Source organism: Caulobacter sp. 602-2, assembly GCF_011043625.1.
Lineage (GTDB): Bacteria > Pseudomonadota > Alphaproteobacteria > Caulobacterales > Caulobacteraceae > Caulobacter.
The window spans coordinates 1-54,262 of record NZ_JAAKGT010000015.1 but is presented as its reverse complement, the minus strand read 5'-3'; the positions used below and the strand labels follow the sequence as shown (position 1 = coordinate 54,262).

General features: G+C 69.9%; 55 protein-coding genes and 1 pseudogene (1 of these 56 cut by a window edge). 30 read left to right on the top strand and 26 right to left on the bottom strand.

The window, feature by feature from the left end; translation table 11 throughout:
* Positions 1-27 carry the beginning of a thioredoxin gene (gene trxA, locus G5B46_RS21880; RefSeq protein WP_165262431.1) on the bottom strand. 882 nt of this gene lie to the left of the window's left edge, so only the first 27 of its 909 coding nucleotides appear in the window; the start codon lies at positions 25-27; its stop codon lies beyond the left edge, outside the window.
* Between the two features lie 151 nt (positions 28-178).
* On the opposite strand from trxA, the gene G5B46_RS21875 reads away from it, so the two are divergent.
* Entirely contained in the window at positions 179-622 is a 444-nt protein-coding gene (locus tag G5B46_RS21875; protein WP_165262429.1) for a hypothetical protein, read from the top strand.
* On the opposite strand, the gene G5B46_RS21870 is transcribed toward G5B46_RS21875, so the two are convergent.
* Positions 619-1,125: a prolyl-tRNA synthetase associated domain-containing protein gene (locus G5B46_RS21870; protein ID WP_165262505.1), complete on the bottom strand. Its 507-nt coding sequence runs from the start codon at positions 1,123-1,125 to the stop codon at positions 619-621. The genes G5B46_RS21875 and G5B46_RS21870 overlap by 4 nt on opposite strands.
* A 74-nt stretch (positions 1,126-1,199) precedes the next feature.
* A complete protein-coding gene (locus tag G5B46_RS21865) occupies positions 1,200-1,889 on the bottom strand; it encodes an OmpA family protein (protein WP_165262427.1) in 690 nt (229 codons plus the stop codon).
* A gap of 168 nt (positions 1,890-2,057) precedes the next feature.
* Between G5B46_RS21865 and G5B46_RS21860 the strand changes: the two genes are divergently transcribed.
* Positions 2,058-2,993, top strand: coding sequence for an isopenicillin N synthase family oxygenase (locus tag G5B46_RS21860; RefSeq protein WP_165262425.1), 936 nt, complete (start codon positions 2,058-2,060; stop codon positions 2,991-2,993).
* Positions 2,994-3,090: 97 nt separating this feature from the next.
* Here G5B46_RS21860 and G5B46_RS21855 read toward each other — a convergent pair whose 3' ends face one another.
* Positions 3,091-4,959, bottom strand: coding sequence for a TadE/TadG family type IV pilus assembly protein (locus G5B46_RS21855; RefSeq protein ID WP_165262423.1), 1,869 nt, complete (start codon positions 4,957-4,959; stop codon positions 3,091-3,093).
* A 216-nt stretch (positions 4,960-5,175) separates the two neighbouring features.
* On the opposite strand from G5B46_RS21855, the gene G5B46_RS21850 reads away from it, so the two are divergent.
* Positions 5,176-6,531, top strand: coding sequence for a metallophosphoesterase (locus G5B46_RS21850; RefSeq protein ID WP_165262421.1), 1,356 nt, complete (start codon positions 5,176-5,178; stop codon positions 6,529-6,531).
* 41 nt (positions 6,532-6,572) lie between these two features.
* Positions 6,573-6,935 (top strand): pentapeptide repeat-containing protein, encoded by a 363-nt coding sequence (locus G5B46_RS21845; RefSeq protein ID WP_165262419.1) that lies wholly within the window; start codon positions 6,573-6,575, stop codon positions 6,933-6,935.
* Positions 6,936-6,938: 3 nt separating this feature from the next.
* On the opposite strand, the gene glmS is transcribed toward G5B46_RS21845, so the two are convergent.
* On the bottom strand, positions 6,939-8,759 hold the full coding sequence (glmS, locus tag G5B46_RS21840) for a glutamine--fructose-6-phosphate transaminase (isomerizing) (protein ID WP_165262417.1): 1,821 nt from the start codon (positions 8,757-8,759) through the stop codon (positions 6,939-6,941).
* A 207-nt stretch (positions 8,760-8,966) separates the two neighbouring features.
* On the opposite strand from glmS, the gene glmM reads away from it, so the two are divergent.
* Positions 8,967-10,313 (top strand): phosphoglucosamine mutase, encoded by a 1,347-nt coding sequence (glmM, locus tag G5B46_RS21835; RefSeq protein WP_165262415.1) that lies wholly within the window; start codon positions 8,967-8,969, stop codon positions 10,311-10,313.
* Between the two features lie 170 nt (positions 10,314-10,483).
* On the top strand, positions 10,484-10,636 hold the full coding sequence (locus G5B46_RS21830; protein WP_165262413.1) for a hypothetical protein: 153 nt from the start codon (positions 10,484-10,486) through the stop codon (positions 10,634-10,636).
* 24 nt (positions 10,637-10,660) lie between these two features.
* On the opposite strand, the gene G5B46_RS21825 is transcribed toward G5B46_RS21830, so the two are convergent.
* A complete protein-coding gene (locus G5B46_RS21825; RefSeq protein WP_165262411.1) occupies positions 10,661-11,689 on the bottom strand; it encodes a LacI family DNA-binding transcriptional regulator in 1,029 nt (342 codons plus the stop codon).
* Positions 11,690-11,808: 119 nt separating this feature from the next.
* Between G5B46_RS21825 and G5B46_RS21820 the strand changes: the two genes are divergently transcribed.
* Positions 11,809-12,954 (top strand): acyltransferase, encoded by a 1,146-nt coding sequence (locus G5B46_RS21820; protein WP_165262409.1) that lies wholly within the window; start codon positions 11,809-11,811, stop codon positions 12,952-12,954.
* A gap of 13 nt (positions 12,955-12,967) precedes the next feature.
* Here G5B46_RS21820 and G5B46_RS21815 read toward each other — a convergent pair whose 3' ends face one another.
* Complete coding sequence (locus G5B46_RS21815; protein ID WP_165262407.1) at positions 12,968-14,107, bottom strand: serine hydrolase domain-containing protein; 1,140 nt, start codon at positions 14,105-14,107, stop codon at positions 12,968-12,970.
* A gap of 73 nt (positions 14,108-14,180) precedes the next feature.
* Here G5B46_RS21815 and G5B46_RS21810 point away from each other — a divergent pair, with 73 nt between their 5' ends.
* The gene (locus G5B46_RS21810; RefSeq protein ID WP_165262405.1) at positions 14,181-15,134 is read left to right on the top strand and encodes a 2-hydroxyacid dehydrogenase; all 954 of its coding nucleotides are present in this window, start codon (positions 14,181-14,183) and stop codon (positions 15,132-15,134) included.
* Here G5B46_RS21810 and G5B46_RS21805 read toward each other — a convergent pair.
* A complete protein-coding gene (locus G5B46_RS21805) occupies positions 15,131-15,979 on the bottom strand; it encodes a PfkB family carbohydrate kinase (RefSeq protein WP_165262403.1) in 849 nt (282 codons plus the stop codon). The two genes, G5B46_RS21810 and G5B46_RS21805, sit on opposite strands and share 4 nt — an antisense overlap.
* Positions 15,980-16,124: 145 nt before the next feature.
* Positions 16,125-17,516, bottom strand: coding sequence for an adenosylhomocysteinase (ahcY, locus tag G5B46_RS21800; RefSeq protein ID WP_165262401.1), 1,392 nt, complete (start codon positions 17,514-17,516; stop codon positions 16,125-16,127).
* A 199-nt stretch (positions 17,517-17,715) separates the two neighbouring features.
* On the opposite strand from ahcY, the gene G5B46_RS24595 reads away from it, so the two are divergent.
* The 3 genes from G5B46_RS24595 (at position 17,716) to G5B46_RS21790 (ending at position 20,893) form a co-directional block, all read left to right on the top strand.
* Positions 17,716-17,820 (top strand): hypothetical protein, encoded by a 105-nt coding sequence (locus tag G5B46_RS24595; RefSeq protein ID WP_058348411.1) that lies wholly within the window; start codon positions 17,716-17,718, stop codon positions 17,818-17,820.
* A gap of 132 nt (positions 17,821-17,952) precedes the next feature.
* Positions 17,953-19,968: an AsmA family protein gene (locus G5B46_RS21795; protein ID WP_240903610.1), complete on the top strand. Its 2,016-nt coding sequence runs from the start codon at positions 17,953-17,955 to the stop codon at positions 19,966-19,968.
* Positions 19,969-20,041: 73 nt separating this feature from the next.
* On the top strand, positions 20,042-20,893 hold the full coding sequence (locus G5B46_RS21790; RefSeq protein ID WP_165262397.1) for an alpha/beta hydrolase: 852 nt from the start codon (positions 20,042-20,044) through the stop codon (positions 20,891-20,893).
* A 3-nt stretch (positions 20,894-20,896) separates the two neighbouring features.
* Here G5B46_RS21790 and G5B46_RS21785 read toward each other — a convergent pair whose 3' ends face one another.
* Complete coding sequence (locus tag G5B46_RS21785) at positions 20,897-22,390, bottom strand: CHAD domain-containing protein (protein WP_165262395.1); 1,494 nt, start codon at positions 22,388-22,390, stop codon at positions 20,897-20,899.
* A 107-nt stretch (positions 22,391-22,497) separates the two neighbouring features.
* Here G5B46_RS21785 and bioB point away from each other — a divergent pair, with 107 nt between their 5' ends.
* The 3 genes from bioB (at position 22,498) to G5B46_RS21770 (ending at position 27,297) form a co-directional block, all read left to right on the top strand.
* Positions 22,498-23,523, top strand: a complete 1,026-nt coding sequence (gene bioB / locus G5B46_RS21780) for a biotin synthase BioB (RefSeq protein WP_165262393.1) — start codon at positions 22,498-22,500, stop codon at positions 23,521-23,523.
* Between the two features lie 122 nt (positions 23,524-23,645).
* Positions 23,646-26,399 carry a pitrilysin family protein gene (locus G5B46_RS21775; protein ID WP_165262391.1) on the top strand — a complete coding sequence of 918 codons (2,754 nt, stop codon included), beginning with the start codon at positions 23,646-23,648 and terminating at the stop codon, positions 26,397-26,399.
* A gap of 112 nt (positions 26,400-26,511) precedes the next feature.
* Complete coding sequence (locus G5B46_RS21770) at positions 26,512-27,297, top strand: prolyl oligopeptidase family serine peptidase (RefSeq protein WP_165262389.1); 786 nt, start codon at positions 26,512-26,514, stop codon at positions 27,295-27,297.
* Between the two features lie 852 nt (positions 27,298-28,149).
* Here G5B46_RS21770 and G5B46_RS21765 read toward each other — a convergent pair.
* From G5B46_RS21765 to G5B46_RS21745, 5 genes are all read right to left on the bottom strand, one after another.
* Positions 28,150-28,428, bottom strand: a complete 279-nt coding sequence (locus tag G5B46_RS21765) for an HPr family phosphocarrier protein (RefSeq protein ID WP_116489063.1) — start codon at positions 28,426-28,428, stop codon at positions 28,150-28,152.
* Complete coding sequence (locus tag G5B46_RS21760) at positions 28,425-28,829, bottom strand: PTS sugar transporter subunit IIA (RefSeq protein ID WP_165262387.1); 405 nt, start codon at positions 28,827-28,829, stop codon at positions 28,425-28,427. Before G5B46_RS21760 ends, G5B46_RS21765 begins: the two co-directional genes overlap by 4 nt.
* Positions 28,830-28,904: 75 nt before the next feature.
* Positions 28,905-29,339 (bottom strand): HPr kinase/phosphorylase, encoded by a 435-nt coding sequence (locus tag G5B46_RS21755; RefSeq protein WP_165262385.1) that lies wholly within the window; start codon positions 29,337-29,339, stop codon positions 28,905-28,907.
* Positions 29,336-31,033, bottom strand: coding sequence for an ATP-binding protein (locus G5B46_RS21750; protein ID WP_165262383.1), 1,698 nt, complete (start codon positions 31,031-31,033; stop codon positions 29,336-29,338). The genes G5B46_RS21755 and G5B46_RS21750 overlap by 4 nt, the downstream gene beginning before the upstream one ends.
* Entirely contained in the window at positions 31,002-31,715 is a 714-nt protein-coding gene (locus tag G5B46_RS21745; RefSeq protein WP_165262381.1) for a response regulator transcription factor, read from the bottom strand. The genes G5B46_RS21750 and G5B46_RS21745 overlap by 32 nt, the downstream gene beginning before the upstream one ends.
* Before the next feature lie 230 nt (positions 31,716-31,945).
* On the opposite strand from G5B46_RS21745, the gene G5B46_RS21740 reads away from it, so the two are divergent.
* From G5B46_RS21740 to G5B46_RS21730, 3 genes are all read left to right on the top strand, one after another.
* On the top strand, positions 31,946-33,652 hold the full coding sequence (locus tag G5B46_RS21740; RefSeq protein ID WP_165262379.1) for a hypothetical protein: 1,707 nt from the start codon (positions 31,946-31,948) through the stop codon (positions 33,650-33,652).
* Positions 33,653-33,723: 71 nt separating this feature from the next.
* A complete protein-coding gene (locus tag G5B46_RS21735; RefSeq protein WP_165262377.1) occupies positions 33,724-34,035 on the top strand; it encodes an EthD family reductase in 312 nt (103 codons plus the stop codon).
* Between the two features lie 74 nt (positions 34,036-34,109).
* Positions 34,110-34,421, top strand: a complete 312-nt coding sequence (locus G5B46_RS21730) for an EthD family reductase (RefSeq protein ID WP_165262375.1) — start codon at positions 34,110-34,112, stop codon at positions 34,419-34,421.
* 1 nt (position 34,422) lies between these two features.
* Here the strand turns inward: G5B46_RS21730 and pseC are convergent, their stop codons facing one another.
* Together pseC and pseB are read right to left on the bottom strand one after the other, a co-directional pair.
* Positions 34,423-35,583: a UDP-4-amino-4,6-dideoxy-N-acetyl-beta-L-altrosamine transaminase gene (gene pseC / locus G5B46_RS21725; protein ID WP_165262373.1), complete on the bottom strand. Its 1,161-nt coding sequence runs from the start codon at positions 35,581-35,583 to the stop codon at positions 34,423-34,425.
* Positions 35,580-36,620 (bottom strand): UDP-N-acetylglucosamine 4,6-dehydratase (inverting), encoded by a 1,041-nt coding sequence (gene pseB / locus G5B46_RS21720; RefSeq protein WP_101716424.1) that lies wholly within the window; start codon positions 36,618-36,620, stop codon positions 35,580-35,582. The genes pseC and pseB overlap by 4 nt, the downstream gene beginning before the upstream one ends.
* Positions 36,621-36,738: 118 nt before the next feature.
* Here pseB and G5B46_RS21715 point away from each other — a divergent pair, with 118 nt between their 5' ends.
* Entirely contained in the window at positions 36,739-37,143 is a 405-nt protein-coding gene (locus G5B46_RS21715) for a hypothetical protein (RefSeq protein ID WP_240903609.1), read from the top strand.
* Here the strand turns inward: G5B46_RS21715 and G5B46_RS21710 are convergent.
* On the bottom strand, positions 37,140-37,487 hold the full coding sequence (locus G5B46_RS21710; RefSeq protein WP_165262369.1) for a hypothetical protein: 348 nt from the start codon (positions 37,485-37,487) through the stop codon (positions 37,140-37,142). The genes G5B46_RS21715 and G5B46_RS21710 overlap by 4 nt on opposite strands.
* Positions 37,484-37,966: a nucleoside deaminase gene (locus tag G5B46_RS21705; RefSeq protein WP_346764968.1), complete on the bottom strand. Its 483-nt coding sequence runs from the start codon at positions 37,964-37,966 to the stop codon at positions 37,484-37,486. The genes G5B46_RS21710 and G5B46_RS21705 overlap by 4 nt, the downstream gene beginning before the upstream one ends.
* 104 nt (positions 37,967-38,070) lie before the next feature.
* Between G5B46_RS21705 and G5B46_RS21700 the strand changes: the two genes are divergently transcribed.
* The 8 genes from G5B46_RS21700 to G5B46_RS21665 all read left to right on the top strand — a co-directional run bounded on the left by G5B46_RS21700 (position 38,071) and on the right by G5B46_RS21665 (position 45,026).
* Positions 38,071-39,291, top strand: a complete 1,221-nt coding sequence (locus G5B46_RS21700) for a pseudouridine synthase (RefSeq protein WP_165262365.1) — start codon at positions 38,071-38,073, stop codon at positions 39,289-39,291.
* Between the two features lie 15 nt (positions 39,292-39,306).
* Positions 39,307-39,807: a DinB family protein gene (locus tag G5B46_RS21695; protein WP_346764965.1), complete on the top strand. Its 501-nt coding sequence runs from the start codon at positions 39,307-39,309 to the stop codon at positions 39,805-39,807.
* 83 nt (positions 39,808-39,890) lie between these two features.
* Positions 39,891-40,823, top strand: coding sequence for an alpha/beta hydrolase-fold protein (locus G5B46_RS21690; protein WP_165262363.1), 933 nt, complete (start codon positions 39,891-39,893; stop codon positions 40,821-40,823).
* 48 nt (positions 40,824-40,871) lie between these two features.
* A complete protein-coding gene (locus tag G5B46_RS21685) occupies positions 40,872-41,342 on the top strand; it encodes an SRPBCC domain-containing protein (RefSeq protein WP_165262361.1) in 471 nt (156 codons plus the stop codon).
* Positions 41,339-41,800 carry an iron-sulfur cluster assembly scaffold protein gene (locus G5B46_RS21680; RefSeq protein WP_165262359.1) on the top strand — a complete coding sequence of 154 codons (462 nt, stop codon included), beginning with the start codon at positions 41,339-41,341 and terminating at the stop codon, positions 41,798-41,800. The genes G5B46_RS21685 and G5B46_RS21680 overlap by 4 nt, the downstream gene beginning before the upstream one ends.
* Before the next feature lie 55 nt (positions 41,801-41,855).
* Complete coding sequence (yidD, locus tag G5B46_RS21675; protein ID WP_165262357.1) at positions 41,856-42,110, top strand: membrane protein insertion efficiency factor YidD; 255 nt, start codon at positions 41,856-41,858, stop codon at positions 42,108-42,110.
* Positions 42,107-44,083: a threonine--tRNA ligase gene (gene thrS / locus G5B46_RS21670; protein ID WP_165262355.1), complete on the top strand. Its 1,977-nt coding sequence runs from the start codon at positions 42,107-42,109 to the stop codon at positions 44,081-44,083. The genes yidD and thrS overlap by 4 nt, the downstream gene beginning before the upstream one ends.
* A gap of 1 nt (position 44,084) precedes the next feature.
* On the top strand, positions 44,085-45,026 hold the full coding sequence (locus G5B46_RS21665; RefSeq protein WP_165262353.1) for a glycosyltransferase family 2 protein: 942 nt from the start codon (positions 44,085-44,087) through the stop codon (positions 45,024-45,026).
* Here the strand turns inward: G5B46_RS21665 and G5B46_RS21660 are convergent.
* From G5B46_RS21660 to G5B46_RS21640, 5 genes are all read right to left on the bottom strand, one after another.
* Positions 45,023-46,699 carry a DUF4166 domain-containing protein gene (locus G5B46_RS21660; RefSeq protein WP_165262351.1) on the bottom strand — a complete coding sequence of 559 codons (1,677 nt, stop codon included), beginning with the start codon at positions 46,697-46,699 and terminating at the stop codon, positions 45,023-45,025. The two genes, G5B46_RS21665 and G5B46_RS21660, sit on opposite strands and share 4 nt — an antisense overlap.
* Complete coding sequence (locus G5B46_RS21655) at positions 46,696-47,118, bottom strand: thiol-disulfide oxidoreductase DCC family protein (protein WP_346764964.1); 423 nt, start codon at positions 47,116-47,118, stop codon at positions 46,696-46,698. Before G5B46_RS21655 ends, G5B46_RS21660 begins: the two co-directional genes overlap by 4 nt.
* Positions 47,115-47,657: an SRPBCC family protein gene (locus tag G5B46_RS21650; protein WP_165262347.1), complete on the bottom strand. Its 543-nt coding sequence runs from the start codon at positions 47,655-47,657 to the stop codon at positions 47,115-47,117. Before G5B46_RS21650 ends, G5B46_RS21655 begins: the two co-directional genes overlap by 4 nt.
* A 50-nt stretch (positions 47,658-47,707) precedes the next feature.
* Positions 47,708-48,697 carry a UDP-glucose 4-epimerase GalE gene (galE, locus tag G5B46_RS21645; protein WP_165262345.1) on the bottom strand — a complete coding sequence of 330 codons (990 nt, stop codon included), beginning with the start codon at positions 48,695-48,697 and terminating at the stop codon, positions 47,708-47,710.
* A gap of 126 nt (positions 48,698-48,823) precedes the next feature.
* On the bottom strand, positions 48,824-49,702 hold the full coding sequence (locus tag G5B46_RS21640) for an isoaspartyl peptidase/L-asparaginase (protein ID WP_165262343.1): 879 nt from the start codon (positions 49,700-49,702) through the stop codon (positions 48,824-48,826).
* A 68-nt stretch (positions 49,703-49,770) separates the two neighbouring features.
* Between G5B46_RS21640 and G5B46_RS21635 the strand changes: the two genes are divergently transcribed.
* On the top strand, positions 49,771-50,769 hold the full coding sequence (locus G5B46_RS21635) for an NADPH:quinone oxidoreductase family protein (protein WP_165262341.1): 999 nt from the start codon (positions 49,771-49,773) through the stop codon (positions 50,767-50,769).
* Positions 50,770-50,782: 13 nt separating this feature from the next.
* Here G5B46_RS21635 and G5B46_RS24590 read toward each other — a convergent pair.
* Positions 50,783-50,959: pseudogene (locus tag G5B46_RS24590) on the bottom strand (hypothetical protein); the annotation flags it as partial.
* A 161-nt stretch (positions 50,960-51,120) separates the two neighbouring features.
* Between G5B46_RS24590 and G5B46_RS21630 the strand changes: the two are divergent.
* From G5B46_RS21630 to G5B46_RS21620, 3 genes are all read left to right on the top strand, one after another.
* Positions 51,121-52,029 carry a WecB/TagA/CpsF family glycosyltransferase gene (locus G5B46_RS21630; RefSeq protein WP_165262339.1) on the top strand — a complete coding sequence of 303 codons (909 nt, stop codon included), beginning with the start codon at positions 51,121-51,123 and terminating at the stop codon, positions 52,027-52,029.
* Between the two features lie 18 nt (positions 52,030-52,047).
* Positions 52,048-52,254, top strand: coding sequence for a hypothetical protein (locus G5B46_RS21625; RefSeq protein WP_165262337.1), 207 nt, complete (start codon positions 52,048-52,050; stop codon positions 52,252-52,254).
* Between the two features lie 103 nt (positions 52,255-52,357).
* Complete coding sequence (locus G5B46_RS21620) at positions 52,358-53,248, top strand: glucose 1-dehydrogenase (RefSeq protein WP_165262335.1); 891 nt, start codon at positions 52,358-52,360, stop codon at positions 53,246-53,248.
* Between the two features lie 3 nt (positions 53,249-53,251).
* Here G5B46_RS21620 and G5B46_RS21615 read toward each other — a convergent pair whose 3' ends face one another.
* On the bottom strand, positions 53,252-54,226 hold the full coding sequence (locus G5B46_RS21615) for an NAD-dependent epimerase/dehydratase family protein (protein ID WP_165262333.1): 975 nt from the start codon (positions 54,224-54,226) through the stop codon (positions 53,252-53,254).
* Positions 54,227-54,262: the final 36 nt, after the last annotated feature.

Genomic DNA, 54,262 nt, shown 5'->3' with positions numbered 1-54,262 from the left:
GGCCGGCTTTTCACCGATCAGGGACATGACTGCTTCTTCTCTCGTGCGCGGACGCTCAGCGCCGCAAGATGGTCCTTGGCGAGGCGGTTCGCAATCGGGAGGAGAAGGCTTCTTGCCGGGAAGCGGTTCGGTGGCGATGGTAAGCCTCGCCCGCCGGGGGCGTTCCACGGGGACCGACATGATCCGCCGCCATCCGCTTCAGCTGTCGCTGGCCCTGTCGTGCATGGCGGCGGTCGGCCTGGGCGGTCCGGCCATGGCGGCCCGGCTGTCCTGCGAGCCGCTCTACGCCTTCATCCGCGCGATCCCGCCGTCCGACAGCTACGAGGCGGTGTTCTACCGCTCGACCGAGGGGGATCTGGGCGCATTCAACATGAACCCGGTCCTGGCCAGCTCCCCCGAGACGCCGACGCAGGCGCGCAGGCTGCTGTGGGACGGCTATCGCGGGCAGCTCCACCATGTGGTGCTGGAGACGATGGCCCGGCAGCTGCGCGACTGCCTTTCGACGCCGGCGGGCCGCCGGCTGTCGGCGAAGCGCCCCGTGAAGGTCAACACCGACTGCACGGGCTATTCCTCCGAGGATGAAGGCCCGTGCGTGCGCGTCAACGTCGGGGCCAGGCGCTAGCCGACGATCGCCATCGCCTCGAAGTCGACGATCATCGGCTCGACCCCCAGCGCCGCCAGGAACCGACGGAAGCCCGCCTGGCTGACGGCGGTGGTGGCGTCGTTCTTCAGCGGGTGGAAGTTCACCGGGTCGGCCTGCGCCAGCGCCTTGTCGAGCACGAAGCGGATCCGGCGGTCCTTGTCGTTGATCAGGCCGAAGGCGGTGACCGAGCCGGGCGTGACGCCCAGGGTCTCGACCATCATCGCCTCGGGGCCGAACGACAGCCGGCCCGAGCCGATCACGTGATGCAGCTTCTTGAGGTCGATGGCCGTCTCGCCCAGCGCCGAGATCAGCCACAGCTGGCCCTTGGCGTCCTTGAGGAACAGGTTCTTGGTGTGGCCGCCGGGCAGGGCCTTCTTGATCTCCAGCCCTTCCTCGACGCGGAACACCGGCGGGTGGTCGAGGGTGGCGTGGTCGACGTCGTTGGCGTCGAAGAAGGCGATGAGGTCGGCGCGGGTCTTCATGGCCCCTGTAAAGCGAAAGGCGGGACGGCTGGTCAAGCCGCCCCGCCCTCCAGAAGGCGATCCTGCCTGGCCGACTACTGGGTCAGCGGGCGCAGGATGATCTCGACCCGGCGGTTCTGGGCGCGGCCCTCGGCGGTGTCGTTGGAGGCGATCGGCTGGCGTTCGCCCTGGCCTGCCACGAAGACGCGGTCGGGCAGCACGCGGCCGGGGCCGGTCAGATAGCTGGCCACCGAGCCGGCGCGACGCTCGGACAGGGCCTGGTTGTAGTCGTCCGGGCCGCTGCTGTCGGCGTGGCCGACCACGTCGATGGTGGTCTGCGGATAGGCGTTCAGGGTGCGGGCCACGTCGTCGAGCACGCGGGTGAACTGCGGCTGCACGTCAGACTTGTCGACCGCGAAGGTCACGTCGCTGGGCATGACCAGCACGATCTGGTCGCCGTTGCGGCGGATCATCACGCCCGAGCCTTCCAGGCTGCGGCGGAAGTCGGCCTGCTGGCGGTCCATGTAGTTGCCGACCGCGCCGCCGGCCAGGGCGCCGATGCCGGCGCCGATCAGCGCGTTCTTGCGGCCCTGCTCGCCCTTGTTGGTGTTGGTCAGGTAGCCCAGCAGGGCGCCGCCCGCCGCGCCGGCCAGGGCGCCGGTGCCGGTGTTGTTGCGCACGGGCATGCCCGTGTAGGGGTCGGTGGTGGTGCAGGCCGTCATCGCGCCAGCGCCGATCAGGAGCGCGCCGAGAGCGGCGGCGCGGAACGCGGTCTTCTTGGTCATCATCACCGGGATCCTGTCGTTGTTCGTGCCGAGAGTAGGCTAAGCTGGGCAAACGCGCCCGTTTATAGTCAAGTTCCGACAAACCAGATGAGCGGGGAATGAACGGCCTTCGTTCCGCCGCCTGTTGGGTGTAGTAAGGCCCGTCTTACTAATCCGCGAAGGCCAACCGTGTCCGCATCCGCCATCGAGCCCATCTCCTTCACCCTCTACAGCAAGGACTTCGCGCGCTTCGCCCAGGAGCTGGGCGCGTCGTTCGAGCGCTATGGCTTCGCTGTGCTGTCGGAGTACGACCTGCCGCAGGACCGCATCGACGCGGCCATCTCCGACACCAAGGCCTTCTTCGCCCTGCCGGTCGAGACCAAGAAGCAGTACGCCGGGGTCAAGGGCGGCGCGCGCGGCTACATCCCGTTCGGGGTCGAGACCGCCAAGGGCGCCACCCACTACGACCTGAAGGAATTCTGGCACATGGGCCGCGACCTGCCGCCCGGCCACCGCTTCCGCGCCACCATGGCCGACAACGTCTGGCCGGCCGAGATCCCGGCCTTCAAGCATGACGTCAGCTGGCTGTACAACGCGCTCGACAGCATGGGCGGCAAGGTGCTGGAGGCGATCGCCACCTACCTGAAGCTCGACCGCGAGTTCTTCAAGCCGACCGTCGAGAACGGCAACTCGGTGCTGCGCCTGCTGCACTATCCGCCGATCCCGCAGGACGCCACCGGCGTGCGCGCCGGCGCCCACGGCGACATCAACACCATCACGCTGCTGCTCGGCGCCGAGGAGGGCGGTCTCGAACTGCTCGACCGCAACGGCGAGTGGCTGCCGATCAACCCGCCGCCGGGCTGCATCGTCATCAACATCGGCGACATGCTCGAGCGCCTGACCAACCACGTCCTGCCCTCGACCATCCACCGCGTGCAGAACCCGCCGCCCGAGCGCCGCCACCTGCCGCGCTACTCGACGCCGTTCTTCCTGCACTTCGCGTCGGACTACGAGATCAAGACCCTGGCCAACTGCGTCACGCCGGAAAATCCGGACCGCTATCCGGAGTCGATCACCGCCGACGAGTTCCTCCAGCAGCGCCTGCGTGAGATCAAGCTGGCCTGATCGGGCCGGCGCTGGATCCAGAACGACGAAGGCCCCGTCCTCGCGGACGGGGCCTTTTTCATGCGCCGCGCCCGGCGGTTGGCTGCTTGGCGGCCCGCTACTTGGCGATCCGCAGGGCCGAGATCTCCTGGGCGATCGACTTGAACGCGGTCTTCAGCTCGCCGCCGGTGGCCGGGAAATAGGCCTGGGTGGTCTTGGTGGCGCAGGCCGTCAGCATCGACTTGGCCGTGGAGTCGACGTCGAAGCCGACCGTGAAGATGATCACGTTCTTGGCCTTGATCTTGGTGCACAGCTCCTTGGCCTGGGCGGTGGCGTCGCCGTTGGTGGCGTTGCAGTTGATGTGGTCGGAGGCCGAGCCGGAGCCGGAGCCGGCGTTGGAGGCGATCACGCCCTTGCAGTAGGGGGTGTTGAAGGCGCCGTCGGTCATCATCACGACGATCTTCATGGTCTCGGCCGTGCCGTAGGCGGCCGGCTTCTGGCCGGCGTTCGGCCACAGATAGCTGAAGTTGGGCGACACCATGTACCAGCCCCAGGCCAGGCCGATCTGGCCCGCCGTCGAGCCGCCGTCCTCCAGCGCCGAGATCTGGTTCTTCAGCAGCGTGCGGTCGGCGCTCAGGGGCGTGATCTTGGGCTCGGGGCAGGGGTTGGACGAGGCCGGATAGTTGCGGCCGACCAGGGCGGTGGTCGGGGCGTCGTCGGTGTAGGCGTAGGTTCCGGTGCGCTCGGTGGCGCAGGTGCTCAGCGCCAGGGTTTTGGCGCTGCCGCTGGCGTTGGTGAAGTTGAGGTTGGCGCAGCTGATGTCGCTGCGCGAGGTGCTCTGGCACGAGCCGGCGCCGTTGGCGCCGGCCGTGGTGGCGGCGTAGGTCGTGCTGGCCGTGGGCGACAGGTTGCTGGTCATGGCCAGGCCCGAGACCGCCGTGATGGTCGGGGTGGCGCTGTTCAGCGCAGTCAGGCCGGTGATGCCGGTCAGCTTCAGCTGGTCGCCAGACTGGAAGACGTGCGAGGCCTTGGTCGTGAAGACGAAGGTGCAGCCCGAGTTCAGGCACTTGTAGACCGAGCCGCCGGTGCCGGCGGTGACCGACGTGCCCGACTGGTTGGCCCCGGTGAACTTGGTGGTCGAGGCCACCGAGGTGACCTTCAGCACCTTGCCGTTCATGCTGCTCTGGTTGGAGCCGAACACCATGGCGTAGTCGTTGACGGCCAGGCCGTGGGCGGCCGAGGTGGTGACCGTCGGCGAGGTCGTGTTGCCGGTGAAGCTCGACACGGTCTTGCTGACGCCGGTGTTCCACGCCGCGGTGGCCAGCGGCGAGTTCGGGATCGCGCCGCGAACGGCGTCGGCGTAGGTGTCGACATTGACGCCCATCGAGTAGGGCACGATGGCGACCTTGGAATAGTAGGGCGTCTGGACGTCCTGCACGACGATGTCCACCAGATCGGTCGCGGCGGTCCTCAGGTCGGTGATGCGGGTGCCGGCCATCGAGCCGGTGATGTCGAGCACCAGGGCGATTTCCAGGTTGTTGGCGGCGCGCACCACCACCGACTGGGCGCCGACGGTCAGCTTGTTCCTGCCGATCAGGCCCAGGATGATCGGGTCGATGGTGACGCTGGCGGTGCCGGTGACCTGCTTGCCGTTGGTCGAGCCGACGAAGTTGGAGCTGGTCGCGGTCTTGCCGAGCTCGGCGACCAGCGCCGCCTGGCCCAGCGCGGTCAGGGTCGCGGTGTCGGTGGCGGTCGAGCGGGCGGCGATCAGGGTGGCCGCGTCCAGGGAGTCCTGCAGGCGCCGGCGCTCGACGCTCATGCGGCTGAGATCGAAGACGCCGAACACCAGCAGACACAGGGGGATCAGGCTGAGCGCCACCCAGACGGCGAGGGCGCCGCGGCGGTCGGATCGAAAGCCGCGCAGGCGCGCTGTGGCGCGGGCGAACGCCTCGCCCATGCGGGCGATGGTGCGGCTGCGGACGATCATTGGCGACGACCCCTGGTTCTTTCGCCGGTCAGCATGGCAGGCGACGGTGAACAGGCGGCAAACGGCGCGAAAATTCGCGTTTCTGGGCGCTGGCGTCGGATGGCGGCCACGGAGGGCTCAGGCGGCGCTGGCCGAACGCCGACCCGCCAAAGGTCGGTTGGCGCCTCGCCTGGAGCGGTCTAGGCAAGGCGCCGATAGGCTGAAGGCGAGGCGGGCATGGACGGTTTCAATCGGCGTACGGTGCTGGGCGGCGCGACCGCGGGCCTGGCGCTCTCGTTGGCCCCGACGGCCTTCGCCGCGACTGGGCGGGCCAAGGTGCTGATGCTGTCGGACCTGCATTCGGCCTATGGCATCACCCCGGCCCTGCTTGCGGCCATGCGCCGCATCGTCCGCCGGGACGCCTCGCCCAGCCTGATCCTGCTCAACGGCGACCTGTTCGAGGCGGGCAACGTGGTGGCCAAGCGCACCGACGGCGCGCTCGACTGGGCCTTTCTGGAAGCTGTCGCCAAGCTGGCGCCGACGGTGATCAACATCGGCAACCACGACGCCGACCTGGTGGAGGACATCGCCGCCGCCGCCGATCGCGCCCGGGCGCTGGGCATCACCGTGATCAGCAACATCGTCGACAAGCGCACCGGCCGGCCGGTGGCCTCCTCGCGGGCCACGCTCGACCTGGGCTTCCCGGTCCACCTGATCGGCTGGGCGACGAACTCGATCGACACCTATCCCAAGGCGATCCGTCCGGATCTCGCTATCCCGGCCCCGACGTCTTGGGCCCAGGCCAACCTGCCGGCCGCGCCGCCGCAGGACGGGATGCTGGTGGTGATGAGCCACGCGGGCCTTCCCGCCGACCGTCCGCTGCTGGCGGGCCTGCCCGAGCGCACCCTGTTCCTGGGCGGCCACAACCACGTGACGGTCGAGCACCGCCAAGGAACCAGCCGCTACGTCCACACCGGCGCCTGGGGCCAGCCGCTGACGGTGGCCACGATCGACCGCGCCCGCAGGGCCGACCCGATCCGCATCTCCCGCGTGGTCGTGGATCCGCACGGTCCGGCCGATCCGGCCCTGGCGCGCCAGGTCAGCGACACCCTCGCCGCGACCCTGACGCCCGAGGAGCGGGCGGTGGTCGCCAAGGTCCCCAAGGCCTTGTCGCTGGGCGACACCGGCCGCCATGTCGCCGGACTGATGGCCAGGGCGGCCGGCGCCGACATCGGCTTCATGGGCCACACCACGCTGGGCATGGGCCTGCCGGCCGGCGACCTTTCCCGCTACGCCTACGACGCGGTGGTGCGCTTCGACGGCAGGATCGTGAAGGCGCAGGTGGACGCCGCCACTCTTGCCGACATCCTCACCCGCACCGACCAGGACCGGGGCTTCCCGTTCGACAAGCTCACCGGCGATTTCGCCTACGCCAGCGGTCCCACACGACCCGACAAGACCCAGCTGACCCTCGTCACCACCGACTGGTGCGCGGGCCGCCAGCACGAATACTTCGGCCGCGAGGACCTGGTGTTCAGCGAGACCGGCCTGAAGGTGAAGCCGTCGATCCTGGCCGGCCTGGCGGCGGGCTGAGCGCGTCTGGACTGAAGTGGCGTCGCTGATACTGTCTCGCCATGGACGCGCAGATCACCGAGAGCCAACTCCTCGCCCGGTATGGGCGGGGAGAGAGAGTGTTCTCGAACCTCGACATCGTCGCCGACGGGTCCGACGCCCTCGAAAGCGCCGTCTTGGACGGTGTCGAGATGCGGGGCTGTTGCCTCGCCGTTTCGCTGCGCGGGACGTCGCTCCGCAGTTCCTGGATGCGCTGCAATCTCAAGACCTGCGACTTCACCGGCGCAGACCTGACGGGGGCCGATTTCCGCGATGCGGCCCTATGCGCAACCACCTTCAAGGGGGCGAAGATGGAAGGCGCACGGTTCGCCGGCGCCTTCTTCCACAGCTACAGTCTCGCTGAGGGCGAGACGCCCGACTGGTAGGCGCTATTCCACCGTCACCGATTTCGCCAGGTTGCGCGGCTGGTCGACGTCCGCGCCCTTGATCACCGCCACGTGGTAGGCCAGCAGCTGGATCGGGGCCGACATCACCAGGGTCGAGACCAGCGGGTCGCTGGCCGGGGCGGTGACCACCACCTTGGCGCCTTCGGGGGCGTGCTTCACGCCTTCGGTGTCGGTGATGAAGATCACCTGGCCGCCGCGCGCCATGACCTCGCTCATGTTCGAGGCCGACTTTTCAAACCAGCTGTCGTGGGGCGCCAGGATGACGATCGGGGTCTTGTCGTCGACCAGGGCGATCGGACCGTGCTTCAGCTCGCCGGCGGCGTAGCCCTCGGCGTGGATGTAGCTGATCTCCTTGAGCTTCAGCGCGCCTTCCAGGGCCAGGGCCGACATGGGGCCTCGGCCCAGGTAGAGCACGTCGCGGGCCTTGGCCACGTCGGCGGCGATCTCCTTGATCGCGCCTTCCAGGCCGATGGCCTCGGCGATCAGGCGCGGGGCTTCCAGCAGCACCTTCACCAGGCGCTGCTCCTCGGCCGCATCGATGGTTCCGCGGGCCTTGGCGGCGGCCACGGCGATGGCGGTCAGCACGCTGACCTGGGCGGTGAAGGCCTTGGTCGAGGCCACGCCGATCTCGGGGCCGCAGTGGATCGGCCAGACCACGTCGACCTCGCGGGCCATGGTCGACTCGGTGGCGTTGACGACCACGGCGCTCTTCATGCCCTTGGCCTTGCAGTAGCGCAGGGCGGCCAGGGTATCGGCGGTCTCGCCCGACTGCGACATGGCCACGACCAGGGCGCCCGGCCGCAGGGCCGGCTGGCGATAGCGGAACTCCGAGGCGATCTCGACGTCGACCGGCAGGTCGGCCAGCTGCTCGATCAGGTACTTGCCGATGACGCCGGCGATGTAGGAGGTGCCGCAGGCGACGATCTGGATGCGCTCGAGCTTGGCCCAGTCGACGTCGCCGGGGATGGCGGTGCGGCTTGTCAGGGCGTCCACATAGGCCGCGATGGTGCGCTGGCACCCCTCGGGCTGGTCGTGGATCTCCTTTTCCATGAAGTGGCGGTACTCGCCCTTCTCCATCATCACGGCGCTGGTCGGAACCACGCGCACGGGGCGGGTCACGGTCGCGCCCGAGGCGTCGAAGATCTTCGCGCCGTCATGGTCGAGGGCCACGTAGTCGCCCTCGTCGAGATAGATCACCCGGTTGGTGAAGGGGCCGACGGCCAGGGCGTCCGAGCCCAGGAACATCTCGCCCTGGCCCTCGCCGACCACCAGCGGGCTGCCGCGGCGGGCGCCCAGCACCAGGTTCTCGAAGCCGTCGATCAGCACGGCCAGCGCATAGGCGCCGGTCAGCCGGTCGAGCGTGGCCTTGAAGGCGTCGATGGGGGCCAGGCCCGTGGCGAGCTCGGCATCGATCAGGTGGGCGATGACCTCGGTGTCGGTGTCGCTCTCGAAGGTGCGGCCGGCGGCGGACAGCTCGGCCTTCAGTTCGGCGAAGTTCTCGATGATGCCGTTGTGCACCAGGGTCACCCGGCCGGCGCTGTGCGGGTGGGCGTTGGCGACATTGGGCGCGCCGTGCGTGGCCCAGCGGGTGTGGCCGATGCCGGTGGTTGCGGTCAGCGGATCGGCGGCCAGAACCTCTTCCAGCGCCTTGATCTTGCCCTTGGCCCGGCGGCGCTGGACGCCGCCGCCGACCACGCCCGCCACGCCGGCGGAGTCGTAGCCGCGATACTCGAGCCGCTTGAGGCTCTCGACCAGACGCTCGGCGACGGGGGCCTTACCGACGATGCCGATGATGCCGCACATGGGACATGATCCTTTGTAGAACGCGCCTGGAGGACTATTGCTACCAGCACGGGATATTTCGAGCGCGGCCTTTAGCACTCGTGCAGGGGGCGGCGACGTAAATCTGCATTTCGGATCGTTTCGCGGTCCGTACGAGACTTCGAAGACGCTCTATATGGGCGTTGCTCCGATTCACACAGCGACCCGACAGCGACGAAGACCATCACCATGAGCAAGCGCGCCTATTTCGGCACCGACGGCATCCGCGGCCAGGCCAACAAGCACCCGATGACCGCCGAAGTCGCCCTGCGCGTCGGCCTGGCGGCCGGCAAGCTGTTCCGCTCGCAGGACGACCGCCGCCACCTGGTGGTGATCGGCAAGGACACCCGCCTGTCGGGCTACATGATCGAGCCGGCCCTGGTGGCGGGCCTGACCAGCGTCGGCATGGACGTGCGGCTGTTCGGCCCGCTGCCGACCCCGGCCGTGGCGATGATGACCCGCTCGATGCGCGCCGACCTCGGCATCATGATCAGCGCCAGCCACAACAACTTCGCCGACAACGGCATCAAGCTGTTCGGCCCCGACGGCTACAAGCTGTCGGACGAGCAGGAGCTGAAGATCGAGGCCCTGATGGACGAGGGCCTGCAGGAAGGCCTGGCGGCCCCGCGCGACCTGGGCCGCGTCAAGCGCATCGACGACGCCCAGGCCCGCTATGTCGAGATCGTCAAGGCGACCTTCCCGCGCCATCTCAGCCTTTCGGGTCTGCGCATCGTCATCGATTGCGCCAACGGCGCGGCCTACAAGGTGGCGCCCACCGCGCTCTACGAGCTGGGCGCCGAGGTCATCAGCCTGGGCGTCACGCCCGACGGCACCAACATCAACGAGGAGTGCGGCTCGACCCATCCCGACGCGATGGCCAAGCTGGTGCGCGAGTATCGCGCCGACATCGGCATCGCGCTGGACGGCGACGCCGACCGCCTGGTGATCTGCGACGAGAAGGGCCTGGTCGTCGACGGCGACCAGATCATGGCCATCATCGCGGCCGCCTTCGCCAAGGCCGGCGCGCTGAAGGGCGGCGGCGTCGTGGCCACGGTGATGTCGAACCTGGGCCTGGAGCGCCAGCTGGGCGGGCTGGGCCTGACCCTGGAGCGCACTTCGGTCGGCGACCGCTACGTGATGCAACGCATGCGCGAGGGCGGCTTCAACGTCGGCGGCGAGCAGTCGGGTCATCTGATCCTGTCGGACTTCTCGACCACGGGCGACGGCTTGATCGCCGCGCTGCAGGTGTTGGCGGTGATGGTCGAGAGCGGCAAGCCGATGAGCGCGCTGGCCCGCCAGTTCGAGCCGGTGCCGCAGCTTCTGGAAAACGTCCGCTTCGCCGGCGGCAAGCCGCTGGAGGCCAAGGCCGTGAAAGAAGCCATCGCCGACGGCGAGGCTCAGCTGAACGGCGCCGGCCGCATCGTCGTCCGCGCCTCGGGCACCGAGCCGCTGATCCGGATCATGGCCGAGGGCGACGATCCGGCCCTGGTGCGCAAGGTGGTCGGCGACATCGCCGCGGCGGTGAAGGCCGTCTGAGGGCGGAAGGTCGAATTTTCCGTGTGGACGCACTAATTTGGGCGAAAAAGCGGCCGAAACCCGCCGAAAAGGCGACGGCTCAGGTTGTGTTTCGTCAGTTTCGTGACATCGTCGTTCCCGTGGTTAACGGCGCGAGCCCCCACAGCGCCGAGCCACGGAGGAAGCCCACGGTGTTCCACACGCATGGTTCGCGGCCCCCTGCCGCGCCCGGCCTTCTGCACAACCGCGAGTTCCGCCGGGCGGTGCTGTTCGGCGGCGCGTTCAGCGGCCTGTTCTGGCTGGCCACGGCCTATGTGGCCGGCCGGTTGCTGCTCAATCTCTGAGACGGCCCGAGGGCGCCCGCCGTATCAGGCCGAGGCGCGCTCCACGACATCGTAGGCTTCGAGCACGTCGGCCGGCGGATTCTCGCCGGGCGGGCGACGCAAGGCCTCCAGCAATAGATCCAGCGCGCGCCCGGTCATGCGGTCGATCGGCTGGCGCACCGTGGTCAGCGGCGGCCAGACCCGCGTCGCCAGAAGGGTGTCGTCGAAGCCGGCCACGGCCAGGTCGCGGGGCAGGGCCAGGCCCTGGCGGTGAGCCACCCACAACGCGCCGGCGGCCATGTCGTCATTGGCCGCGACGATGGCGTCGGGCGGCGTCGGCAGCGCCAGCAGCCGCTCGCTCGCCGCCAGGCCGGACTCGAAGGTGAAGCGGCCCTCGACCACCAGCTCGTCCGGCAGGGAAAGTCCGTGCGCCGCCAGCGCCTGGCGGCAGCCCTCCAGGCGTTCGATGCTGTCGGAATGGTCCTGCGGCCCGGCGATGACGGCGATGCGTCGCCGGCCCTTGGCGGCCAGCCGCTCGGTGATCGCGCAGGAGGCGGCCCGGTTGTCGATGCGCACGGTGATCATGTCGGGCAAGGGCGCGGCGGTGGCGATCGAGGCGGTCGCCAGGCCCAGGGCCGCGAAGCCGGCCGAACCGCTCAGCACCGTGTCGAACGGCGGCAGCAGCAGCAGGGCGTCGGCGCCGGACCGCTGCAGCGAGCGCGCCGTCTCCAGGGCCTCGTGGGGCGAGGCGGCCTTGCGGGTGATCAGCTGCAGGCCGCGCTCGGCGCTGGCCACGGCGGCGGCGGCCAGCACGGCGTGGATGAACATGCTGTCGACCCCGGCATAGAGCAGGCCCACCCTCGCCGGCGCCGCGCCGACCAGCCGCCGCGCGGCCGAGCTCGGCACGTAGCCCAGGGCGGCGATGGCGGCCATCACCCGATCCCGGGTTTCGGTCGAGAACTTGCCCGTGCCGTTGAAGACGTTCGACACGGTCATGGCCGAGACGCCGGCCCTTTCCGCCACGTCCCTGATCGTCACCCTGGCCCGCTCGCGGGGGCGCCTCGCGCGCTGCATGGTCGTCGGATCCCGGAGGGTTGAAGGGCCCGTGAAGGGCGCTCCGAAAGGGGGTTGTGATTTAACGATAAACCTCGCAACCCTTCGGCGCGACTCTCAAATCCAGTGAAGCTTGGCCCATGACCTCTTCCGCCGCCGCGACCTCGACGGACGCCACCGCGCCCGCCAAAGGCCACTATGTCATCCTCGACGGCCTGCGGGGCGTTGCGGCCCTGATGGTGGTCGTCTTCCACCTGTTCGAGGCCTATTCCGGCGGCAGCCCGCACAAGCAGATCATCAACCACGGCTACTTGGCGGTGGATTTCTTCTTCCTGCTGTCGGGCTTCGTGGTGGCCTACGCCTATGACGACCGCTGGGGCGGCATGACCCAGTGGCAGTTCTACAAGCGGCGCCTGGTGCGCCTGCAGCCGATGATCATCGTCGGCGGCCTGATCGGCGCGGCCCTGCTGGGCCTGCAGCACTGGTCGCTGTTCCCCAAGCTCGAGGCCGTCACGGTCTGGCAGGTGATCGGGGTTATGCTGCTGGGCGCCCTGATGATCCCCATGACCCCGTCGGCCGAGATCCGCGGCTGGGGCGAGATCTATCCGCTGAACGGCCCGCAATGGTCGCTGTTCTACGAGTACGTCGCCAACATCCTCTACGCCGTCGGCCTGCGGAAGCTGCCCATCCGCTGGCTGGGCGCGCTGGTGGCGGTCTCGGCCCTGGCCCTGGTCGGCCTTCTGGTGCTGGGTCCGCGCGGCGACGTCATCGGCGGCTGGGCGCTGAACGCCAGCGGCGTTCACATCGGCCTGACCCGGGTGATGTTCCCGTTCTTCGCCGGCGTGCTGCTGATGCGCCTGGGCAAGCGGATCAAGGTCCGCCACGGCTTTGCGGTGTGCAGCGTGCTGCTGATCGCGGCTCTGTCGCTGCCGCGCTTCGGCGGCCCTGAGCGGCTGTGGGTCAACGGCCTGTACGAGGCCGCCTGCGTGATCCTGCTGTTCCCACTCATCGTGGCCATCGGCGCCGGCGAGAAGGACGTCGACGGCCCCAGCCTGCGGATCGCCCGCTTCTTCGGCGACCTGTCCTACCCGCTCTACATCACCCACTATCCGCTGATCTACATCTACACCGGCTGGGTCGTGGACAAGAAGATCCCCGCCGCCCAGGGCGCGCTGGTCGGGGCGGGGGTGTTCGTGGCGGCGGTGGCGATCGCCTGGGCCTGCCTCAAGCTCTATGACGAGCCGGCGCGCCGCTGGCTGGCCGGCAAGCTGCTGCGGCGGGCCTGACCCGGGGCCTGGTCTAGAGGCTGGCGTAGGCCGCCTTGATCAGGCCGACCGCGCGCGGGTCGCCGATCAGTTCGTTGCCCTGGCGGTTCATCACGTACGAGCCCGAGACGCCGGTCTTCGGATCGGCGAAGGCGCACGATCCGCCCCAGCCCGAATGGCCGAAGGCGTCGGCCGTGGGGCCGTAGAAGAAGTTGGGCGTGTTGCGCATGAAGCCCGCGCCCCAGCTGATCTGGTAGGGCAGCACCAGGTCCTGGCCGGCGATGCGCTCGGCCCGGGCCAGCTCCATGGTCTCGGGCGAGAGGATCTTCACGCCGTCCAGCGTGCCGCCGCTGGCCAGGGCGCCCATCAGGCGGGCCAGCGAATGGGCGGTGGCGTGGCCATTGGCCGAAGGGATCCCGGCCCGCCGCCATTCACCGGTGCCGCGGCCGCCGGGCGCGGCCCACTTGGTCATGAAGGCGGCCTTCACCGCGTCGTTGATCTCGCCGAACTTCGGGAAGGCGGTCGGGCGCATCAGGTCGGCGCAGCGCGCATGCTCGCTGTCGGGCAGGCCGATCCAGATGTCCAGGCCCAGCGGCTGGGCCAGGTCCTCGCGCAGCGCGGTTCCCATGCTCCGACCGTCGACGCGACGGAAGATCTCGCCGGCCGTGAAGCCGAAGGTCACCGGGTGGTAGCCGCTGGCCGAGCCGATCGGCCACAGCGGGGCCATGGCGGCGAGTTTCGCGGTCGTCGCCTCCCAGTCGAACCAGATGGCCGGGTCGACCTCGTGGAGGAAGCCCGACAGGCCGTCCTGGTGCGACATCACCTGGCCGACGGTGACGTCCTGCTTGCCGGCCTGCGCGAACTCCGGCCAGACCGAAGCCACGGTCTGGTCATAGGTAAGCTTGCCCTGGTCGACGAGACGCGCGACCAGCAGGGCGGCGATCGCCTTGGTGGTCGAGAACAGCGGGGTCAGGGTGTCGGGGCCGAAGGCGACCTGATGCTTGCGGTCCGCATAGCCGGCCATCAGGTCGACCACGACCTCGCCGTCCACGGCCAGGGTGAAGCGCGCGCCAAGCTCGCCGCCGCCCGGCGAGGCCGGATCGAAATTGGCCTCGAAGGCTTCGTAGACCTGGGCGAACGGGGCGGGGCAGACGCCGGTGATGTCGAGGCTCATGAAGTTTCGTCTAGCCCGCCGGGCCGGGGTTTGTCATCCGAAGGACAGTGCAACGCGTAACCGGAGCCCACCGATGAAGCCCGACGTCCTGCAGCTCAAGGCCTTGTCGCCCCAGCTCGAAGCCGGCCTGGAGGCGGCCTATACGGTTCACCGCCCCTATCGCGCCGCCGATCCGGACGCCTTGATCGGCCAGGTCGCGGACCAGGTGCGCGCGGTGGTCACCGGCGGCGACCTGGGCGTGCCCGCCGCGCTGTGGGATCGCCTGCCGGCCCTGGAGATCGTCGCCGTGCACGGCGTCGGCCTCGACAAGGTCGACCTCGACCTCGCCGCCGCGCGCGGGATCGCCGTGACCACGACGCCGGGCGTGCTCACCGAAGACGTCGCCGAACTGGCCATCGGGCTATGGTTGTCGCTGTCGCGCCGGATGGTCACGGCCGACCGCTACGTGCGCGAAGGCCGCTGGCCCAGGGCTGAGCGCCTGCCCCTGGCGCGGCGGGCGAGCGGACGCAAGGTGGGGGTCCTGGGCCTGGGCCAGATCGGCCGGGCGATCGCGCAGATGGCCGCCCCCTTCGCGGCGAGCATCGCCTATCACAGCCGCCGGCCGGTGGAGGGCGTTGCCTACGCCTACCATGCCAGCCCGGAGGCCTTGGCCGAGGCGGTCGACGTGCTGTTCCTGGTCACGCCCGGCGGCGCGGGGACCCCGCCCCTGGTCGACGCGGCGGTGCTGGCGGCGCTGGGGCCAGGCGGCCTGTTGATCAATGTCGCGCGCGGCTCGGTGGTCGACGAAGCGGCCCTGGTCGCGGCGTTGACCGACGGGACGATCGCCGGCGCGGGTCTCGACGTGTTCGAGGACGAGCCGAACGTGCCCGAGGCGCTGTGGTCCATGGAGAATGTGGTGCTGCAGCCGCACCGGGGCAGCGCCACGGAAGAGGCCCGCAGCGCGATGGCCGCGCTGGTTCTGGAGAACTTGGCGAAGCATTTCGGCGGGAATGACGGGAATACGGAGAAGGGCCGCGAGGGCCCTTAAGCCAGCCGCTCGATCCGCACGGTCGGCGAGGTCTGCTTGATGCGGGCGGCCATGGCCACGATCGGCAGTTCCGGCGCGTTCCAGATGTTGGCGGCGGTCACCGTCTCGGCGACGCCGCCGACGGCGCGGGCCAGGCCGTAGGACAGGGTCTGGCCTTCCAGGATCGAGGCGGCGAACAGGGCGGTCAGAAGGTCGCCGGTGCCGCTGGGCGAGCGCTCGGCCTTGGCGTGGGCGGCCAGCCAGGCCTCCTTGCGGTCGGCGTAGACGACGCCGATCTCGCTTCCGCGCTGCACCGACGAGACGATCACCGGCTTGTTCAGCAGGCGGGCGGCGCGCACCGCGCCGGCCGGATCGCGCACCTCCGCGCCGGTCAGGCGCTGCAGCTCCCAGGCGTTGGGAGCGACGATGTCGGCGCGGGGGATCAGGTCGGCGGCGATGGCGTCGGCGACCTCGGCCGGCACGTAGAGGCCCTTGCCGGCGTCGCCCATGGTCGGATCGACGATGATCGTCGGCTTGCGGCCCGAGGCGCCGTCGCGCGGCGCGGCCCGGACGGCGTCGATGGCGCGGGCGGCCGCGCGCACCTGGGCGGCGGTGGCGAAGTAGCCGGTGATGACCAGGTCGGCCAGGCCGAACAGGCCGTTGGCCTCCAGGCCGTCGAGCATGCCCTCGACCACCTCGATCGGCACCGGCGCGCCGCCGGGCACGCCCCAGCCGGGATGGCGGCCGAACAGCACCGTCGGCACGACCATGGTGTCGATGCGGAACTGGGTCAGGGCCGCGGCCTGGGCGGTGGCGCCCACCTGGCTGCCGGCGACGTGGCTGGAAATGAGAAGCGCGAGCGGCATGGCCAAAGCAGTTAGCCGAGCCTGCAGAACTTGAACAGGGCGTCACGAAGGCAAAAAGACGACCGCCTGTCCGATGGTCGATCCGCAACAAAAAAGCCCGCTCCGAAGAGCGGGCTTTCCTTGGATCTGCCGGTTGGCGGACCGCTTAGTAGCGGTAGTGGTCCGGCTTGAACGGGCCGGCTTCCGGCACGCCGATGTAGTCGGCCTGTTCCTTGTTCAGCTTCGACAGCTTCGCGCCGAGCTTTTCGAGGTGCAGGAAGGCGACCTTCTCGTCGAGGTGCTTGGGCAGGGTGTAGACGTCGTTCTTGTAGGCGGCCTTGTTGGTCCACAGTTCGATCTGGGCCAGGGTCTGGTTGGTGAACGAGGCCGACATCACGAACGAGGGGTGGCCGGTGGCGTTGCCCAGGTTCACGAGGCGCCCTTCCGACAGCAGGATGATCTTCTTGCCGTCCGGGAATTCCACGTGGTGGACCTGCGGCTTGATCTCGTCCCACTTGAAGTTGCGCAGGCCGGCGACCTGGATCTCGCTGTCGAAGTGGCCGATGTTGCAGACGATAGCGTTGTTCTTCATCCGGCGCATGTGGTCGACGGTGATGACGTCCTTGTTGCCGGTCGCCGTGACGTAGATGTCGGCCTTGTCGGCGACGTCGTCGAGGGTCTGGACCTCGTAGCCTTCCATCGCCGCCTGCAGGGCGCAGATCGGGTCGATTTCGGTGACGATCACGCGGGCGCCGCCTTGGCGCAGGCTGGCGGCCGAGCCCTTGCCCACGTCGCCGTAGCCGCAGACCACGGCGACCTTGCCCGACAGCATCACGTCGGTGCCGCGACGGATGGCGTCGACCAGGCTTTCACGGCAGCCGTACAGGTTGTCGAACTTGCTCTTGGTGACGCTGTCGTTGACGTTGATGGCCGGGAACGGCAGGTCGCCCTTGGCGGCCATCTGGTACAGGCGGTGCACGCCCGTGGTGGTCTCTTCAGAGACGCCGCCGATGGCGTCGCGGATGGCGGTGTAGAAGCCCGGCTTTTCGGCCAGGTAGCGCTTCATGACGGTGAAGAGGGCTTCTTCTTCCTCGTTCTGCGGGTTGTTGAGGATCGTCGGATCCTTCTCGGCCTTCGGGCCGAGCACGCACAGCAGGGTGGCGTCGCCGCCGTCGTCGAGGATCAGGTTCGGGTAGCCGCCGTCGTGCCACTCGAAGATCTTGTGGGCGTATTCCCAGTACTCGACCAGGTTCTCGCCCTTGAAGGCGAAGACCGGGATGCCGGCGGCGGCGATGGCGGCCGCGGCGTGGTCCTGGGTCGAGAAGATGTTGCACGAGGCCCAGCGGACCTCGGCGCCCAGGGCCGTCAGGGTCTCGATCAGCACGCCGGTCTGGATCGTCATGTGCAGGCTGCCGGCGATGCGGGCGCCCTTCAGAACCTGGGCGGGGCCGTACTCGGCGCGCGTGGCCATCAGGCCCGGCATTTCGGTCTCGGCGATGGCGAGTTCCTTGCGGCCGAAGTCGGCGAGCGAGATGTCCTTGACGATGTAGTCGGCCACGGGCGGCTCCTGATCGGGGGAAATGTCTTGGCCGCGTTATAGCGCGGGCGGCGGAGAGTGGCAAACTGACATAAAGATTTCCTTATGTCCGTGCGCCAGTGAATTGGGCAGAAAGCAATACGCCTGACGGGAGAACTGGCGTGACCCTTGCGGACAAGGGCGGCTCTAGTGCCAAAGTGGGATGTGGGGGAATATCAACATGCGTTCGCCGAGCCGGCCTTTCTTCAAGGCCTATGAAGTCGTGGCCATCGTGGCCTTCGTGATCGTCGCCGCCGTCGTGGGCAGCCTGAAACTCGTCTACTAGACCGGCCCGTCGGACCGTCCAGGGAACGGAACGCCGTTCGCCGCGCGTTGTAGGCGGATGCCGGAAGGTTCCGTTTCGACATCGCCGCCGCCGAGCAGCCCCGGGCGCAAGCCCGGAGGCCGCTGGCGCGCCTTGCCCCGATCCGCCCGCTGGGGGATCGGCGGCGCCCTGCTGATCCTGGCGGCGATCGTCGCCTTCTTCGTCTGGTTCGACTGGAACATGCTGCGCGGGCCTGTCGGCCGCTTCGCCTCGGCCCAGCTGAAGCGCGAGGTGCGGATCGACGGCGACTTGCGCGTCCATCCCTGGTCGTTCTCGCCCAAGGCCGAGGCCTACGGCCTGTTCCTGGGTCAGCCCGACTGGGCGCCCAAGACCGGTCCGCAGGCCGGCCACATGGCCCGCGTCGATCGCGTGGCGGTGCAGATCAAGCTGCTGCCGCTGCTGAAGGGCGACGTCATCCTGCCGCTGGTGGCGGTCGACCGTCCCGACGTGCGCCTGCTGCGCGAGGCTTCGGGCCGCGCCAACTGGACCTTCGGCGACCCGAACAAGAAGCGCACCAAGCCATTGAAGTTGCCGGCCATCCAGCACTTCGTGATCAATGAAGGCGCCCTGCGGGTCGAGGATCGCCAGCGCGACGTGCTGTTCACCGGCACGGTCAGCTCCAACGAGCACGCCAGCGGCGACGGCAAGGGTCGTTTCGTGCTGGAGGGCAAGGGGACCTACAACCGCCAGCCGTTCCTGGCGCGGGTGACCGGCGGCCCGCTGCTGAACATCTCGCCCAATCGTCCCTATCCGTTCGATGCGCAGGTCAGCGCCGGGACCACGCGGGTCTCGGCCGAGGGTTCGATCACCAAGCCCTTCGACCTGGGCCGGTTCGAGAGCGACCTGACCATCGCGGGGACCGACCTGAACCGCCTCTACGGCCTGACCGGCCTGACCCTGCCCAACACCCCGCCCTACCGGATCAGCGGCCACCTGGCGCGCAAGGGCGGCCGGTTCGACTTCGAGAAGTTCTCGGGCCGCATCGGCGACAGCGACGTCAACGGCGACCTCTTCGTGCTGGTCGATCGCGAGCGGCCCTATCTGGAGGCCGATCTGCGCTCCAAGCGCCTGGATTTCGACGATCTGGGCAGCCTGGTCGGCGCCGCGCCCGCCACGGGTCGCGGCGAGACCGCCTCGGCCGGCCAGAAGGTCGAGGCCGGCCAGCGCGAGGCCACCGGCCGCATCCTGCCCGACGCCACCCTGCAGACCGACCGCGTGCGGGCCATGGACGCCAAGGTCACCTACCGCGCCCTGGCGGTGAACGCCCCCAACCTGCCCCTGCAGAAGGTTCGCCTGGACCTGACGCTGGACAAGGGCGTGCTGAACATGGACCCGATCGCCTTCACCTTCTCGCGCGGCGACCTGGCCGGCAAGGTGCGGCTCGACGCGCGGCCCAACGTGCCGGTCACCGATCTCGACCTGCGCCTGACCAACGCCAAGCTGGAGGATTTCATCCCGCTGAAGACGGCCGGCAAGCCCGCCATCGAGGGCGGCATCGTGGCCCGGGCCAAGCTGCGCGGGGTCGGCAATTCGGTGCATCGGGCGGCGGCCTCGTCGAACGGCACGGTGACCCTGGTCGCGCCCAAGGGCCAGGTGCGCCAGGCCTTCGCCGAACTCCTGGGCGTCAACGCCTCCAAGGGCCTGCTGATGCTGCTGTCGAAGGACCCCAAGGAGACCAGCCTGCGCTGCGCCGTCGCCAGCTTCGACGTGAAGGACGGCGTCATGCGAGCCGACAAGATCATCGCCGACACCGGCGTCGTCGTCGCCAAGGGCGAGGGCACGATCAACCTGAAGACCGAGCGGCTGGACCTGCGCATCGAGGGCGACAGCAAGAAGCCGCGCCTGGTGCGGCTGTTCATCCCGATCGAGATCAAGGGTCCGCTGGGCCGGCCCGACATCGACCTGCAGCCCGGCGGCGCCATCGCCCAGGGCGGCGTGGCCGCGGCGCTGGGCTCGTTGCTCAGCCCGCTGGCGGCGATCCTGCCGTTCGTCACGCCCGGCCTGGAGAAGGACGCCGACTGCGCCGGCCTGGTGGCCGAGGCGCGCGGCGAGGGGGTGGCGGTGCGCACCACCCAGACCACCCAGGCGGCGCCGAAGAAGGGCAAGTAGCCCCGGCGCGCTTTTGGGTGGCGCCGCCGGCGTCCTCGCTCCAGAGTTTACGGGCTGGACGAGGAGGGCGCGGATGAGGCTTTGCGCGAAGGTCGCGACGATCGCGGGCCTGCTGGTCGCGGGCTGGGCCCCGGCGGCGGGCGCGCAGGTCCAGCCCGCGACGCCCCGGATCGAAACCTACAAGACGCTCGGCGACGTCTCGCTGAAGGCCCACGTGTTCGCGCCGGCCGGCGATGCGGCCGCGCCGCGTCCGGCGGCGCTGATCTTCCACGGCGGCGGCTGGGTGGCGGGCGAGCCGGCCTGGACCTACGGCGCGGCCAGGGTGCTGAACGGCCAGGGCCTGGTGGCCATCCCCATCGAGTACCGCCTGTCGCGCCAGGGCGTCACGCCCGCCGATGCGCTGGCCGACGCCTGCGATGCGTTCGCCTGGGCGCGGGCCAACGCCGCCCGTCTGGGGATCGATCCGGCGCGGGTGGCCGGCTACGGCGTCAGCGCGGGCGGCCAGCTGGTGGCGACGGCCGGCCTGGGCGGTTGTCCGGGCGGGACCAAGGGCCCTGACCTGATGCTGCTGTGGTCGCCGGCGCTCGACCTGGCCAGGGACGGCTGGTTCCGCAAGCTGATGGGCGGGGCCGATCCGTCCTCGATCTCACCCGTGTCGCTGGCCGCGCGGGGCGGTCCGCCGGCCGCGATCGTGCAGGGCGCGGCCGACACCCTGACCCCGCTCCGCGGGGCGGAGGCCTTCTGCGCGGGCCTGAAGGCCGCCGGCGGCCCGTGCGAGCTGCACGTCTATCCGGGCCTGGGCCACCTGCTGACGCGAAACCTGAAGAACCAGGAGAGCGATTTCGACATCGATCCCGAGGCCGACCGCGACGGCGACGCGCGGCTCAACGCCTTCCTGGCGGCGCGGGGTTACGGGCGGCCGTAGGGCTCACCAGAACGGCTTGAGATCGTTCAGTTCGGCCAGGGCCGCCTTGGCGTCGCGCATCAGCCGGTCGGTGGCGTCCGGCGAGGTCGACAGGGCGCCCGCGGCGTAGGCGGCCTTGGGGTCGCCGTCGGCCAGGGCCGCCTGGCGCGCCAGGGCGGCGCCCAGCGCGTGGTCGTTGAGGCCGCCCAGGGCGTCCTGCAGGTCGCGGGTCGCGGCCGACCAGCGCTCCAGCCGCTTGGGGTGGTCGGGGAACAGCGGCGCCAGGGCGTCGATGGCGTAGCGCAGGCCCTTGCCCTGGATCCGCAGGCGGTGGCGGGCCTCGGCGTCCAGCGCCTCCAGGTCCGCGCCGCGTGTCAGCACCGCCTTGGACAGCTTTTTCAGCCGCGCGGCGGCGAACGCCTTGGCGGGCGCGCCGCGGTCCTCGACCCGTTCGGGATCGGCCAGCCAGTCGCCGGCTTCCAGCCAGGCGGCGATGTCGAGCGCCAGCGGGCCGAAGCGCCCGGGCGCGGCGGCCTTCAGGGCGTCGGCATAGGCGCGCTGCTGGGCCTCGACCAGCGCCTTGCCCAGGGCGGCCAGGCCTTCGACCGGCTGCGGATCGGCCTCGGCGGCCGGGCGCCAGGTCTCGGCGACATAGACGTCGAGATCGCGGGCCGGCCCCAGGGCGTCGGCGAGGGCCTTGAGCGCATCGGCCGCCGGCGTGGCCGCCAGCTTGCCGGTGACGGGGCGGAACAGTTTCAGCAGGGCGCGCAGGCGGCGGGCGGCCACGCGCAGATTGTGCAGCGCGTCAGGGCCAGGCAGGTCGGCCAGGGCCTCGGCGGCGACGCACAGGCGGCCCAGCGCGGTGTTGCCCAGGGCCTGGAACGCCTCGGCGGCGGTCATGCCCTTTGTCAGGACGGCGGCCTCGCGGCGGGCGCCGGGCGCTTCGCCCAGAGCCAGGGCGTAACCGCGCTCGGCCTTGCTGACCAGCGACAGGCGCAGCGGCGCGTGGGTCATCAGGTCGCGCGCCAGGTCGAACAGGGCGGCCGGCTCGCCGGTCTTCAGCTCCAGTTCCAGTTCGCTGACGGCGGCGCGGTCGGTTCCGGCCTGCAGCTCGCCGCGGTCCAGCGCCGCCTCGATCACCGCCCCGGCGTGCTCGACCAGCCGCAGGGTGCGCTCGACCTTGGCGGCGAAGACCGGGGCCAGCACGTCGCCGTTGACGATGCGGCCGGCCGGGGTCTGGTCCAGCAGGTCGCGATCGGGGCCGGGGCCGCTGACCGGGGCCTCCCACTCGCCGCGCGAAAAGACGCCGCCGGCCGAGGCCGATTTCAGGGTCTGCTTGCGGCCGCCGTCGCCGTCGCGCACCCGCAGGCCGAAGCCCGCCCGGCGCAGGGCGTGATCGGCCGTGTCGTAATAGGTGGCGTCGAGCCGGCGCACCGCGCCGTCGGCCCCCAGGCGGGCCAGGATCGCGTCGGAAGCCTCCGGGGCGATCAGGAACTTCAGTTCGATTTCGCGATCCATGATCCGACTATAACCACCTTGCAGGCGTTTGGCTTCCGCAACGCAACATCGTGCGGATGCGCGGGCCGTCTTGCCATTCGGATCGCCCAAGTTCAAACCTGCGCGCCATGACGCCGATCAACATCTCCGCACAGCCCCGCCACGACTGGACCCTCCAGGAGGTCGAAGCGCTGTTCGCCCTGCCGTTCATGGAGCTGGTGTTCGAGGCCGCGCGCGTGCACCGCGCCTGGTTCGACCCCTCCGAGATGCAGCTGTCGCAACTGCTGTCGGTCAAGACCGGCGGCTGTGCCGAGAACTGCGGCTACTGCAGCCAGAGCGCCCACTTCAAGACCGGCCTGAAGGCCGAGAAGCTGATGGAGCCGGCGGTGGTCATCGCCAAGGCCAAGGCCGCCCGGGCCGGCGGCGCCCAGCGCTTCTGCATGGGCGCGGCCTGGCGCGAGCTGAAGGATCGCGACCTGCCCAAGCTGGCCGAGATGATCGGCGGGGTCAAAGCGCTGGGCATGGAGACCTGCGCGACGCTGGGCATGCTGACCGCCGAGCAGGCCAAGCAGCTGAAGGACGCCGGCCTGGACTACTATAACCACAACCTCGACACCGGCCCGGACTACTACAAGGACGTGGTGACGACCCGCACCTACCAGGAGCGCCTCGACACCCTGGCCTATGTCCGCGACGCGGGCATGAGCACCTGCTGCGGCGGCATCGTCGGCATGGGCGAGACCCGCCGCGACCGCGCCGGCCTGCTGCACCAGCTGGCCACCCTGCCGTCGCATCCCGACAGCCTGCCGATCAACGGCCTGGTGCCGATCAGCGGCACGCCGCTGGGCGACCAGATCCTGGCGGAAGGCGAGAAGGCGATCGACTCCATCGAGTTCGTGCGCACCATCGCCGTGGCCCGCCTCGTCTGCCCGAAGGCCATGGTCCGCCTGTCGGCCGGCCGCGAGGGCATGAACCGCGAACTGCAGGCCTTGTGCTTCATGGCCGGCGCCAACTCGATCTTCGTCGGCGGCAAGCTCCTGACCACGCCGCTGCCTGACATGGACGACGACAGCCGCCTGTTCCACGACCTCGACCTCAAGCCGATGGTCATGGTGAAGGCGGAAGTGGCTCCGGAGGCGGTTCCGGCCGAGTAAGGCTCGCCGTTTCTGGACGAAATTTAATGAAGGCGGGCCGCGTGGCTCGCTTGTCCCGGATGCCCCGCAACCTATGGTGCGGGGCATCTTCGCTTTGCGCGAAAACCTATTCGGGGCCCTTCATGAAGCTGTTCGCCTCCGCCGCCGTCGCGGCGTTGCTCCTCGCCAATCCGGTGCTCGCGCAAGCCGCGCCCAAGCCGTCCGCCAAGGTCACCGGCCAGCTGGCCCAGCTGCCCAGCGTCGACATCCCCTACACCAAGTTCACCCTGGCCAACGGCCTGACCGTGATCGTCCACGAGGACCACAAGGCCCCGATCGTGGCGGTCAACATCTGGTACCACGTGGGGTCGAAGAACGAGCCCAAGGGCCGCACCGGCTTTGCGCACCTGTTCGAACACCTGATGTTCAACGGCTCGGAGAACTTCAACGACGACTGGTTCAAGGCGCTGGAGAAGCTGGGCGCCACCGACATGAACGGCACCACCAACGAGGACCGCACCAACTACTTCCAGAACGTGCCGACCGCGGCCCTGGACCAGGTGCTGTGGCTCGAGAGCGACCGCATGGGCCACCTCGTCGGCGCCATCGACAAGGCCAAGCTCGACGAGCAGCGCGGCGTCGTCCAGAACGAGAAGCGCCAGGGCCAGAACCAGCCGTACGGCCAAGTCTGGGACGTGATCACCGCCAGCACCTACGACGCCGACCACCCCTATGGCCACACGGTCATCGGCGAGATGGAAGACCTGGACGCCGCCTCGCTGGACGACGTGAAGAGCTGGTTCAAGCAGTACTACGGCCCGGCCAACGCCGTGCTGGTGCTGGCCGGCGACATCACGCCGGCCGAAGCCAAGGCCAAGGCCGAGAAGTACTTCGGCGACATTCCGTCGGGCCCGCCGGTCATGCGCCAGAAGGCCTGGGTGGCCAAGCGCACCGGCAGCCAGCGCGCCGAGATGCAGGACCGCGTGCCGCAGTCGCGCATCTACAAGGTCTGGAACATCCCGCAGTACGGCACCGCCGAGTCCGACTACCTGGCCCTGCTGGGCGACGTGCTGGTCTCCGACAAGACCTCGCGCCTCTACCAGCGCCTGGTCTACACCGACCAGATCGCCACCAATGTCGGCGCCGGGGTGTCCGACAGCGAGATCGGCAGCCAGTTCATCGTCACCCTGACCGTCAAGCCGGGCGGCGACCCGGCCGCGGTCGAGAAGGCCTTCGACGAGGAGTTCCAGCGCCTGCTGCGTGACGGCCCGACGCCCGAGGAAGTGGCCAAGGTCCGCACCCTGACGCTGTCGAACTTCGTGCGCGGGGTCGAGCGCATCGGCGGCTTCGGCGGCAAGTCCGACATCCTGGCCGAAAGCCAAGTCTATCTGGGCTCGCCCGAAGCCTACAAGACGAGCCTGGAGCGCATCCGCGGCGCCACCGCCGCCCAGCTGCAGGCGGCCGGCAAGGCCTGGCTGACCGACGGCGACTTCACCCTGACCGTGTCGCCGTTCCCCAACTACACGACCACGGCCGGCGCCGACCGCAAGGCGATGCCGGAAGTCGGTCCGACCAAGGCCCCGGCCTTCGTCAAGCTGGAGCGCGCCACCCTGTCGAACGGCATCAAGGTGGTCCTGGCCGAGCGTCACGAGACGCCGCAGGTCCGCATCGACCTGCTGTTCGACGCCGGCGTGGCCGCCAACGCCGGCGACAAGCCGGGCCTGGCCGGCATCACCACCAGCATGCTGACCGAAGGCACCAAGAACCGCGACGGCCTGACCATCAGCCGCGAACTGGCCCAGCTGGGCGCGGGCATCAACTCGGGCAGCACCCTGGACCTGACCTCGGTGTCGCTGAACACCCTGACCACGACGCTGGATCCGGCCCTGGCCATCTATGCCGACGTGCTCAAGAACCCGGCCTTCAAGCCCGAGGACCTGGATCGCCTGAAGAAGCAGGCCATCGCCGGCGTCCAGCAGGCCAAGCAGAACCCGCAGGCCATGTCGAGCCGCATCCTGCCGGTGCTGACCTACGGTCCGGGCTCGCCCTACGGCCAGCTGACGACCGAGGCCACGCTGGCCTCGATCCAGCGCGACGACCTGGTGCGCTTCCAGTCCACCTGGCTGCAGCCGCAGGGCGCCACCCTGGTCGTGGTGGGCGACACCACCCTGGCCGAGCTGGTGCCGAAGCTGGAAGCCCAGCTGGGCGGCTGGAAGGGCGCGCAGGGCAAGACCAAGCCGTCGGTCCAGGCGCCGGCCAGCAAGGCCGCCGTCTACCTGATCGACAAGCCCGGCGCCCAGCAGTCGGTGATCGCCGCCGGCAACCTGCTGGGTCCGCGCGATCCGAACGACCAGGCCGCGCTCGACGCGTTCAACACCCTGTTCGGCGGCGATTTCGTCTCGCGCCTGAACATGAACCTGCGCGAGGACAAGCACTGGTCGTACGGCGCCTTCTCGGGCGTGCGCGACGCCCGCGGCTCGCGCCTGTTCCTGATCCGCGCGCCGGTCCAGACCGACAAGACCGCCGAGTCGTTCACCGAGGCCCGCAAGGAGCTGACCGACATCATCGGCCCGCGTCCGGTGACCGCGGCCGAACTGGCCAAGGCCCAGAACAGCCTGACCCTGTCGATGCCGGGCAACTGGGAGACGGGCAGCGCCGTGGCCGGCTCGATCACCGAGCTGCTCAACTACGACCTGCCGGACACCTATTTCGACGAGTACCCCGCCGACGTGCGGTCGGTTACGGTCGAGAGCGCCACGGCGGCGGCCAAGAAGGCGATCAAGCCGGACGAACTGGTCTGGGTGATCGTCGGCGACCGCGCCGTGATCGAGCCCAAGCTCAAGGCCCTGAAGCTCGACATCAAGGTGATCGACGCCGACGGCAAGCCGGTCCAGTAGGGCCGGCCAGACGGCAAGCGCGAAGGGCGGTCCTCACGGGCCGCCCTTTTCGTTTGTAGAGAGGGGCGGGCGCCGCGATAAGCCGCCAGGCAACCCGACCAGGAGACGCGCCGTGCAGCAGCCGACCGAGATCATCGTCCTCAGCGACGGCCCGGCCAACGTCATCGAAGGCGCCTGGCCCGACCGCACAATCGACGTGGTCACGCGGGTCGAACTGCACGCCTTCCGCGTCGCCGCGCCCAAGGGGCGGGTGCTGGTCTGCACCGGCGGCGGCTATCTGCGGCTGATGCACGACCGCGAGGGCGTCGAGGCGGCGCTGTGGCTGAACGGCCTGGGCTACGATGCCTATGTGCTGGCCCACCGCCTGCCGGGCGCGGTCGCGCCCGAAGGCGTCTGGCCCTTCGACATCGCCTTGAGCGACGGTCTCTCGGCCTTGGCGGCGATCCCGACCGACCTGCCGCGCCTGGTGCTGGGCCTGTCGTCCGGCGGCCACCTGGCCGGGACCCTGGCCTGCCAGCCGAAGACGGACCTTTCCGGCGTGCTGATCGCCTACGCCCCGATCAACGCCAACCATCGCGACTACAAGGCGCCGGCCGGCAAGCCCGACTATCCGCCCGCGGAGAAGCAGGCCTTCTACGACGCCTGGCCGATCGGCATCGCCGCGCAGCCGCACGGCGTTCCGTCCTGTCCGGTGTTCCTGGCCTACGCCCTGCTCGACGAGGTGGTGCCGGTCGAGCACGCGCTGAACTTCATCAAGACCGCGCGCGACCTGAAGCTGGATCTCGACGCCCACGTCTTCGGCCAGGCCCCGCACGGCTTCGCCCTGCGCGAGCTCGCGGGCACGCAAGGGAGCTGGCCGGAGCTGGCGGCGCGGTGGATGGCGGCGAAGGCGGGGTAGGTCTCCCCATCCCCTCACTTCCCGTCATTCCCGCCCTTGTGGCGGATATCGACCAAAACAGATGCCCGCTCGCGACGCCGGTTTGAAAGTCCGAAACAGGCGGAGGAGCCGATTTCGGTTCACGACCCTTTGCGGATGTTCGGCGCCGCTCTAGAGTTAGAGCATGAAGCCGCTCATGGTCGTCGAGAGCGTATTTGACATCCAAAGCCGGGGTGGATTGGTCATAGCTCCCGGCCCGCTCGTTGCTGACGGTCCAGCAAGGCCCGAGGGTCCCGTTTTGCTGCGGCGACCGGACAGTTCGACTGCTTCGGCAGTCTTGCGGATGGGCGAAGTTTTCCAAACTCCACCGCCGAACGAGCGGCGCTGGGCCTGTCTCCTCAAGGGCATCGACAAGGATGAGGTGCCAATCGGCACTGAGATTTGGCCCATCGACTAGGTCCCTTTGCCATTTGATATTTTCGCCCTTCACGGATGGGATCAGCGATGGGACGCAAAGGACTCCGAATCTCGGACGATGATGCTGTTTCACTTGCCAAAGCGCACGTCGGACAGCTGGACTTGCGAGGGTGGCGATACGAGTTCGGTGCGGTTCATCGGGTTTTTGATGGCCGGATTAGCGTGGTGTTCGATATCTACAGTCCCTCTGGTTCGCTCGTTGATGGACCTGTTGTTTTTCTGGTTGATCCCGATAGCGGCAGGGTGAGCGCATTCGAGGTTCCGTAGGCAAGGTCTCCTCCCCACCCTCAGCGGACACTGAAGGCGTCCGCTCAATCGGGCTGTGTCGGCAGCGGTGGAGACCTCGCCACGAGGGCGGGAATGACGGGCGGATAGGGAAGCGGCTCGAGCCGCGCCCTAGCGCTCTTCGTCGAAGCGGTTGCCGACCAGTTCGACCAGGGCGTCGACGGCGGCTTCGGCCTCGGGGCCTTCGGCGGCGATGTCGATGGTCGAGCCGATGCCGGCGGCCAGCATCATCAGGCCCATGATCGAGCGGGCGTCGACGCTGGAGCCTTCACGGGCGACGGTGACCTCGGCGTCGAAGCCCGAGGCCAGCTTGACGAACTTGGCCGAGGCCCGGGCGTGCAGCCCGCGCTCGTTGATGATCTCGACCGTGGCCGCCGCCGTCCGACTCATTTTTCTCCCGCCAGCACGTAGGAGGCCACGGAGATGTATTTGCGTCCAGCCTCCTGGGCATGGGCGACGCAGGCGTCCAGGTCGTCGCGGCCGCGCACGCTGGCCAGCTTGATCAGCATCGGCAGGTTCAGCCCGGCGATGACCTCGGCCTTGGTCTGCTCCATGACCGAGATGGCCAGGTTGCTGGGCGTGCCGCCGAACATGTCGGTCAGCAGGATGACGCCCGCGCCGTCGTCGACGGCGGCGCAAGCCTTCAGAATGTCCGACCGGCGACGCTCCATGTCGTCTTCCGGCCCGATGCAGATGGCCTTCACCGCGGTCTGCGGCCCCACCACATGCTCCATGGCGGAAACGAATTCCTCCGCCAAACGCCCGTGCGTGACGATCACGAGCCCGATCATGCCTGGTCTCTCAAACGGGATCCCCTTCGCCCGATACGGCAGGGAGGCGCCGCGCGGGTCGCCTTGATACGCTTGTTAGGGGGCGACTCCAAGATGCTCCAGCATCCTGCCGATCTTCGCGGGTGCGGCGGGCTCTAGCGGCCACAGCTCGAAAGCCGGCAAATCCAACCCCAGAAGGCGTTCCGTGCGGGGCTGGGGCAGCCGCTCGACGCGCGCCGGATCGTCGACGCAACGCACCAGCAGGGCGATTTCGGCGAAGGGAAGGGCCGGTTCGGCCACGATCCCGAAGCCGCGGACCTCGACCAGGCCCTTCAGGGGATCGGGCGCGCGGCCATAGAGGCGGCCTTCGGAGGCGAAGGTCACCACCCGGTCGTCGGCCACCAGTCGAAAGCCCTCCTCCAGCGCCCGCAGGGCCAGGTCGCTCTTGCCCGCGCCGGACGCGCCCTCGATCAGCACGCCCCGCCACAGGCCGCGAACGCGCCGGGCGATGAGGCCCGCGTGGCGGATCATTCCCGGCCGCCGTGGCCGTGATGGCCGCCGTGGTGCCCGTGATGGTGATGCCCGTCGCGGCCTTCGCGATGCTCGGGCAGCTCGACCACGAACCGCGCGCCGATCACCTTGCCGTCGTCGTCCTGGCGGTTTTCGGCATGGATCCTGCCGCCGTGGGCCTCGACGATCTGGCGGGCGATCGACAGGCCAAGGCCCGAATTGCCGCCGAACGCCCGGCCCTTGGGCCGCGAGGTGTAGAAGCGCTCGAAGATGGTCTCCAGGTTGTCGGGCGGGATGCCGGGGCCGTCGTCCTCGATCGTGGCGACCAGGCGGCCGTTCTGGCGGACGAGGGCGACCCGCACCTCGCCGTCGCCGGCGCTGAACGAGCGGGCGTTGTCGATCAGGTTGCGGAACACCTGGCTGACCGGGATCTCGCGGGCCATCACCCGCGAGGCGCCGCTGGGCGCGCCGGTCAGGCGCACGCGGACGCTGAACGGCGGCTCCTCGCCGCGCACCTGGGCCTCGTAGATGCTGACGGCCTCACTCAGCAGGCGGGCCAGGTCGATCGGCTTGGGCAGTTCGCGCGACAGCTCCGCGTCGAGACGCGAGGCGTTCGAGATGTCGGTGACCAGCCGGTCCAGGCGGCCGACGTCCTGCTGCAGGATGCCCAGCAGGCGCTGGCGGGCCTTGGGCTCGGTGACCAGGTCCAGGGTCTCGATGGCCGAGCGGATCGAGGTCAGCGGGTTCTTGATCTCGTGCGCCACGTCGGCGGCGAAGCGCTCGATGGCCCCCATCCGTTCGGACAGGGCCTCGGTCATCTCTTCCAGCGATCGCGACAGGTCGCCGATCTCGTCGTTGCGGCGCGAGATGTCGGGCAGGCTGATGGCCCGCGCGCCCTCCAGGCGCACGTGGTCGGCGGCCCTCGCCATGCGCAGCACGGGCTGGGCCACCAGCCGGTGCAACAGCAGGCTGGAGATCAGCACCGCGCCCACGGCCACCAGCACGAAGGGCAGCAGGGCCTTGCGCTCGGCGCCGATGATCTCGTCGACGTCGCCGGCCTCGACGGTCAGCACGCCCAGCACGGCGCGCACGTGCTGGATCGGGATCGACACCGACACCACCCGCTCGCCGTTCTCGGCCAGGCGCACCTGCTTGACGGTCTCGCCCATGCGGGCGCGCTCGATTTCCTGCTCGAACTCGGCCTTGGCGCGCTCCAGGGCGCGCGGCTTGGCGTCCTTGTCCTGCAGCGAGAGGCGGAAGCCGTTGTCGCCCGACTTGCGGGCCGGCGGCAGCACCTTCCACTCCACCCGGTCCTCGACCAGGTAAGAGTCGGCCAGCAGGCGGCCCTCGCCGTCATAGAGACGGGCGCGCTGGGAATGGCCGCTGAAGAACGACTGCAGGATGTCGTTGGCCGCGGCCACGTCGAGCGTCGGCTCGGGCTCGCCTTGCGTGGCGGCCCGCTCGATGATGTTGGCGATCAGCTCGCCCTGGGTGCTGAGGCTGTCGATGCGGGCGTTGATCAGGCCGCTGCGCAGTTCGTTGAGCACCAGGGCCCCGACCACCAGGATGGCCAGGGCCAGCAGGTTCAGCCCGACGATCAGCCGGCCTAGCCGCGAGGCCCGCGGCCAGGACAGCCGCCGGCGATCGCGCGGCGCATCCTCGGCGCCGGGATCGAGGCCCGCCTCAGGCTTCGCGGTAGCGGTAGCCGACGCCATACAGGGTTTCGATGGAATCGAACTCGGGGTCCACCTGGCGGAACTTCTTGCGCATCCGCTTGATGTGGCTGTCGATCGTACGGTCGTCGACATAGACCTGATCGTCGTAGGCGGCGTCCATCAGGTTGTCGCGGCTCTTCACGAAGCCGGGACGCTGGGCCAGCGACTGCAGCAGCAGGAACTCGGTGACCGTCAGGCGCACCGGCTTGCCGTCCCACAGGCTGTCGTGGCGGGCCGGGTCGAGCGTCAGCTTGCCGCGCTTCATGACCTTGGAGCCCGCGGCGCCGGCCGGGCCGGGCGCGGCCGGATCTTCTTCCTCGGGGCGGGCGCGACGCAGCACGGCCTTCACGCGCTCCAGCAGCAGGCGCTGGCTGAACGGCTTGTGCATATAGTCGTCGGCGCCGAGGTTGAAGCCGAGGATCTCGTCGATCTCGTCGTCCTTCGAGGTCAGCATGATGACCGGCGTCTCGGACGACTGGCGCAGGCGGCGCAGCACTTCCATGCCGTCCATGCGGGGCATCTTGACGTCGAGGATCACGAGGTCCGGCGGATTGCTCTCCACCGCCTCGAGACCCGAGACGCCGTCGTAATAGGCCTTCACCGTGTGGCCGTGGCTCTCCAGGGCCAGGGAGACCGAAGCGACGATGTTCTCGTCGTCGTCGATGAGCGTGATCTCGGCCAAGCCGTCTATTCCTCCGAATACCTTCCCGGTGATCCTATCGACCACCGCGCCCCGCTACAACGCACGGAGCGGCCAAGCTTTCCATCGCGCCTTGTCGAACGCCATTGCGGCCGGGGCGTGGCGGGGTTGGACACACTTGCGGCAGCGGCGCCGAACGATGGTCTTCGCCCTTCAACCTCGCCTTAAGGTCTCGCAAGTCATAGTCACGATCCAGGAGCCCCATAAAGCCCATGAGCGATCAGGTCCATTACGAGCTATTCGTGCGCCGCAAGGTCGGCGCGCAATGGACTCTGGACATGGCCACCGAGATTCGCAGCCACGCCCTGGCCCAGGCCGAGGAAGTGCTGAACTCGGGACGCGCCGTCGCCGTGCGGGTCTCGAAAGAGACGCTGGATCCCGAAACCCGGGAATACCGCTCCATCTCGATCTTCACCAAGGGCATGGTCGACGGCGGCAAGCCGAAGAAGCCGGTCGAGGAGATGGAGCCGCTGTGCGTGCAGCCGGCCGACCTCTACACCGCCCACGCCCGCGACCGCATCGGCCGCCTGCTGGAAAGCTGGCTGCAGCGCCACAAGGCCACGCCCTTCGAGCTGCTGCACCGTCCCGACCTGGTCGAAAAGCTGGAAGCCTCCGGCACCGACCTGCAGCACGCCCTGCAGAAGATCGCCATTCCCGAGGCCGAGGCCCGGGGCATGTCGGTCCACGAGCTGATCCGCAACTTCCAGGGCCTGGTCGAGCGCTCGGTCGCCAACCTGATGAAGGCCTTCAAGAAGGGCCAGCTGCCGGACCTCGACAAGGAAGGCTTTGCGAAAGCCGCCGAGCGCCTGGCCGCCGATCCCGATCGCGCCTTCCTGCTGGGGGCCGGCGTCGCCGCCTCGATCGCCCCGGCCAAGGACTGGAGCGAGAAGATCGCCCGCCTGCTCGATCTGGCCGACGCCGCGCCGTCCGAGCCCAAGGCCCGCGCCGCCGCTCTGGCTGCGATCGAGACGCCGCTGGCCGAGATCATCGGCTCCAAGGCCGGCATGGCCGACCTTCTCAACACCGCCGACGACCTGGGCTCGACCCTGGCGGCCATGACCCGCCTGGCCGGTGGCGCGCAGGTCGAGATGCTGATCAAGGTCGAGGCCAGCGTGCGAGCCTGCATGCCGGAGCTGTCGGGCACCGCCAAGCGCCTGGGCCAGTGGCTGTGCGGCGACAACTTCCCCACGGTGCGCGCCTCGATCGCCCGCCGGGTGCTCAAGGAACTGAACGGCGTGCGCCGTCTCAAGCCGACCGACGCCGAGAGCGAGATCGAGCACCTGCGCGCCCTGGCCATGAGCCTGACGGCCGCCGCGGGGCGCATCCTGCCGGCCGAGGACATCACTGCGGCTTTCACCACCCGTTCCAAGACCCTGCTCAACGGCGACTTCATCGAGGCCCTGCTGGGTCGCGACCGCTCGGCCCGCGAAGAGGTGGTCATGCTGATCCGCCTGGCCGAGAACGTCATGGGCGCGGTCAACAAGCGCCATGCCGCCCGCTGGCTGTCGGCCAACATCCAGGCCATGCGCTTCGAGAAGGAGATGCGCCAGGGTCCCGACAGCCCGTCGGTGAAGCTGGCCGCCCTGGCGGCGCTGCAGAAGTCGCTGACCCGTTCGGGCCTGGTGGTCGAGGACTACGGGCCGCTGTGCGCCAAGCTCGGCGACGTCGGCGGCATGGTCGAGGCCGACGCCCGTCTGCTGTCGCTGCTGGCCCGCGCGCCCGCGCCCCTGCCGCAGCGCCTGGCCCTGCTGGCCCGCCTGGCCATGGGCGAGGCCGGTCCCACCGGCCCGGTCGCCGACCGCGCCCGCCTCGAGGCCCTGAAGCTGGCCCGCGCGCCCGAAGCCCGCGAAGCGCTGGCCGCCAGCCCCGAGACGCTGGACCTGCTCAAGGGCCTGGTGCAGCAGCAACAGGCGGCCTGAGGCGCGCTTCCAAGCTTGTCCGCGACCTGACGCGTCCCCAGATCCGTGCTCCTAAGAGTACGGAGCCCGACATGGCCGTCTTCAGCGTCTTCTATCCCGCCCACGACGGGGCCAAGTTCGATCACGACTACTACAAGGCGGTGCACATCCCGCTGGCGCAGAAGGCCTTCGGCCCGACCGGCCTCGTCGACACGCGGATCCTGCGCGGCGTGCCCGGCCCCGACGGCTCGCCGCCGCCGTTCGTGGCCATGGTGCACCTGACCTTCCGCGACGCCGCCGCGCTGCAGGCGTCGCTGGGCGGCCCCGAGGCCCCCGCCGTCCAGGCCGACGTCGCCAACTTCACCGACATCACGCCGGTGATCCAGATCAGCGTCGAGCCGTAGGGCGCCTGCAAGCTTGACCGGAGGGCGCGGGCGGCCAATCTGTCGGCCCGCTCGCGACCCGCCTGGAACTCGTCATGGCCTTCATCAGCATCGTCTACCCGGCCCGCGACGGCGCGCGCTTCGACCACGACTACTATGCGCAAACCCATATCCGCATGGTGCGCGAGGCCTTGGCGGAAACCGGCCTGCTGGACGCCCGGGTCTTTCGCGGCGTGTCGGCCCTGGACGGCGGCCCGGCGCCGTTCGTGGCCATGGCCCACCTGACCTTCCGTGACGAGGCCGCCATGCGCGCCTGCCTGGAAAGTCCGGCGGCGCCCGGCCTGCACGCCGACGTGGCCAACTTCACCGACATCGCGCCGGTGATCGAGATCTACGCGGCGGGGTAGTTTACACGCCCAGCGCCCGCGCCAGCGCCTCGACCACCCGCTCCGGATCCTCGTCGGCCATTCCCGGATAGAGCGGCAGGGTCAGGCAGCGGCCATACCAGGCGTCGGCGCCGGGCAGATCGGCCAGGCCATACCGGTTCACGTAGTAGGGCTGGCGGTGCACGGGGATGTAGTGGACCTGCGTGCCCACGCCGTGGGCCTTCAGGCTTTCGACCACGGCCGCGCGGCTGGTCATCGCCGCCTCGAAGTCGATCAGCACGGTCAGCAGGTGCAGGGCCGGGTCGGACCAGGATGGGCTGACGGCCAGGCGCACCAGCGGCGAGAGCGGCTCCAGCAGGGCCTGGTAGCGCGCGGTCAGCGCCCGGCGGCGTTCGACGAAGCGGTCCAGCTTGGCCAGCTGTGAAATCCCCAGCGCGCACAGCACGTCGGGGATGCGGTAGTTGAAGCCCAGTTCGGGCATCTCGTAGACCCAGGGCTCGGCCCCGGCCGGCCGCACCATGCCGTGGCCGCGCAGGCTGCGGGCCTTGGCCGCCAGCGCGGCGTCATTGGTGGTCAGCATGCCGCCCTCGCCGGTGGCGAGCGTCTTGACCGGATGGAACGAGAAGCTGGCGAAGGCCGAATAGGCGCAGTCGCCCACCGGATGGGCCTCGTTGCCGAAGGTCGCGATCGAGCCCAGCGCGTGCGGCGCGTCCTCGACCAGCACCGCGCCGGCCGCGCTGGCCATGGCCTTCAGCGCCGGCAGGTCGCAGACGTCGCCGCGCAGGTGCACCGGCAGCACGGCCCGCACGCGGCGCTCGCCCACGCGGGACAGGGCGTCGGCCAGGGTATCGGGGGTCATCAGGCCGCTGTCGGGGTCGACGTCGGCGAACACCACCTCGGCCCCGGCGTAGCGGGCGCAGTTGGCGGTGGCCAGGAAGGTCACCGAGGGGGCGATGCAGACATCGCCCTCGCCGACCCCCAACGCCATCATCGCCAGGTGCAGGGTCGCCGTGCCGTTCGAAACGGCGATGGCGTGCTGCGCCCCGACCTTCTGCTTGAAGGCCGTCTCGAAGGCTTCGACCGTCGGGCCGGTGGTCAGGAAGTCGGCGCGCAGGGCCTGCGCGACAGCCGCGATGTCGTCATCCTCTATCGTCTGCCGGCCGTAGGGGAGGAAGCCGCTCATCGCGCGGCCTTCTCCTCCAGCATGGCCAGCAGGCCTTCGGGCGAGAGCCAGTCGTGGTTGTTGTCGCTGCTGTAGGAGAAGTCCTCGGCGACTCGCTTGGCGCCGTCGGCTTCCGAATAAGGCTCGCGGCCGAACTCGGCGAAGTTGGGCTCGATGGCGAAGCGGTCGTCGAACTCCACCGTCGAGCGGGCGTCGTCGGCGCTGATCATGATCTCGTGCAGCTTCTCGCCGGGGCGGATGCCGATCACCTTGACGCCCGCGCTCGGCGACATGGCCTTCACCAGGTCGGGCATGGCCATGGACGGGATCTTGGGCACGAAGATCTCGCCGCCGCGCATCAGGTTCAGCGACGACAGCACGAAGTCGACCCCCTCGTTCAGCGTGATCCAGAAGCGGGTCATGCGCGGGTCGGTGATCGGCAGCTCGGTCGCGCCCTGGTCCAGCAGGCGGCGGTACAGCGGCACGACGCTGCCGCGCGAGCCCACGACGTTGCCGTAGCGCACGACGCAGAACCGCGTGCCGATGTCGCCCGACAGGTTGTTGGCCGCCACGAAGGTCTTGTCCGAGGCCAGCTTGGTCGCGCCATAGAGGTTGGTCGGATTGCAGGCCTTGTCGGTCGACAGGGCCACAACTTGCTTCACGTGGTTGTTGAGGCTGGCCCAGACCACGTTCTCGGCGCCCAGCACGTTGGTGTGGATGCACTCCGAGGGATTGTACTCGGCGGCCGGCACCTGTTTCAGGGCGGCGGCGTGGATGACGATGTCGACGCCGCGCAGGGCCAGGGTCAGGCGCTCGCGGTCGCGCACGTCGCCGAGGAAGAAGCGCAGCTTGGCGAAGTCGGCCTCGTCGAACTGCTCGCGCAGCTCCAGCTGCATGTCGCTCTGCTTCAGCTCGTCGCGCGAATAGATGATGACCTTGCGCGGGCTCGACCGCTTCAGCACCGTCTCGATGAACCGGCGTCCGAACGAGCCGGTGCCGCCGGTGACCAGGATCACCTTGCCGTCAAGGTCGAGGGATTGCGGTGAAAAGCGTCCCAAGATCAGCCTCCTCGCACCCGCCGCGCGCGCATCTGACGCACGGGGAATCTAGGTTAACGCGTTTGTGCGGCGCCAGACGTAAAGAGGACGTCAACCACGACGGGTTATGCGGAAGGCCATGCGCCGCACCCTCGCCCTCCTCGCCGCCGTCCTGACGCTCGCCGGTCTTGGCGCTTCGCCCGCCCTGGCCAGCGGCGGCGAAGCCAAGAAGGAAGCGCCGCCGACCTATTTCGCCCTGCCGACCATCACCGCCACGGCGATCCGCCGCGACGGCCGCAAGGGCGTGATGACCCTGGAGACCGGCATCGAGGCCAAGGATCCCAAGGTCATGGAGCACGCCCAGGCCTCGACCCCTCGCCTGCGCGCGGCCTTCGCCCAGGTGCTGATGACCTACGCCTCGGGCCTGCGCCGCGGCGCCGTGCCCGACCTCGACTATGTCGGCGCCGAGATGCAGAAGGCCGCCGATCGCGTGCTGGGCCGCAAGGGCGCCAAGGTGCTGCTCGGCTCGGCGATGGTGAACTAGGCTTCGCCGCGACGACGCGCGAACAGGTCGCGCTGCGCGGGGCTCAGGTTCCGCTCAGGCGTATCGACCTCGCGCTTGCTGGCCGGCAAGTGCCGCCGGCGGTCCGCCCAGCCGTAGTAGAGCGTGCCGTGCAGCCCGGGGGCCTCGCGCTTGAGAACCGGCTGTTCCCAGATCGGCTCCAGCACTTCCCGCGCCTTCGGGGCACCGACGCGATCGAAAAGGTCCTCGACCAGTTCAATGTCCTGGCCCGGCTCTGGAAAGATCACGGCGAACTGCTCTTCGGTCGCGAGGAACAGGCTGAAGGTCGCGTTGTCCGCACCGTCTATGATCTGGATGACCTTCACGTCGCGCCATCCTTGCCAGCCTTCTTGGCCCGCCGCGCGCGGAAGAAGCCGCGCAGCAGGTCGGCGCTTTCCTGCGCCATCACCCCGCCCGTCGTCTCCGGCCGCCAGTGGCAGGTGGGCTGGGCGAAGAATTTCGGGCCGTGGATCACCGCCCCGCCCTTGGGATCGTCCGCGCCCCAGACCACCCGGCCGATGCGGGCGTGGCTGATCGCGCCGGCGCACATGGCGCAGGGCTCCAGCGTCACCACCAGGGTCAGGTCCGTCAGCCGGTAGTTTTCCAGCCTGGCGGCCGCCAGCCGCATGGCCGCGATCTCGGCGTGGGCCGTCGGATCGTGCGCCGCGATCGGGCCGTTGCCGGCCCTGGCGATCACCTCGCCGGTCGCAGGATCGAGGATCACCGCCCCCACCGGCGTCTCGCCGCGCTCGGCGGCCGCGCGAGCCTCCTCCAGGGCCAGGGCCATGGCGTCTTCGTCGGTGATGGCAGGGCCTCCGGCTGCAAGCGCTTGATCCTATGGCGGTTCGGCGCCATCACCACAAGCAGCCCATCGTGAGATGCGCCCCCTCCCATCGAAGGAACCAAGGCATGACCGACAAGTACCAGCCCGCCCTGCACGACGCCGTCGAGCATGATCCGGACGCCGAGGGCGGCGAGCGCGTGGCCAAGGCCCTGGCCCGCGCGGGCGTGGCTTCGCGCCGCGAGGTCGAGCGGCTGATCGAGGCCGGCAAGGTCGTGCTGAACGGCCAGGTGCTGACCACCCCGGCCGTGCGGGTGTTTCCGGGCGACCTGCTGGTCGTCGACGGCAAGCTGGTCGAGGACCGCCAGCAGACCCGTCTGTTCCGCTATCACAAGCCCACCGGCCTGGTGACCACCCACAACGATCCCAAGGAGCGCCCGACCGTGTTCGGCGCGCTGCCGCACGGCCTGCCGCGGGTGATCTCGGTCGGCCGCCTCGACCTCAACTCCGAGGGCCTGCTGCTGCTGACCAACGACGGCGAGCTGTCGCGCGCCCTGGAGATGCCGCAGAACGCCTGGACCCGCCGCTATCGCGCCCGCGCCTTCGGTCACGCCACCCAGGAGACGCTGGACAAGCTGAAGGACGGGACGACCATCGAGGGCGTCCGCTACGGCCCGATCGAGGCCCGCCTCGACAAGGCCCAGGAAAAGGCCGGCGGCGGCCGCAACGTCTGGATCACGGTCACCCTGACCGAAGGCAAGAACCGCGAGGTCCGCAAGGTGCTGGAGTCGGTGGGCCTGAAGGTCAACCGCCTGATCCGCCTGTCCTACGGGCCGTTCGCGCTGGGCACGCTGCAGGCGGGCCAGGTCGAGGAGGTCGGCCCCCGGGTGATCCGCGAGCTGCTGGCCGGGGTCATCTCCGAAGAGAACATGCCCACGGGCGACAAGCCGCAGTTCGTCGGCGTCGCCGACCCGCTGTACGCCCCGGGCGTGGCCAAGGACGGCGAGCGCCTGCGCGGCGGCGAGATCCAGCGCCGCGCGCCCACCGGCCGGTCGCCGCAGATCGCCACGCCCAAGGTCGAGGAGCCCAAGAAGGTCTACAAGGCCGGCTGGGCCAAGGCGAAGATCAAGGTCGATCCCAACAAGTCCAAGCCGCGCAAGGCCAAGTCGATCGAGACCAAGTTCGTCACCGAGGCTCCTGCGCGCGGCAAGGGCCCCGGCAAGAGCGTCGGCAAGTTCGCGGGCAAGCCGGGCGCGGGCAAGCCCGGCGCGCGTCCCGCCGGCAAGGCCGGACCCGCGCGTCCAGCCAGGCCCGAGGGCTTCAAGGGCCCGCGCGGCCCCAAACGCTAGCGCGGAGGCGGCCCGGTGCGTGAGTTCTTCTCCCTGATGGCCGGCTACAACGCCTGGGCCAACGACCGCCTGCTGGGCGCCTGCGAGGCGCTGCCGGCGGGAGGCTTCACCGCCGATCGCGGCGGCTTCTTCGGCTCGATCGCCGGGACGCTGAACCACCTGCTGGTGACCGACCGGATCTGGACGGCCCGCCTGGCCGGAACGCCGCTGCCGCCCTACGGCCTGGACACGATGCTGTTCGCCGACCTGGCCGGGCTTCGCGCGGCGAGGGCGGTCGAGGACGCGGCGCTGGTCGCCTATGTCGCCGACCTCACCGACGAGGCCTGCGCCGGGCAGTTCCGCTGGGTGCGCAAGTCCGACGGCGTCGAGGTGGTCGGGCCGCTGTGGAAGACGCTCGCCCACCTGTTCAATCACCAGACCCACCATCGCGGCCAGGCCCACGACCTGATCGGCCAGGCGGGCGTGGCGCCGCCGTCGCTGGACCTGCCGGTCTATCAGCGCGAGGCGGGCGCTTGATCCTGGAGCTGCGTCTTCACACGGCCGAGTTTCGCCACATTCGCCCCTAGGGTGCCCTGGTGCAGCTTTCAGGGGAGTCGGGCATGAGGGGATCTGGACTAGCGGCGGCCTTGCTGGCGGCCTGCGTTCTTCCGGCCTGCGCCGAGCGGGCCGACGCCCAGTCGGCGTCGTCCGCGACGTCCGCCGTCGCCGCGCCTCAGGCCGAGGGCGGGCCCTACGTGCTGAAGGGCACGCAGGTCTGGACCGTGCCCGACCCGGTCTCGGGCCGCGACTACGAGGTCTTCGTCAGCCTGCCGGCCAGCTACGAGGCCAATCCCCAGCGCCGCTATCCGGTCGTCTTCGTCACCGACGCCGACTACGCCTTCCCGATCATTCGCCAGGTCGCTCGCCGGGTGAACCTGGAAGGGCCGGTGATCGAGGAGTTCATCCTCGTGGGCCTGTCCTATTCGCGCGGCGACAGCGGCGTCGTCAGCCGCAACCGCGACTACACGCCCACCCCCAACGGTCCCCGCGGCGCCGGCGCGGCGCTGCACGGCCAGGGCGGCGCCTACCAGGCCTATCTGAAAAGCCAGGCGATCCCCTTCGTCGACCGGCGCTTCCGCACCGATCCCGCCCGCCGGGTGCTGCTGGGCCACTCGTACGGCGGCCTGCTGGGGGCGCAGATCCTGTTCACCGACCCGACGCTGTTTCACGCCTACGTCCTGGGCAGCCCGTCCTTCTGGTTCGACAAGCGCCACATCATGACGATGGAGGCCGACTACGCCCGCGCCCACAAGGACCTGCCGGCCGACGTCTTCATGTACATCGGCGCCTATGAGGCCCCCGGACCCGATCCGCGCAACACCACCGGGCCCGACATGGTCGCCGACATGCGGGCCATGGAGCGGACGCTGAAGTCGCACGGCTATCCCGGCCTGCGCGTGCGGTCGACCGTGCTGGAGGGCGAGGATCACCTGACCGTCGCCCCGGTCGGCTTCACCCGCGCCCTGATGGCCGTGCTGCCGGCGAAGGGCTGATCAATTCACGCCTGTAGCTCCACCCCCGGGATGTGCTAGATCGCGACCATGAAACGCGCCGTCGAACACCGCATCGGGGTCCAGGCCCCCGCCGAGATCGTCTGGGAAGTCGTGTCCGAGTTCGAGCGCTGGCACGAGTGGAACCCGCTCTACGTCAAGGCCGCCGGTCAGCTGAAGATCGGCACGGCCCTGACCCTGGAAGAGGCCATCGGCGATCGCCCGGTCAAGGTGATCCAGCCGATCGTCCAGGACTGGGTGCCCTTCGAGCAGCTTCACTGGCGCTCCCAGCGCCTGGGCGGCTTCGTCACGGCCATCCGCTATCTCGAGGTCGAGAACATGGGCGAGACCAACGCCACCTTCTCGAACGGCGAACTGTTCATGGGCCTCTTGGTCAAGTGGATCTCCAAGGACGAGCGCCGCGCCCTGAAGGCCGCCTTCACGGCGATGGGCGAGGCGGTGCGCGACCGCGCCGAGGCCCTCTGGCAGGCGCGCGCGGCCGCCCCATCTGAAGCCGGATGATCGACGATCTCTACAGCGCCCGCATCCTGACGCTCGTGGCCAACATGCCGCGGGCCGGGCGGCTGGCCGCGCCCGACGCCAGCGCCGAGAAGACGGCCAAGCTGTGCGGCAGCCGGATCGTCGTCGACGTCGTGGTCGAGGGCGGCAAGGTCGCCGACTTCGCCCAGGAGGTTTCGGCCTGCGCCCTGGGCCAGGCCAGCGCCGCGGTGCTGGGGGGCAATGTGATCGGCGCGGATCTCGCCGAACTTGAGTTGGCCCGCGACGCCCTGGCCGCTATGCTGAAAACGAACGGCCCGCACCCTGCGGGCCGCTTTGCGGAGCTCGCCGTGCTGGAGCCGGTCAAGGACTATCCCGCCCGTCACGCCTCGACGCTTCTGGCGTTCGAAGCCGCGGTCGAGGCTGTCCGGAAGGCCACAGGGGCGACCCAAACGCGAACTAGCCGCGCCGGCGCCGCTTGATCGGAGCTTTTCGCGGGTGCGATAAGTCCCCGACTCCGTTCGCGAAAGCGCCGGCATGAGCCTTTATCACCGCGTCGTCGACTTCGGCCTGCGCGCCTACAAGTTGACGCTCTCGCCTCTCATCGGGCGCCAGTGCCGCTACCTTCCGACCTGCTCGGAGTATGCGGCGCAGGCGCTCAAGGAACATGGCCCCGGCATGGGGTCCTGGCTCGCTCTGCGACGGATCTGCCGCTGCAATCCGTTCGGAGGCTGGGGGTACGACCCGCCGCCTCCGCCGCGCGAGCCGCGCAAATGGATGTGTGAAGAATGATCGATCTGGTTTTCCCCGACGGCTCCTCCCGTCAGTACCCCGACGGCTCGACGGGGCGCGACGTGGCCGCCGCCATCTCCAAGTCGCTCGAGAAGAAGGCCCTGCTGATCAAGCTGGACGGTCAGGTGCTCGACCTCGACCGCGCCCTGACGCCCGACCTGCTGACGGGCGAGCGCAAGTTCGAGATCCTGACGCGTGAGGCCCCCGAGGCCCTCGACACCATCCGCCACGACACCGCCCACGTGCTGGCCGAGGCCGTGCAGGAGCTGTTCCCCGGCACGCAGGTGACGATCGGTCCGAACGTCGAGGACGGCTTCTACTACGACTTCGCCCGCGACGAGCCGTTCAGCCTGGACGACCTGGCGACGATCGAAAAGCGCATGAAGGAGATCGTCGACCGCGACGAGAAGATCACGCGCGAGGTCTGGGACCGCGACGAGGCCATCAAGCACTTCGACGAGATCGGCGAGCAGTACAAGGCCCAGATCATCCGCGACCTGCCGGGCACGGACACGATCACGGTCTATCGCCAGGGGAACTGGAAGGACCTCTGCCGCGGCCCGCACCTGCCGTCGACCAAGCATGTCGGCAAGGCCTTCAAGCTGACCAAGCTGGCCGGCGCCTACTGGCGCGGCGACCAGAACAACGCCCAGCTGCAGCGCATCTACGGCACGAGCTGGGCCTCGGAAGCCGACCTCGAGGCCTACCTCAAGCGCATCGAGGAAGCCGAGAAGCGCGATCACCGCAAGCTGGGCAAGTCGCTGGGCCTCTTCCACATGCAGGAAGAGGGTCGCGGCATGGTGTTCTGGCACCCCAAGGGCTGGAAGCTGTGGCAGACGCTGGAGGCCTACATGCGCCGCAGCCTCGACCGCGCCGGCTATATCGAGGTCAAGACGCCCCAGGTCCTCGACAAGACCTTCTGGGAAAACTCGGGCCACTGGGACAAGTACCGCGCCAACATGTTCGTCTGCGAGACGGTCGAAGGCGAGATCCTGTCGCTCAAGCCGATGAACTGCCCCGGCCACGTGCAGATCTGGAACGTCGGCCAGCGCTCGTACCGTGAACTGCCGATGCGCATGGCCGAGTTCGGCGCCTGCCATCGCTACGAGCCGTCGGGCGCCCTGCACGGCCTGATGCGCGTGCGCGCCTTCACCCAGGACGACGCCCACATCTTCTGCCGCGAGGACCAGATCGTCGAGGAGACCGAGCGCTTCATCCGCCTGACGCGGATGATCCACGCCGACCTCGGCATGACGACCAAGTACATCGCCCTGGCCACGCGTCCGGAACTGCGCGCCGGTTCGGACGAGTTCTGGGACAAGGCCGAGGGCATGCTGGCCGAGGCCGCCCGCCTGGCTGGCGTCGAGCCGGTGATCGCCGAGGGCGACGGCGCCTTCTACGCGCCCAAGCTCGATTTCATCGTCCAGGACGCCATCGGCCGCGAGTGGACCTGCGGCACGCTGCAGCTTGATTACGTTCTGCCGGAACGTTTGGGCGCCGAGTACGTTGCCGAAGACGGATCCAAGAAGCGGCCGGTGATGCTGCATCGCGCGATCCTGGGGTCGTTCGAGCGGTTCATCGGGATTCTGTTGGAAAACTACGCGGGCCATCTGCCGCTTTGGCTGGCGCCGACGCAGATCGTCGTGGCGACGATCACGTCCGACGCCGACGACTATGCGCGCACTGTCGTGGAGCGATTGACGGCCGCGGGGCTGCGTGCGGAAGTTGATCTGCGCAATGAGAAGATCAACTACAAGATTCGCGAGCACAGCCTCGCCAAGGTTCCCGTGATCGCGGTGGTCGGGCGCAAGGAAGCCGAGACGGGGCAGGTCGCCCTGCGGCGCCTGGGCGGCGAGGGTCAGCAGATCCTGTCGCTCGACGAGGCGCTGTCGGTGCTCGGCCTGGAAGCCACGCCGCCCGACCTCGCGCGGGCCCGCGCGCCGCAGGTCGCGCCGGAGCTCGCCCAGGTTTGATATGAACAGCATTCTCCCGTCCTTCACGGTCCTCGCCGCAGGCGCGCGTCCCGCCAAGCCCTTGGTTTCGGTGGTGATGGTCGTCTATTGGACGGGAGAAGCGCTGGTCGACAGCATCCGCCACGTGCTGGCCGAGCCGATGGTCGACGAGTTCGTCATCGTCGATAACGGCTCCTCGCCCGAGGACGCCGACATGCTGCGGGCGCTCGGCCTGACCGAGCCCCGCGTGCAACTGGTCCAGGGGCACGGCAATGTCGGCTTCGCCTGCGGCGCCAACCTGGGCGCCTCGGTCAGCCAGGGCGAATACCTGATCTTCCTCAATCCCGACGCCAACGTGCAGCCCGACTGCGTGCCGGCCATGGTCGCGGCCTTCCGGGACCAGCCGGTGCCGACCGTGATGGGCGCGCGGGTCATGAACATCGACGGCACCGAGCAGCGCGGCGGCCGTCGCGGCGAGGTGACCCCGGTCACCACCCTGCTCAGCCTTTCGCAGCTCAGCCAGAAGATGGCGCGCTTCAAGCGTTTCGAGATCCACCGCGAACACGACCCGCTGCCGGCCGAGCCGACGCCGATGCCGACCATCTCCGGCGCCTGCTTCGCCCTGCGGCGGGTCGATTTCGACGCCCTGGCCGGCTTCGACGAGGGCTATTTCCTGCACGTCGAGGACGTCGACCTGTGCTGGCGCGCGCGCCAGGCCGGCGGCCAGGTGCTGTTCCATCCCAACGCTCGCGTCATCCACCTGGGCCACACCAGCCTGGAGCACCCGGTCAAGGTCGAGTTCCACAAGGGCGTGGGCCTGGCGCGCTACTTCATCAAGCGGGCCGACAACATCCAGCGCTACGTGCTGGCGGTGATGCTGGCTCCGCTGATCCTGGGGCTGTCGGTCTGCCGGCCGGCCATCAATGCGCGCCTGCGCAAGTCCAAGGCCAAGAGCCACGCCTAGAGGGCGGGTTTCAACCGCCCCGCATAGCCGAAGATCACGCCCAGCCACGGATGGGCGACCAGCACGCGGAACCGATAGGTCCCGTCGCGCTCGAAGGTCCGCGCCCGGGTGCGCGGCGCCCAGGCGGCGGGCAGGGGCAGGGCCCCCAGCCGCCAGCTTTCGAAGTTCCAGGAAAAACCGCCGGCATAGGGCGCGGCGTGGAAGCGGAAGGTCAGCGCGCCGACCGTTTCCTCGAAGGCGAACGGATCGTCCGCCGCCGGACGGATGCGGGAGGCGAACGTCCGGCCGTCGAACCGGCGGGTCCAGGCCTCGCAGCCGTCCTTCCGCGGGGCGATCGACACCGTGGTGGCGTGGGTTCCCGGCTCGGGCAGGCCCTGCAGACGGCGGGCCAGGGCCGCCAGGCCGCCGCCGCCACGGGCGCGGGCGCGGCCGACCAGGGTTGTCGTCTCTTCGCCCAGATGGGCGGCGCGGACGAAGGCCGGCAGGTCCGCGAACGCCGCGCCGAGCGCGCGCGGAAACACTCCCGGCGCGGCGGGGGCGGCGGTGTCGATCCGCGTCGTGATCGGCAGGCCGTCCAGCGGGGCCAGCAAGGCGGAAAGGTCGACCAGGCCGACGCAGGAGCAGGCTCGGGGCGCATCGAGGGCGCCGTCCAGCAGCGCGCCCGCCACGGCCGCGGCCGGGGCGGCGGGCACGTTGGGTCCCGCGCCCCGCTCGGCCCAAAGGCTCCAGCGGGCGGCGATCGGCGCGCCGGCGGCGTCCAGTCCCTCGGCGCGCACGGTCATGCCGCCCCGGTCCGAGCCCAGCGGCGCCAGCAGGCCCGCGCCCGCGTTCAGCGCGGCGGCCAGCGGCTCCAGCGTCGAGACCAGCCGCCAGCGGCGCAGGAAGCTCAGCAGCCAGAGGCCCAGATGCAGCGGCGCCAGTTCAAGCCCGGCGCCGAACAGCGCATCGCGCGTGGGGGCGTAGCGCTGGCGCAACTGGTCGAGGTCGGGCGTTTCGGCCAGGCTGGTCCAGCGCCGGCCAAGTCCGGGAAAGGCCAGGCGCCGGGGGCGGCTCCAGCCCGGTCGCTCGACCAGGCGTCCGCCCGAGAACACCGCCACCGGGCCGCCGGTCCAGCGCAGGATGGCCCGGATCACCGACAGGCCGCGCGGCGCCCGCGCGCCGGGCGAGATCGCCGCCTCGATGCGGTCGATGCGGGTCCAGCCCGCCGTCAGCCGGTCCGCCGCCGCACAGGTCAGGGCCGGGGTCGAGCTGGCCCCGGTGATCGCCCATCGCCCTGCTTCGAGCGCGCAGGCCGCCAGGCGCTCGGGAAAGGCGGCGACGAAGTCGCGGGCGTCGGCCAGGTCCACATAGTGCGCGCCGGCCGCCAGCGCGGCTTTGGCGAAGGCGCCGTCCTGGCCCTGGAACGGCCCGGCGGCGTCGATCACCACCGTCGCGCCCAGGCGCTCCAGGTTCCCGGGCCGCTCGCGATCGACCAGGGCGATCTCGATCCCGGCCGCCGGGTCCTGATTGCAAAGATCGGTCCGCAAGGCCTCCAGCGGCTCCAGGCGGCGGGCCGCCAGCACCAGGTCGATGTCGGCCCGCCGGGCCAGCATCCGGGCCAGGCGCGCGCCGAAGACGCCGCTGGCGCCCACCAGCACCACGCGCTTGCGATCGCCGAGGGGGAGGGGGGTCATGCGGTCGGCGGCTCCAGCAGGAAGCGGGCGCGCTGCTCCGGCGTCGGGACCATGCAGCTCGACCGCTTGCCCATCAGCCGATAGCGGTTGGCGGCCAGCCAGTCGTAGCCGGCGTCCAGCCAGGGCTCGGGCAGCAGACCGACGACGGCCGCCAGCCACGACCAGGGCGCGCCCAGCCGGCGCAGCAGGGCCAGGATCGCGGCGCTCTTCTCCAGCGCCCGCCCGTCGTCGAGATAGAGGAAGCTGGCCGGATGGTCTGGATCGATCCCGTGGGCGATCGCCAGGGCCCGGCCGTAGTCCGACTGGATAGGGGTGAAGCGCATGACGCCCTTGCGGTCGATGGCCAGCACCGCACGCACCGAGCCCGAGCACAGGTTGCAGACCCCGTCGAACAGCCACAGCGGCTGAGGATGGCTCACGGCCGGTTCTCCAGGCATTCGCGCTTGAGGGCCTGCAGCGCGGCGGGCACGTCGCGCCGCATGGCCGCCGCCGCCATCCCCGCGGGCAGGCCGAACGGGGCGCTGACCTTGTTTTCATAGACCACCCGGGTGGCCGCCCCGTCGTCCAGCGGCGTCAGCAGCCACTGGCCCTCGCAGTCGTCGATGTCGCCGCCGATGCAGCGAAAGCCGATGCGCCGCCCGGGCTCCAGCTCCAGCCGCGACACCGACCGCAGCATCGGCGAGAACAGCCCGCGCTTGATCCAGTGCTCGCGGGTCTCGGTGCGGCCGTCGGCGGAGCGTTCGAGCACGGCGCAGCGCTTGACGCTGGGGGTCATGCGCGAGGCCAGCCGGCAGTCGAGGATGGTGCGCCAGACCCGTTCGGGCGGGGCGGGAATGTCGATGGACGCCCGCACCTCGCCGCGTCCGTCGGCCCCGGCCCGCACGTCGGCGGCGCCGTCCGCCGCGATCGCCGGGGGCGTCGCGGCCAGCCAGAGAAGGGCGAGGGCCAGGCCGTTCATGACCCCACGCTAGAGGGTTTCCACCCTGGCGGGAAAGCCGCTTTCGCCGCCTATCGCCTCAGCGCGGCCGCGCCGCCCGCGTGCCAGGCCCAGGCGTGCTCGATGATCTCGTCCAGCCCGTAGCGCGGGGTCCAGCCCAGCAGCGCGCGGGCCTTGCTGTTGTCGGCCACCAGGCTGGGGGCGTCGCCGTCGCGGCGGGGGGCCGGCTCCAGCGGGAACGGCCGGTTCGAGCGCCGCTCGATGGCGCCGACCAGTTCCTTGACCGTGGTGCCCGTGCCGGTGCCCAGGTTGAAGGCCGCGCTCTCCTTGCCGGCCAGCAGCCACTTCAGCGCCGCCACGTGGGCGTCGGCCAGGTCCAGCACGTGGATGTAGTCGCGCACGCAGGTGCCGTCGCGGGTGTCGTAGTCCTCGCCGAACAGCATGAACTTGTCGCGTTCGCCCCGCGCGGCGGCGATGGCCAGCGGGATGGCGTGGGTCTCCGGCTCGTGCTTCTCGCCGATGCGGCCTTCGGGGTCGGCGCCGGCGGCGTTGAAATAGCGCAGCGCCACCGAGCGGAAGCCCTTGTAGCGGTCCATGTCGCGCAGGATCTCCTCGACCATCAGCTTGCTGCGGCCATAGGGATTGAGCGGCGCCTGCGGGTGGGTCTCGTCCATCGGCACGCGCACCGGCGCGCCGTAGGTGGCGCAGGTCGACGAGAACACCAGCTTGTCGATCCCGGCGCGGCGGGCGGCCTCGATCAGGGTGATCGTGCCGCCGACATTGTTGCCGTAGAATGGACCGGGCTCGGCCACCGAGAAGCCGACCTCGATGAAGGCGGCGAAATGGATCACCGCGGCCGGCCTGTGCTTAGCCAGCACCTCGTCCAGGCGGGCGGCGTCGTTGATGTCGCCCACTTCCAGCGGGCCCCACTGGACGAAGCTTTCCCAGCCGTTGCTCAGGTTGTCGTAGACGACGGGCGTGAAGCCGGCCTCGGCCAGCCGCAGGCAGGTGTGCGAACCGATATAGCCCGCGCCGCCGGCCACCAGGATGGTTTCGCCCAAGATCGCGCTCCGTTCAGCGATGGGTTGAGGATCCCCCCGGCTCTTCTTGGCGGACGCCCCGGCCGGGTCAAGACGCGACGAGGCCTAGCGGGGACTTATGACGCCTTTGCGGTCGCCGTCGCCCATTCAGAAGGCTTCGGCGAGGATGCTTCCGTCGGGCATCAGGGCCGCGCGCTTGAGACCGCTGGAGGCGAACGGCATGGCGACATTGCCGTCACGGTCCACCGACACCAGGCCGCCGTGGCCGCCGAGATCGGCCACGCCCTGGATGGCGCCGGCCGCGGCCTCGTCCAGGCCCTGGCCGCCGAAGCGGATGCGGTGGGCGATCTGGGCGCCGACGGCGGTGCGGATGAAGTACTCGCCCTGGCCGGTGCACGACACCGCCGCCCAGCCGTCGGCCCAGGCCCCCGCGCCGATGATGGGGCTGTCGCCCACCCGGCCCGGCAGCTTGCCGAACACGCCGGCGGTCGAGGTGGCGGCGGCCAGACGGCCATCCTGGTCCAGCGCGACGCAGCCGACGGTGCCGGTGGGAAGCCCGCCGGGCGGGGCGTTGTCCTCGAAGGCGCCGGCGCGGGTGTAGTAGCCCTCAGGATCGGAGATCGTCTCCAGTCCCTGGGCGCGGGCGAAGGCCATGGCGCCCTCGCCGGCCAGCATCACGTGCGGGGTCTGGTCCATCACCGCCCGGGCGGCGCGGATGGGGCTGGCGAAGCCCTGCAGCGCGGCCACCGAGCCGGCGCGGCTGGTGGCGCCGTCCATCAGGCTGGCGTCCAGCTCGTACTCGCCGTCGGCGTTGGGCGAGGCGCCCTTGCCGGCGATGTACAGGCCCGAGGCCTCCAGCGCCGCCACCGTCTCGACCACCACGTCCAGCGCCGCGGCGCCCGCCGCCAGGCGCTCGCGGCCGGCCTCGATCAGGCCGCGCATGTGGGCGATTTCGACCGAGTAGTCATGGCTGCGCTTGGCGCCGGCGCCGCCGTGCAGGGCGAGGGTAAAACGTTTGTTTGACATTTGGCTTTCTCGGTCGTCGCGCCTGCGCTAGCGTCGGCCTTCTAAACAAAGAGACTGGGAGAAGCGAGATGAAGGCGGTGCTCAGCAAGGCGGTCGGCGGTCCCGAGACCCTGGTGCTGGAGGACCTGCCCGATCCGGTTCCCGCGCCCGGCCAGGTGCTGATCGACGTCAAGGCCTGCGGGGTCAACTATCCCGACCTGCTGATCATCCAGGACATGTACCAGTTCAAGCCCACGCGCCCCTTCGCCCCCGGCGGCGAGGTCTCGGGCGTGGTGGCGGCCCTGGGCGAGGGCGTCACCAGCCTGTCGGTCGGCCAGCGGGTGCTGGCGTCCACCGGCTGGGGCGGCATGGCCGACAAGCTGGCCGTCGAGGCCGCCCGCTGCACGCCGATCCCCGACGCCATGCCCTTCGACGAGGCCTCGGCCTTCATCCTGACCTACGGCACCTCCTACTACGCCCTGAAGGACCGCGGCTTCCTCAAGCCGGGCCAGACCCTGCTGGTGCTCGGCGCGGCCGGCGGCGTGGGCCTGGCGGCGGTGGAACTGGGCAAGGCCATGGGCGCGCGGGTGATCGCGGCGGCCTCCAGCCAGGAGAAGGTGGATCTGGCCATCTCGCGCGGCGCCGACGCCGGCGTCGTCTATGCCCGTGGCCCCTTCGACAAGGACGGCCAGAAGGCCCTGGCCGACCAGCTGAAGGCCGCCTGCGGCCCCAATGGCTGGGACGTGGCCTATGACGCGGTCGGCGGCGACTATTCCGAAGCCACCATCCGCGCCGCCGGCTGGGGCGGGCGCATGCTGGTGATCGGCTTCCCGTCGGGCATCCCGAAGATCCCGCTGAACCTCACCCTGCTGAAGTCGTGCGACATCGTCGGCGTGTTCTGGGGCGCGGCGGTGGCTCGCGATCCGGCCGGCCACGCCGCCAACGTGCGCGAGTTGATGGACCTCTACGCCGCCGGCAAGATCAAGCCGTACGTCTCCGAGCGCTTTCCCCTGGAAAAGGCTGGCGACGCCATCGCCCACCTCGCCAGCCGCAAGGCCATGGGCAAGGTGGTGGTGACGACGGAGTAGGGGACGGCGCTTGCAAAGACCCTCTCCCATAGGGAGAGGGAGGGGCCCGCCGCGAAGCGGTGGGAGGGTGAGGGGTTACGAGGTCGGACGGCGCGCCGGCGCTCCGTCAAACGCCGTAACCCCTCACCCCGGCACTCTCCCTATGGGAGAGGGAGCTGAAGCAGGTCCCGCCCCCGCAGCAGGCGTACAGGCCGCGGCGTGGTTAAGTCTTCGCAAATCGCCTGCCTGTCGTCCCGTTCTGAAACAACAGTAAAATCATACGGTTAAACGGTCGGTAAGGACGTCCCTTAGCAAAGCGGTGAGATCAACTGGGCTATTGCTGCTCTTCGAATAGTCGGAGGCGGCGTTCAGATGTTCCTTCCTGCTCGCGACGCGTTTCCCGTGGAGGCGCGCCGCCCGTACCGCATGAACCGGCGTCCCGAGGAGCGCGTGAAGGTGCTCGGGGGCGAGATGGATCTCGTGCGCCCCGAGGAGGTCTTCCACTTCGTGGCGGGCCGGATCGCGGGCGGCAAGGGCGCGATCGTCGCCAACCACAACCTGCACAGCCTCTACCTGATCCAGAAGGACCCGCAGGTCGTCGAGTTCTTCAAGGCCGCCGAGCTGATCGAGGTCGACAGCGTGCCGCTGATCTTCTGGGCGCGCATCGTCGGCCGGGCCAGCCGCCGCTTCCATCGCTGCACCTACCTCGACTGGCGCAACGACTTCTGGGCGCGCGCGACCAAGGAGAACTGGAAGGTGTTCTTCGTCGGCGGCGCTCCGGGCGTGGCCGACAAGGCGCTGGAAAACATCCGTCGCGACTGGCCAGGCGCCCAGGTCGAGAGCCACCAGGGCTATTTCGACGTCACCGACGGTTCGCCCGAGAACGAGGCGGTGGTCGCCAAGATCAAGGCCTACAAGCCCGACATCCTGTTCGTGGGCATGGGCATGCCGCGCCAGGAGAAGTGGCTGCTGGAGAACCACAAGAAGCTCGACCCCTGCGTCGGCTTCACGGTCGGCGGCGCCTTCGACTACGAGGCCGGCGTGCAGCTGGCCGCCCCGCGCTGGATGGGGCAGGTGGGCATGGAATGGCTGTTCCGGCTGATGGCCGATCCCGAGCGGCTGTTCACCCGCTACTGCGTCGAACCGTGGCATCTGTTCGGTCCGGCGATGGTCGACGCCCGCAACGCTCTTGCGCGGCAGCTGAAGCCGGGCAAAAAGAAGAACGCCGTTCCGCCGGAGGCCGCCTATCGGCGCGCCACCGATCTCGCGCTCAAGCCTTAACCGGACCGTGGGGGACCAATGGGTTTGAAGATCGACAAGAAGCCGCGTCGACGGGCCGCCGAGCAGCCCAACGCCTGGCAGCGCGTCTGCGCCGTCTTCGGCCTGGCCGGCCTGGTGCTGGCCTGGGCGGTGATGCTGGTCCCGTGCGCCCTCTGGCTGCTGTTCAGCCTGATCGCCCGGCGTCCCGCGCAGGGCCGCCAGCTGTTCGGCCGCGCCGCCGGCTGACTGACGCCACGTAAGGCTGGCCGCTGGCGGCCGCCCGTCCCATGATCCTCCCGCGCCAAGCGGCCCGCTTCCAGAGGCCGTGCGCCAAAAGGGAGGATGCCGCATGGGCGGACGTCTGGACGGCAAGGTCGCCGTCGTCACCGGGGCCTGCTCGGGCATAGGCCTGGGAACCGTCGAACTGTTCGCAGCCCAGGGCGCGAAGGTGATCGCCGCCGACCTGCAGGCCGAAAAGGGCGCGATCCTGGAGCAGCGCTTCCCGGACGCCGTGCGCTTCTCTCGCTGCGACGTCACCGTCGAGGACGACATCGCCGCCGCCATCGGCCTGGCGACCAAGGCCTTCGGCGGCCTCGACATCCTGTTCAACAACGCCGGCCACGGCGGCGCGCCCAACGGCGTGGCCGACATGACCGGCGCGGCCTGGGACGCCACCTTCGCGGTGCTGCTGCGCGGGCCGGTGCTGGGCATGAAGCACGCCCTGCCGGCCATGCTGGCGCGCGGCGGCGGCTCGATCATCAACACCGCCTCGATCGCCGGCCTGCAGGCGGGCTTCGGGCCGCTGGCCTATTCCTCGGCCAAGGCGGCGGTGATCCACATGACCCGCTGCGCGGCGGCCGAGCTGTCGCCGCTGGGCGTGCGGGTCAACGCCATCTGTCCGGGCCTGATCGCCACCTCGATCTTCGGGGCCTCGATCGGCCTGCCGCGCGAGGTCGCCGACCAGATGGCCGCGCGCGTGGCCGAGGTCGGCCCCAAGATCCAGCCGATCGCCAAGGCCGGCCTGCCCGACGACATCGCCGCCGCCGCCCTCTATCTGGCCAGTGACGACAGCGCCTTCGTCAGCGGAACCCACATCGTCGTCGACGGCGGCATCACCATCGGCCCGCGCAGCAGCTGGGACGTGCGCACGCCCTCGCCGATCCTGGCGGCCATGGGCGTCTCGCCCGAACAGGCGCAGGCCATGCGCGCGGCGATGATCGCCGGCCAGGCCGCGGAGTAGACTCTAGCCGTAGAAGTCGGCGTACCAGGCCGCGAAGCGCTTCAGGCCCTCGGCGACGCCGACCGCGGGCCTGTAGCCGGTCAGGGCGTGCAGCTTGGAGACGTCGGCGTAGGTGGCCGGCACGTCGCCCGGCTGCATCGGCAGGAAGACCTTCTCGGCCTGCCGGCCGATGGCGCTCTCCAGGGCGGCGATCATGTCCATCAGGCCGACGGGATTGCTGTCGCCGATGTTGTAGACCTCGTGCCCGCCGCGCGGGGGCGGGTTGTCGAGCACGCCGATAATGCCGTCGACGATGTCGTCGATATAGGTGAAGTCGCGGGCCATCCTGCCCTCGCCATAGACCTCGATCGGCTCGCCGCGCAGGATCTTCTGGGTGAAGCTGAAATAGGCCATGTCGGGCCGGCCCCAGGGGCCGTAGACCGTGAAGAAGCGCAGGCCCGCCTGCGGGAAGCCGTACAGGCTGGCGTAGCTCTGGCTCAGCAGCTCGCAAGAGCGCTTGGTGGCCGCGTACAGCGACACCGGGGCCTCGGCCGGATCGGTTTCCTTGAAGCCCTCGCCGGCCAGGGGCCGGTCGCCATAGACGCTGCTGGACGAGGCGTAGACCAGGGCCTCGACCCCGCCGTGGCGGCAGGCCTCCAGCACCGACAGGTGCCCGGCCAGGTTCGAGCGCTCGTAGGCGAAGGGATTGTCGATCGAGTAGCGAACCCCGGCCTGGGCGGCCAGGTGGACGATCCGCTTCACGCCCGACGACCTGACCAGCGCCAGCAGGGCCTCGTGCTCGGCGATGTCCATGCGGATCATCGTAAAGCCCGGGCGGCCTTCCAGGCGTGCGGCGCGGGCGGCCTTCAGGGCCGGGTCGTAATAGGCGTTGAAGACGTCGACGCCGATCACCGTCTCGCCGCGATCGAGCAGCCGCTCGACCACGTGCATGCCGATGAAGCCGGCCGCGCCGGTGACGAGGATCGGCCCGTCGGTCATGCCCCGCGCCCCACCGAGGCGTAGGTGAAGCCGTGA

Bases quoted from the DNA above. Each gene is read 5' to 3' on its own strand.
- G5B46_RS21875 (WP_165262429.1), top strand. From the start codon at position 179: ATGATCCGCCGCCATCCGCTTCAGCTGTCGCTGGCCCTGTCGTGCATG.
- G5B46_RS21870 (WP_165262505.1), bottom strand. From the start codon at position 1,125: ATGAAGACCCGCGCCGACCTCATCGCCTTCTTCGACGCCAACGACGTC.
- G5B46_RS21865 (WP_165262427.1), bottom strand. From the start codon at position 1,889: ATGACCAAGAAGACCGCGTTCCGCGCCGCCGCTCTCGGCGCGCTCCTG.
- G5B46_RS21855 (WP_165262423.1), bottom strand. From the start codon at position 4,959: ATGATCGTCCGCAGCCGCACCATCGCCCGCATGGGCGAGGCGTTCGCC.
- G5B46_RS21850 (WP_165262421.1), top strand. From the start codon at position 5,176: ATGGACGGTTTCAATCGGCGTACGGTGCTGGGCGGCGCGACCGCGGGC.
- G5B46_RS21845 (WP_165262419.1), top strand. From the start codon at position 6,573: ATGGACGCGCAGATCACCGAGAGCCAACTCCTCGCCCGGTATGGGCGG.
- glmS (WP_165262417.1), bottom strand. From the start codon at position 8,759: ATGTGCGGCATCATCGGCATCGTCGGTAAGGCCCCCGTCGCCGAGCGT.
- glmM (WP_165262415.1), top strand. From the start codon at position 8,967: ATGAGCAAGCGCGCCTATTTCGGCACCGACGGCATCCGCGGCCAGGCC.
- G5B46_RS21825 (WP_165262411.1), bottom strand. From the start codon at position 11,689: ATGCAGCGCGCGAGGCGCCCCCGCGAGCGGGCCAGGGTGACGATCAGG.
- G5B46_RS21820 (WP_165262409.1), top strand. From the start codon at position 11,809: ATGACCTCTTCCGCCGCCGCGACCTCGACGGACGCCACCGCGCCCGCC.
- G5B46_RS21815 (WP_165262407.1), bottom strand. From the start codon at position 14,107: ATGAGCCTCGACATCACCGGCGTCTGCCCCGCCCCGTTCGCCCAGGTC.
- G5B46_RS21810 (WP_165262405.1), top strand. From the start codon at position 14,181: ATGAAGCCCGACGTCCTGCAGCTCAAGGCCTTGTCGCCCCAGCTCGAA.
- G5B46_RS21805 (WP_165262403.1), bottom strand. From the start codon at position 15,979: ATGCCGCTCGCGCTTCTCATTTCCAGCCACGTCGCCGGCAGCCAGGTG.
- G5B46_RS24595 (WP_058348411.1), top strand. From the start codon at position 17,716: ATGCGTTCGCCGAGCCGGCCTTTCTTCAAGGCCTATGAAGTCGTGGCC.
- G5B46_RS21790 (WP_165262397.1), top strand. From the start codon at position 20,042: ATGAGGCTTTGCGCGAAGGTCGCGACGATCGCGGGCCTGCTGGTCGCG.
- G5B46_RS21785 (WP_165262395.1), bottom strand. From the start codon at position 22,390: ATGGATCGCGAAATCGAACTGAAGTTCCTGATCGCCCCGGAGGCTTCC.
- bioB (WP_165262393.1), top strand. From the start codon at position 22,498: ATGACGCCGATCAACATCTCCGCACAGCCCCGCCACGACTGGACCCTC.
- G5B46_RS21775 (WP_165262391.1), top strand. From the start codon at position 23,646: ATGAAGCTGTTCGCCTCCGCCGCCGTCGCGGCGTTGCTCCTCGCCAAT.
- G5B46_RS21765 (WP_116489063.1), bottom strand. From the start codon at position 28,428: ATGAGTCGGACGGCGGCGGCCACGGTCGAGATCATCAACGAGCGCGGG.
- G5B46_RS21760 (WP_165262387.1), bottom strand. From the start codon at position 28,829: ATGATCGGGCTCGTGATCGTCACGCACGGGCGTTTGGCGGAGGAATTC.
- G5B46_RS21755 (WP_165262385.1), bottom strand. From the start codon at position 29,339: ATGATCCGCCACGCGGGCCTCATCGCCCGGCGCGTTCGCGGCCTGTGG.
- G5B46_RS21750 (WP_165262383.1), bottom strand. From the start codon at position 31,033: ATGGCGTCGGCTACCGCTACCGCGAAGCCTGAGGCGGGCCTCGATCCC.
- G5B46_RS21740 (WP_165262379.1), top strand. From the start codon at position 31,946: ATGAGCGATCAGGTCCATTACGAGCTATTCGTGCGCCGCAAGGTCGGC.
- G5B46_RS21735 (WP_165262377.1), top strand. From the start codon at position 33,724: ATGGCCGTCTTCAGCGTCTTCTATCCCGCCCACGACGGGGCCAAGTTC.
- G5B46_RS21730 (WP_165262375.1), top strand. From the start codon at position 34,110: ATGGCCTTCATCAGCATCGTCTACCCGGCCCGCGACGGCGCGCGCTTC.
- pseC (WP_165262373.1), bottom strand. From the start codon at position 35,583: ATGAGCGGCTTCCTCCCCTACGGCCGGCAGACGATAGAGGATGACGAC.
- G5B46_RS21715 (WP_240903609.1), top strand. From the start codon at position 36,739: ATGCGCCGCACCCTCGCCCTCCTCGCCGCCGTCCTGACGCTCGCCGGT.
- G5B46_RS21700 (WP_165262365.1), top strand. From the start codon at position 38,071: ATGACCGACAAGTACCAGCCCGCCCTGCACGACGCCGTCGAGCATGAT.
- G5B46_RS21690 (WP_165262363.1), top strand. From the start codon at position 39,891: ATGAGGGGATCTGGACTAGCGGCGGCCTTGCTGGCGGCCTGCGTTCTT.
- G5B46_RS21685 (WP_165262361.1), top strand. From the start codon at position 40,872: ATGAAACGCGCCGTCGAACACCGCATCGGGGTCCAGGCCCCCGCCGAG.
- G5B46_RS21680 (WP_165262359.1), top strand. From the start codon at position 41,339: ATGATCGACGATCTCTACAGCGCCCGCATCCTGACGCTCGTGGCCAAC.
- yidD (WP_165262357.1), top strand. From the start codon at position 41,856: ATGAGCCTTTATCACCGCGTCGTCGACTTCGGCCTGCGCGCCTACAAG.
- thrS (WP_165262355.1), top strand. From the start codon at position 42,107: ATGATCGATCTGGTTTTCCCCGACGGCTCCTCCCGTCAGTACCCCGAC.
- G5B46_RS21665 (WP_165262353.1), top strand. From the start codon at position 44,085: ATGAACAGCATTCTCCCGTCCTTCACGGTCCTCGCCGCAGGCGCGCGT.
- G5B46_RS21660 (WP_165262351.1), bottom strand. From the start codon at position 46,699: ATGACCCCCCTCCCCCTCGGCGATCGCAAGCGCGTGGTGCTGGTGGGC.
- G5B46_RS21650 (WP_165262347.1), bottom strand. From the start codon at position 47,657: ATGAACGGCCTGGCCCTCGCCCTTCTCTGGCTGGCCGCGACGCCCCCG.
- G5B46_RS21640 (WP_165262343.1), bottom strand. From the start codon at position 49,702: ATGTCAAACAAACGTTTTACCCTCGCCCTGCACGGCGGCGCCGGCGCC.
- G5B46_RS21635 (WP_165262341.1), top strand. From the start codon at position 49,771: ATGAAGGCGGTGCTCAGCAAGGCGGTCGGCGGTCCCGAGACCCTGGTG.
- G5B46_RS21630 (WP_165262339.1), top strand. From the start codon at position 51,121: ATGTTCCTTCCTGCTCGCGACGCGTTTCCCGTGGAGGCGCGCCGCCCG.
- G5B46_RS21625 (WP_165262337.1), top strand. From the start codon at position 52,048: ATGGGTTTGAAGATCGACAAGAAGCCGCGTCGACGGGCCGCCGAGCAG.
- G5B46_RS21620 (WP_165262335.1), top strand. From the start codon at position 52,358: ATGGGCGGACGTCTGGACGGCAAGGTCGCCGTCGTCACCGGGGCCTGC.
- G5B46_RS21615 (WP_165262333.1), bottom strand. From the start codon at position 54,226: ATGACCGACGGGCCGATCCTCGTCACCGGCGCGGCCGGCTTCATCGGC.